The organism is Streptomyces sp. NPDC002730 (genome assembly GCF_042888805.1).
GTDB lineage: Bacteria > Actinomycetota > Actinomycetes > Streptomycetales > Streptomycetaceae > Streptomyces.
On the sequence record NZ_JBIAQG010000004.1, the window covers coordinates 230,687 to 286,737 of the forward strand.

52 protein-coding genes and 3 pseudogenes (2 of these 55 running past the window's edge) are annotated in these 56,051 nt (G+C 69.3%); 28 read left to right on the plus strand and 27 right to left on the minus strand.

What is annotated here, in order from left to right:
- From ACFYXH_RS12215 to ACFYXH_RS12225, 3 genes are all read right to left on the minus strand, one after another.
- On the minus strand, window positions 1-934 hold the beginning of the coding sequence (locus tag ACFYXH_RS12215) for a phosphocholine-specific phospholipase C (RefSeq protein ID WP_389561998.1). 1,121 nt of this gene lie to the left of the window's left edge; the window shows 934 of its 2,055 coding nt (coding positions 1-934); its start codon is at window positions 932-934; its stop codon lies off the left edge, out of view.
- A gap of 359 nt (window positions 935-1,293) precedes the next feature.
- Window positions 1,294-1,710, minus strand: coding sequence for a VOC family protein (locus ACFYXH_RS12220; RefSeq protein ID WP_385301003.1), 417 nt, complete (start codon window positions 1,708-1,710; stop codon window positions 1,294-1,296).
- Between the two features lie 55 nt (window positions 1,711-1,765).
- The gene (locus tag ACFYXH_RS12225; RefSeq protein WP_389561999.1) at window positions 1,766-1,936 is read right to left on the minus strand and encodes a hypothetical protein; all 171 of its coding nucleotides are present in this window, start codon (window positions 1,934-1,936) and stop codon (window positions 1,766-1,768) included.
- 248 nt (window positions 1,937-2,184) lie between these two features.
- Here ACFYXH_RS12225 and ACFYXH_RS12230 point away from each other — a divergent pair, with 248 nt between their 5' ends.
- From ACFYXH_RS12230 to ACFYXH_RS12240, 3 genes are all read left to right on the plus strand, one after another.
- Window positions 2,185-2,433: a DUF5133 domain-containing protein gene (locus ACFYXH_RS12230; protein ID WP_389562000.1), complete on the plus strand. Its 249-nt coding sequence runs from the start codon at window positions 2,185-2,187 to the stop codon at window positions 2,431-2,433.
- Between the two features lie 257 nt (window positions 2,434-2,690).
- On the plus strand, window positions 2,691-3,089 hold the full coding sequence (locus ACFYXH_RS12235; RefSeq protein ID WP_389562001.1) for an STAS domain-containing protein: 399 nt from the start codon (window positions 2,691-2,693) through the stop codon (window positions 3,087-3,089).
- Between the two features lie 11 nt (window positions 3,090-3,100).
- The gene (locus tag ACFYXH_RS12240) at window positions 3,101-3,580 is read left to right on the plus strand and encodes an ATP-binding protein (RefSeq protein WP_389562002.1); all 480 of its coding nucleotides are present in this window, start codon (window positions 3,101-3,103) and stop codon (window positions 3,578-3,580) included.
- Here the strand turns inward: ACFYXH_RS12240 and ACFYXH_RS12245 are convergent.
- Window positions 3,564-4,499 (minus strand): RNA polymerase sigma factor SigF, encoded by a 936-nt coding sequence (locus tag ACFYXH_RS12245; protein WP_389562003.1) that lies wholly within the window; start codon window positions 4,497-4,499, stop codon window positions 3,564-3,566. The genes ACFYXH_RS12240 and ACFYXH_RS12245 overlap by 17 nt on opposite strands.
- 215 nt (window positions 4,500-4,714) lie before the next feature.
- Here ACFYXH_RS12245 and ACFYXH_RS12250 point away from each other — a divergent pair, with 215 nt between their 5' ends.
- Window positions 4,715-5,050 (plus strand): ATP-binding protein, encoded by a 336-nt coding sequence (locus tag ACFYXH_RS12250; RefSeq protein ID WP_389562004.1) that lies wholly within the window; start codon window positions 4,715-4,717, stop codon window positions 5,048-5,050.
- Window positions 5,051-5,234: 184 nt separating this feature from the next.
- A complete protein-coding gene (locus tag ACFYXH_RS12255; RefSeq protein WP_389562005.1) occupies window positions 5,235-8,174 on the plus strand; it encodes a HAMP domain-containing protein in 2,940 nt (979 codons plus the stop codon).
- Between the two features lie 36 nt (window positions 8,175-8,210).
- Here the strand turns inward: ACFYXH_RS12255 and ACFYXH_RS12260 are convergent, their stop codons facing one another.
- Window positions 8,211-10,505 (minus strand): SpoIIE family protein phosphatase, encoded by a 2,295-nt coding sequence (locus tag ACFYXH_RS12260; protein ID WP_389562242.1) that lies wholly within the window; start codon window positions 10,503-10,505, stop codon window positions 8,211-8,213.
- 235 nt (window positions 10,506-10,740) lie between these two features.
- On the opposite strand from ACFYXH_RS12260, the gene ACFYXH_RS12265 reads away from it, so the two are divergent.
- Window positions 10,741-11,064 (plus strand): plasmid stabilization protein, encoded by a 324-nt coding sequence (locus ACFYXH_RS12265; protein WP_389562006.1) that lies wholly within the window; start codon window positions 10,741-10,743, stop codon window positions 11,062-11,064.
- Between the two features lie 32 nt (window positions 11,065-11,096).
- On the opposite strand, the gene ACFYXH_RS12270 is transcribed toward ACFYXH_RS12265, so the two are convergent.
- Window positions 11,097-11,474 (minus strand): ANTAR domain-containing protein, encoded by a 378-nt coding sequence (locus tag ACFYXH_RS12270; RefSeq protein WP_389562007.1) that lies wholly within the window; start codon window positions 11,472-11,474, stop codon window positions 11,097-11,099.
- 383 nt (window positions 11,475-11,857) lie between these two features.
- Here ACFYXH_RS12270 and ACFYXH_RS12275 point away from each other — a divergent pair, with 383 nt between their 5' ends.
- From ACFYXH_RS12275 to ligD, 4 genes are all read left to right on the plus strand, one after another.
- Window positions 11,858-12,376 carry an ATP-binding protein gene (locus tag ACFYXH_RS12275; protein ID WP_389562008.1) on the plus strand — a complete coding sequence of 173 codons (519 nt, stop codon included), beginning with the start codon at window positions 11,858-11,860 and terminating at the stop codon, window positions 12,374-12,376.
- A gap of 112 nt (window positions 12,377-12,488) precedes the next feature.
- On the plus strand, window positions 12,489-12,713 hold the full coding sequence (locus tag ACFYXH_RS12280; RefSeq protein ID WP_389562009.1) for a DUF6458 family protein: 225 nt from the start codon (window positions 12,489-12,491) through the stop codon (window positions 12,711-12,713).
- 116 nt (window positions 12,714-12,829) lie between these two features.
- Window positions 12,830-14,155, plus strand: coding sequence for an NAD(P)/FAD-dependent oxidoreductase (locus ACFYXH_RS12285; RefSeq protein ID WP_389562010.1), 1,326 nt, complete (start codon window positions 12,830-12,832; stop codon window positions 14,153-14,155).
- A gap of 1 nt (window position 14,156) precedes the next feature.
- Window positions 14,157-15,056: a non-homologous end-joining DNA ligase gene (ligD, locus tag ACFYXH_RS12290; protein ID WP_389562011.1), complete on the plus strand. Its 900-nt coding sequence runs from the start codon at window positions 14,157-14,159 to the stop codon at window positions 15,054-15,056.
- 104 nt (window positions 15,057-15,160) lie between these two features.
- Here ligD and ACFYXH_RS12295 read toward each other — a convergent pair whose 3' ends face one another.
- Window positions 15,161-15,331, minus strand: a complete 171-nt coding sequence (locus ACFYXH_RS12295) for a hydrophobic protein (protein ID WP_362685195.1) — start codon at window positions 15,329-15,331, stop codon at window positions 15,161-15,163.
- Window positions 15,332-15,582: 251 nt separating this feature from the next.
- On the opposite strand from ACFYXH_RS12295, the gene ACFYXH_RS12300 reads away from it, so the two are divergent.
- Complete coding sequence (locus ACFYXH_RS12300; RefSeq protein WP_389562245.1) at window positions 15,583-16,374, plus strand: SigB/SigF/SigG family RNA polymerase sigma factor; 792 nt, start codon at window positions 15,583-15,585, stop codon at window positions 16,372-16,374.
- A 53-nt stretch (window positions 16,375-16,427) separates the two neighbouring features.
- Window positions 16,428-16,922, plus strand: coding sequence for a DUF6328 family protein (locus tag ACFYXH_RS12305; RefSeq protein WP_389562012.1), 495 nt, complete (start codon window positions 16,428-16,430; stop codon window positions 16,920-16,922).
- Window positions 16,923-16,932: 10 nt separating this feature from the next.
- On the opposite strand, the pseudogene ACFYXH_RS12310 reads toward ACFYXH_RS12305, so the two are convergent.
- Window positions 16,933-17,474: pseudogene (locus ACFYXH_RS12310) on the minus strand (cation diffusion facilitator family transporter).
- Between the two features lie 149 nt (window positions 17,475-17,623).
- On the opposite strand from ACFYXH_RS12310, the gene ACFYXH_RS12315 reads away from it, so the two are divergent.
- Window positions 17,624-18,256 (plus strand): LAETG motif-containing sortase-dependent surface protein, encoded by a 633-nt coding sequence (locus ACFYXH_RS12315; protein WP_389562013.1) that lies wholly within the window; start codon window positions 17,624-17,626, stop codon window positions 18,254-18,256.
- Between the two features lie 82 nt (window positions 18,257-18,338).
- Here ACFYXH_RS12315 and ACFYXH_RS12320 read toward each other — a convergent pair whose 3' ends face one another.
- From ACFYXH_RS12320 to ACFYXH_RS12350, 7 genes are all read right to left on the minus strand, one after another.
- Window positions 18,339-19,235, minus strand: a complete 897-nt coding sequence (locus ACFYXH_RS12320; protein ID WP_389562014.1) for a TauD/TfdA dioxygenase family protein — start codon at window positions 19,233-19,235, stop codon at window positions 18,339-18,341.
- A gap of 38 nt (window positions 19,236-19,273) precedes the next feature.
- Window positions 19,274-20,608, minus strand: coding sequence for an LLM class flavin-dependent oxidoreductase (locus ACFYXH_RS12325; protein WP_389562015.1), 1,335 nt, complete (start codon window positions 20,606-20,608; stop codon window positions 19,274-19,276).
- A 10-nt stretch (window positions 20,609-20,618) separates the two neighbouring features.
- On the minus strand, window positions 20,619-21,509 hold the full coding sequence (locus ACFYXH_RS12330; RefSeq protein WP_389562016.1) for an ABC transporter permease: 891 nt from the start codon (window positions 21,507-21,509) through the stop codon (window positions 20,619-20,621).
- Entirely contained in the window at window positions 21,506-22,315 is an 810-nt protein-coding gene (locus ACFYXH_RS12335) for an ABC transporter ATP-binding protein (protein ID WP_389562017.1), read from the minus strand. Before ACFYXH_RS12335 ends, ACFYXH_RS12330 begins: the two co-directional genes overlap by 4 nt.
- Window positions 22,316-22,319: 4 nt before the next feature.
- The gene (locus tag ACFYXH_RS12340) at window positions 22,320-23,336 is read right to left on the minus strand and encodes an ABC transporter substrate-binding protein (RefSeq protein WP_389562018.1); all 1,017 of its coding nucleotides are present in this window, start codon (window positions 23,334-23,336) and stop codon (window positions 22,320-22,322) included.
- A gap of 11 nt (window positions 23,337-23,347) precedes the next feature.
- Window positions 23,348-23,941: an NADPH-dependent FMN reductase gene (gene ssuE, locus ACFYXH_RS12345; protein ID WP_389562019.1), complete on the minus strand. Its 594-nt coding sequence runs from the start codon at window positions 23,939-23,941 to the stop codon at window positions 23,348-23,350.
- 213 nt (window positions 23,942-24,154) lie between these two features.
- Window positions 24,155-24,238 carry a putative leader peptide gene (locus tag ACFYXH_RS12350; protein WP_351446407.1) on the minus strand — a complete coding sequence of 28 codons (84 nt, stop codon included), beginning with the start codon at window positions 24,236-24,238 and terminating at the stop codon, window positions 24,155-24,157.
- Window positions 24,239-24,601: 363 nt separating this feature from the next.
- Here ACFYXH_RS12350 and ACFYXH_RS12355 point away from each other — a divergent pair, with 363 nt between their 5' ends.
- Both ACFYXH_RS12355 and ACFYXH_RS12360 read left to right on the plus strand, forming a co-directional pair.
- Window positions 24,602-28,057 (plus strand): phosphodiester glycosidase family protein, encoded by a 3,456-nt coding sequence (locus ACFYXH_RS12355; RefSeq protein ID WP_389562246.1) that lies wholly within the window; start codon window positions 24,602-24,604, stop codon window positions 28,055-28,057.
- Between the two features lie 172 nt (window positions 28,058-28,229).
- Window positions 28,230-28,364: a hypothetical protein gene (locus ACFYXH_RS12360; RefSeq protein ID WP_389562020.1), complete on the plus strand. Its 135-nt coding sequence runs from the start codon at window positions 28,230-28,232 to the stop codon at window positions 28,362-28,364.
- A gap of 63 nt (window positions 28,365-28,427) precedes the next feature.
- Here ACFYXH_RS12360 and ACFYXH_RS12365 read toward each other — a convergent pair whose 3' ends face one another.
- Entirely contained in the window at window positions 28,428-28,781 is a 354-nt protein-coding gene (locus ACFYXH_RS12365; protein WP_389562021.1) for a LysR substrate-binding domain-containing protein, read from the minus strand.
- Between the two features lie 15 nt (window positions 28,782-28,796).
- Here ACFYXH_RS12365 and ACFYXH_RS12370 point away from each other — a divergent pair.
- Both ACFYXH_RS12370 and ACFYXH_RS12375 read left to right on the plus strand, forming a co-directional pair.
- Window positions 28,797-29,138, plus strand: a pseudogene (locus ACFYXH_RS12370) (virginiamycin B lyase); the annotation flags it as partial.
- Window positions 29,138-29,410, plus strand: a pseudogene (locus ACFYXH_RS12375) (GNAT family N-acetyltransferase); the annotation flags it as partial. The pseudogenes ACFYXH_RS12370 and ACFYXH_RS12375, both read left to right, overlap by 1 nt.
- Here the strand turns inward: ACFYXH_RS12375 and ACFYXH_RS12380 are convergent.
- The 5 genes from ACFYXH_RS12380 to ACFYXH_RS12400 all read right to left on the minus strand — a co-directional run bounded on the left by ACFYXH_RS12380 (window position 29,326) and on the right by ACFYXH_RS12400 (window position 31,905).
- Complete coding sequence (locus ACFYXH_RS12380) at window positions 29,326-29,553, minus strand: hypothetical protein (RefSeq protein WP_389562022.1); 228 nt, start codon at window positions 29,551-29,553, stop codon at window positions 29,326-29,328. The pseudogene ACFYXH_RS12375 and the gene ACFYXH_RS12380 overlap by 85 nt on opposite strands.
- A gap of 246 nt (window positions 29,554-29,799) precedes the next feature.
- Complete coding sequence (locus ACFYXH_RS12385) at window positions 29,800-30,342, minus strand: hypothetical protein (protein ID WP_389562023.1); 543 nt, start codon at window positions 30,340-30,342, stop codon at window positions 29,800-29,802.
- 76 nt (window positions 30,343-30,418) lie between these two features.
- Complete coding sequence (locus ACFYXH_RS12390; RefSeq protein WP_389562024.1) at window positions 30,419-30,622, minus strand: hypothetical protein; 204 nt, start codon at window positions 30,620-30,622, stop codon at window positions 30,419-30,421.
- A 508-nt stretch (window positions 30,623-31,130) separates the two neighbouring features.
- The gene (locus ACFYXH_RS12395; RefSeq protein ID WP_389562025.1) at window positions 31,131-31,523 is read right to left on the minus strand and encodes a nuclear transport factor 2 family protein; all 393 of its coding nucleotides are present in this window, start codon (window positions 31,521-31,523) and stop codon (window positions 31,131-31,133) included.
- 85 nt (window positions 31,524-31,608) lie between these two features.
- Window positions 31,609-31,905: a hypothetical protein gene (locus tag ACFYXH_RS12400; RefSeq protein ID WP_389562026.1), complete on the minus strand. Its 297-nt coding sequence runs from the start codon at window positions 31,903-31,905 to the stop codon at window positions 31,609-31,611.
- 258 nt (window positions 31,906-32,163) lie between these two features.
- Here ACFYXH_RS12400 and ACFYXH_RS12405 point away from each other — a divergent pair, with 258 nt between their 5' ends.
- From ACFYXH_RS12405 to ACFYXH_RS12415, 3 genes are all read left to right on the plus strand, one after another.
- Window positions 32,164-32,439 (plus strand): Tn3 family transposase, encoded by a 276-nt coding sequence (locus ACFYXH_RS12405; RefSeq protein ID WP_389562027.1) that lies wholly within the window; start codon window positions 32,164-32,166, stop codon window positions 32,437-32,439.
- A 347-nt stretch (window positions 32,440-32,786) separates the two neighbouring features.
- Window positions 32,787-34,826, plus strand: coding sequence for a SpoIIE family protein phosphatase (locus tag ACFYXH_RS12410; protein ID WP_389562247.1), 2,040 nt, complete (start codon window positions 32,787-32,789; stop codon window positions 34,824-34,826).
- 108 nt (window positions 34,827-34,934) lie between these two features.
- Window positions 34,935-35,759, plus strand: coding sequence for a hypothetical protein (locus ACFYXH_RS12415; protein WP_389562028.1), 825 nt, complete (start codon window positions 34,935-34,937; stop codon window positions 35,757-35,759).
- A 2-nt stretch (window positions 35,760-35,761) separates the two neighbouring features.
- Here the strand turns inward: ACFYXH_RS12415 and ACFYXH_RS12420 are convergent, their stop codons facing one another.
- On the minus strand, window positions 35,762-36,859 hold the full coding sequence (locus tag ACFYXH_RS12420) for an enoyl-CoA hydratase/isomerase family protein (protein ID WP_389562029.1): 1,098 nt from the start codon (window positions 36,857-36,859) through the stop codon (window positions 35,762-35,764).
- Between the two features lie 203 nt (window positions 36,860-37,062).
- Here ACFYXH_RS12420 and ACFYXH_RS12425 point away from each other — a divergent pair, with 203 nt between their 5' ends.
- The gene (locus tag ACFYXH_RS12425; protein WP_389562030.1) at window positions 37,063-38,241 is read left to right on the plus strand and encodes a serine hydrolase domain-containing protein; all 1,179 of its coding nucleotides are present in this window, start codon (window positions 37,063-37,065) and stop codon (window positions 38,239-38,241) included.
- A gap of 100 nt (window positions 38,242-38,341) precedes the next feature.
- Window positions 38,342-39,532, plus strand: a complete 1,191-nt coding sequence (locus ACFYXH_RS12430; protein ID WP_389562031.1) for an acyl-CoA dehydrogenase family protein — start codon at window positions 38,342-38,344, stop codon at window positions 39,530-39,532.
- Between the two features lie 123 nt (window positions 39,533-39,655).
- Here the strand turns inward: ACFYXH_RS12430 and ACFYXH_RS12435 are convergent, their stop codons facing one another.
- Window positions 39,656-40,504 carry a LysR family transcriptional regulator gene (locus tag ACFYXH_RS12435; RefSeq protein WP_389562032.1) on the minus strand — a complete coding sequence of 283 codons (849 nt, stop codon included), beginning with the start codon at window positions 40,502-40,504 and terminating at the stop codon, window positions 39,656-39,658.
- Window positions 40,505-40,599: 95 nt separating this feature from the next.
- Between ACFYXH_RS12435 and ACFYXH_RS12440 the strand changes: the two genes are divergently transcribed.
- Complete coding sequence (locus tag ACFYXH_RS12440; RefSeq protein WP_389562033.1) at window positions 40,600-41,331, plus strand: SDR family NAD(P)-dependent oxidoreductase; 732 nt, start codon at window positions 40,600-40,602, stop codon at window positions 41,329-41,331.
- A gap of 280 nt (window positions 41,332-41,611) precedes the next feature.
- Here ACFYXH_RS12440 and ACFYXH_RS12445 read toward each other — a convergent pair whose 3' ends face one another.
- Entirely contained in the window at window positions 41,612-43,057 is a 1,446-nt protein-coding gene (locus tag ACFYXH_RS12445) for a glyceraldehyde-3-phosphate dehydrogenase (protein WP_389562034.1), read from the minus strand.
- A gap of 171 nt (window positions 43,058-43,228) precedes the next feature.
- Window positions 43,229-45,058, minus strand: a complete 1,830-nt coding sequence (locus ACFYXH_RS12450; RefSeq protein WP_389562035.1) for a glycoside hydrolase family 15 protein — start codon at window positions 45,056-45,058, stop codon at window positions 43,229-43,231.
- A gap of 348 nt (window positions 45,059-45,406) precedes the next feature.
- On the opposite strand from ACFYXH_RS12450, the gene ACFYXH_RS12455 reads away from it, so the two are divergent.
- The 3 genes from ACFYXH_RS12455 to ACFYXH_RS12465 are packed head-to-tail and all read left to right on the plus strand — an operon-like array spanning window position 45,407 to window position 50,151.
- On the plus strand, window positions 45,407-46,351 hold the full coding sequence (locus tag ACFYXH_RS12455) for an oxygenase MpaB family protein (protein WP_389562036.1): 945 nt from the start codon (window positions 45,407-45,409) through the stop codon (window positions 46,349-46,351).
- Window positions 46,333-48,585 (plus strand): tetratricopeptide repeat protein, encoded by a 2,253-nt coding sequence (locus ACFYXH_RS12460; RefSeq protein ID WP_389562037.1) that lies wholly within the window; start codon window positions 46,333-46,335, stop codon window positions 48,583-48,585. Before ACFYXH_RS12455 ends, ACFYXH_RS12460 begins: the two co-directional genes overlap by 19 nt.
- 33 nt (window positions 48,586-48,618) lie before the next feature.
- Window positions 48,619-50,151: a phytoene desaturase family protein gene (locus ACFYXH_RS12465; protein WP_389562038.1), complete on the plus strand. Its 1,533-nt coding sequence runs from the start codon at window positions 48,619-48,621 to the stop codon at window positions 50,149-50,151.
- Window positions 50,152-50,169: 18 nt separating this feature from the next.
- Here ACFYXH_RS12465 and ACFYXH_RS12470 read toward each other — a convergent pair whose 3' ends face one another.
- Window positions 50,170-52,005 carry a serine hydrolase gene (locus ACFYXH_RS12470; RefSeq protein ID WP_389562039.1) on the minus strand — a complete coding sequence of 612 codons (1,836 nt, stop codon included), beginning with the start codon at window positions 52,003-52,005 and terminating at the stop codon, window positions 50,170-50,172.
- A 151-nt stretch (window positions 52,006-52,156) separates the two neighbouring features.
- Between ACFYXH_RS12470 and ACFYXH_RS12475 the strand changes: the two genes are divergently transcribed.
- Both ACFYXH_RS12475 and ACFYXH_RS12480 read left to right on the plus strand, forming a co-directional pair.
- Window positions 52,157-53,266, plus strand: coding sequence for an NAD(P)H-dependent flavin oxidoreductase (locus ACFYXH_RS12475; protein ID WP_389562040.1), 1,110 nt, complete (start codon window positions 52,157-52,159; stop codon window positions 53,264-53,266).
- On the plus strand, window positions 53,263-54,861 hold the full coding sequence (locus ACFYXH_RS12480; protein WP_389562041.1) for an acyl-CoA synthetase: 1,599 nt from the start codon (window positions 53,263-53,265) through the stop codon (window positions 54,859-54,861). Before ACFYXH_RS12475 ends, ACFYXH_RS12480 begins: the two co-directional genes overlap by 4 nt.
- Before the next feature lie 138 nt (window positions 54,862-54,999).
- On the opposite strand, the gene ACFYXH_RS12485 is transcribed toward ACFYXH_RS12480, so the two are convergent.
- A protein-coding gene (locus tag ACFYXH_RS12485) for a penicillin acylase family protein (protein WP_389562042.1) crosses the window boundary here: on the minus strand, window positions 55,000-56,051 show its end. Its footprint extends 1,387 nt past the window's final position; 1,052 of the gene's 2,439 nt are visible here — the last part of the coding sequence; its start codon lies beyond the right edge, outside the window — the gene reads right to left on this strand; the stop codon is at window positions 55,000-55,002.

Genomic DNA, 56,051 nt, shown 5'->3' on the forward strand with positions numbered 1-56,051 from the left:
AGTTGGGGTGCTCGCTGAAGGCCTCGGGCGCGGCGATCCAGGAGATCTGGGGGAGCTTCCCGGCCTTCACATCGGCCTTGAGGATGTCGAAGTAGCCGTCGCCGCTCTTCGCATTGGTGCCGGTGCGCGCCTTGTCGTGGAGCGGATCGCCGGGCTTGGCATTGCGGTACTTGTTGAAGTACAGCAGGGAGTTGTCGCCGTAGTTGCCGCGGTAGGCGTCCTCGATCCAGCCCCAGGAGCCGCCCGCGTCCAGGCCGTCGCCGATGTCCTGGTAGATCTTCCACGAGATCCCGGCCTGCTCCAGCCGCTCGGGGTATGTCGTCCAGTCGTATCCGGCCTCGTCGTTGCCGAGTACGGGCCCGCCGCCCTTGCCGTCGTTGCCGGTGTGCCCGGTCCACATGTAGTAGCGGTTGGGGTCGGTGGCTCCGATGAACGAACAGTGGTACGCGTCGCACACGGTGAACTTGTCCGCGAGCGCGTAGTGGAACGGGATGTCCTCGCGCGTCAGATACGCCATCGTCCCCGCGGACTTGGCGGGAATCCACTGGTCGTACTTGCCCTGGTTCCAGGCCTTGTGGCCACCCTGCCAGTCATGGTTGAGGCCCTCGATGAACTGCATGCCGAGGTCCTCGGCGTCCGGGTGGTAGGGCAGCACGTCCTTGGTGCCGTCCGACTGGTGCCAGACCGACTTGCCGCCGGGCAGCGTGACGGGACGCGGGTCACCGAATCCGCGTACGCCCTTCAGCGCGCCGAAGTAGTGGTCGAACGAACGGTTCTCCTGCATCAGCACGACGATGTGGTCGACGTCCTTGATGGTGCCGGAGCGGCGGCTGGCGGGGATGGCGGCGGCGCGGTCGATGCTGCTCGACAGGGCCGCGAAGCCGGCGGTCGCGCCGGCGATCTGGAGAAAGCGGCGCCGATTGAGTTCAGGCATGAGAGTGGGCACCTCTTGAAGTGAGGAAACAGGAGTGAGCGGAGTTTCCAAGAGGAGCGACTGGAAGGGAAGGGGCGGTGTCGTCCGTGTGAAAGCAGGAGGTACGCGCCGCGAACAGCGCAGCCGGGCCCGCGCTGGGGCCTGCTGAGGTCTGATGGCGCCGTGGCCAGGGAAAGGAGCGGCGCGGGAGCGGGAAGGTCGGCGTACGCAGAGGGATCTACTCGAAGACACTCCTCAACTACCTTGGGCGGCTGGTGACTTGCGCATATCGTCCGTCTTCACACAGGCGGACCACGCCGCCGGGCTCCGTGGTCCGCCGCGAAACGCTGTTGGGCGCGGATGTTCAGTCGACGGAGCGCTCACTGACGTGGCAGCCGAGAGCCGGCGTTCCGGCCCCGCGGAGACACGGCCAGCGAGAAGGAGTGCCCGGCCGGGTCGGCATAGACACGTACGTCGCGCGGGCCGCCGTTGTCCTTGGTGTCCACCGGCCGGGCGCCGAGGCTGATTGCCTCGCGTTCGGCTTCGTCCATGTCGCCGAGGTCCACCAGGATGCGCAGATGCGCCTGCTGGGAGTCCTCGGGCCGCGGCCAGCTGGGTGGCGCGTAACCGTGATCCTTGCGAATCGCCAGATGTACGCCGTTATGACCGATGACTTCCACGAAGTCGGGGTCGCGCCCGATCCGCAGCTCTGCGTGGAACAGGCCGGCGTAGAACTCCGCCAGTTCTGTGGGCTCGGCACAGTCCAGGACGAGGACACTCGTTTTTTCGACCGTCATACGGTGCCGGGTACCCGTCGCCTTCAAGAGCACACAGCGTTCATTTCGGGGGCGTTCAGCGCCGCTCGACGGGGTCCTGCTGTACCGGGACACTCTGCCGCAGTGCTTGGTCCGCGTACTGATGGGCCAGCGCGGCGATGGTTCGGGCTTCGGCGAGAACGTCGCCGCGCTCGCGAACCATCTGGTCGTAGATCGGCGAACCCGGGGTAGGGGAGTGGGAGGACACGCGTCGGGATCTCTTTCCGTGTCGGGCGGTGAACAGACGTGGCGCTCCTGCCCGCAAGGACGCCGATCATGCTGAGTGAACGGTGCAGCAGCCCCTTGATTGCTGAAAGTAATCACACGAATGGCGGGTGTGAATGCTCCGGGCGAGAATGAACGGCCGGGTGACGCTCTTTCGAGCGGGAGCCCGCTCTGATCATCCGCCTTTGCGGCCCGACTCCCGCTGGTGCTTTTCAGTCAAGGAGGGCACTGATGTTGATGCCGGATGCAGGTGTGATCGCCGGCCTGATGGCCCGTTATCGGGCGCAGGAACGCCGCGTTCTTGTCGCCCCGCACGACCCCCGTGCCCGCAGCCGCTTCGAAGACACCGTGTACACGCTGTGCGTGCTGATGGGCAGGCGCACGGCGGCCGAGGCCGTCATCGCGGCGGAACGCTACATCGCGCAGGCACGGCCGGATCAGCGGCCCGGGGATCGACACATCACGCCCCGGCGGTTCTAGGGCGTGTTTGAGAAGTCCCGCCTGCCCCGCGACCCCTGGCACGCACACTCGCGATGTTGTCGGAGTCACCCAACTACGTCCAGTACGAGGGCGATCCTCCGCCTTGCGATTGCACGCACCAGACGCCGCAGGGCCCGCCCTGCGGCGGACGGCGTTACTTCTAAAACACGCCCTCGCCCCTCGCCGGGCTGGCCGCGTCGGCCCAGTCGGGCAATAGTCGAATTGACCGGATGTACGTCAAGGAGGCGGGAGGACCCATGGTGTCGGGAGCCGCCGGGCAGCCACAGCGGGAGGGTGTCGCCGGCAGAGGGCGCCTCAGCGTCGAAGTGAGAGCGGACGCCGACGCCGTCGTACTCGTACTCGCCGGCGAACTCGATCACGACACTGCCGATCCGCTGCGTGAGGCACTCGCGGAAGCCGTGGAGGCCGGAGCCGAGCGGATTGTGGTCGACTGCGCCGACCTGCGGTTCTGCGACTCCACCGGCCTGAATGTGCTGCTGCGTGCGCGGCTCGCCGCGAGCGAAGCGGGTGGCCGCCTGGAGCTCGCCGCGCTGCGCCCGCCGGTGGCGCGCATGTTCGACATCACGGGCGCGCACGCGGTGTTCCGGGTGTACGCCAGTCTCGACGAGGCGCTGGCGGACCAGCGGCCGAAGTAGCGGAGGAGCCGATGGGCGTGAGCCTCCGCGGACAGGGGCAGACCCGCCGTCTGGCGCTGTTCGGGACCAAGGGGGTGGTGAGCCGCTGCCGTGACTTCACCAGGGAAGCGCTGGAGGACTGGGGATGGATCCCCGCCGAGGCGGCGGCGGAGGAGGAGCCGGAGGCGGACGAGGCGGAACTCGTCGAGGACGTGCTGCTCCTCGTCTCCGAGGTGGTCACCAACGCCTGTCTGCACGCCGGCGGCCCGACGGAGCTGGTGCTGATCCACGACGGCGAACGGCTACGGATCGAGGTCGCCGACGCCAGCCCGGAGTCTCCGAGGCCCCGGCCGCCCCAAGACGCCGCGCAGCCCGGCGGCCACGGTCTGATCGTGCTGGAGCGGCTCGCGCGGAGTTGGGGCTGGGCCCCGCGGGGCGACGGCAAGGTCGTCTGGCTCGAGGTCGGCTCTCCCTCAGGCGCCGAGCGGGCTCGTCCTACCCGGAACCGCTAGCGGCTCTGGGCTGCGCATCGTCCAGCAGCGCGGTACGAAGCGTGGAGCATATGCGCGCCAGCAGCCGCGAGACATGCATCTGGGAGAGGCCCAGACGGGCCCCGATCTCGGACTGCGTGAGTTCCTCGCCGAAGCGCAGCGACAGTATGAGACGGTCCCTGTCCCCGAGGCCGGCGATCAGCGGCTTGAGGGATTCCACGGACTCCACGATGTCGAACGCCGGGTCTTCCTCGCCAAGAGTGCGGGTGACCGCGTTGGGAGAACCTTCGTCGTCGTCGAGCGGCCAGTCCAGGGATCGCGCCACGTACCCATTGGCCGCCTGTTCGCCCTCGACCACCTCGGCCTCGGTGATGCCGAGGCGTTCGGCCAGCTCGGGCGCGGTCGGCAGGCGTCCCAGGTGCTGCTCCATGGCGTCCCGAGCCTTGGCCAGGTCGATCCGCAGCTCCTGGAGCCTGCGCGGTACCTGGACGGCCCAGCTGGTGTCCCGGAAGGACCGCTTGATCTCGCCGACAATGGTCGGAAGAGCGAAGCTGGCGAATTCCACTCCCCGGTCCACGTCGAATCGGTTGATCGCCTTGATGAGACCGATCGTCCCGACCTGGACGATGTCCTCCATGGGCTCGGCCCGGTTGCGGAACCGCTGCGCGGCGAATTTCACCAGACTCAGATTGAGCTCGACCAGCGTGTTGCGGACGTATGAGTACTCCGGAGTGCCCTCGTCGAGCGCGTCCAGACGCTTGAACAACGACGTTGACAAAGTCCGTGCGTCCACAGGGCTGACCGACAAGGGATCGGTGATCTCCGGCAGGCCGTCCAGCGCGGTACGGCGCACCTCGTGCCCCGGTGGCGGCGGCGCGGCAGCCGCGGCGATCTGGTCAGTACGAATCCCGCTGGAGGCGGTATGAATCCCGCTGGACAATGAGGCTCCTTCGACGGGGCGGAGGTCGGCGCTGTCGGGCACAGCGGGACCGTCGTACGAGCTTCCTGCCTTAAAGATGCCCACTTCTGATGCTTTGATGTCGATTTACGGGGCACCGGCATGATATGGAGCGGGCGCAGAAAGAGCGGAGAGTGACGTACAGCCGCCGCTTTTCTCTGAAGGGCGGCCCAGGTGTGGTGGGCCAGTGCCGAGACTTGACGCGGCAGGTGCTCGACGAGTGGTTCAGCCTCTCCGGCCAGGCCGGGAACGTCGTAAGAGGCGACGTGCTGCTGCTCGTATCCGAGGTCGTCACCAATTCGTCCCTGCATGGTGGGACCCCGTGCGAGCTGAGGCTCGACCGGTCCCCCGGGCGTCTGTGGGTCCAGGTCAGCGACACCAGTCCAGTACGGCCGCGGCCTCATGGCCCGCATCGCGCGGCCCGGTCCTCGGGGCACGGCCTCTATCTGCTCGAGCGGCTGTCCGCCGGCTGGGGATGGGTGCCGCGCGGAACGGGCAAGGCGGTCTGGTTCGTGGTGGCCGTCCCCGAATGACCGGGCCGTCCCGAGCGAGGGGCCGTCCTGAGGACCGGGCGATGCCTGTTTGACGGGTGATGCCTGCGTCCCGCCCGGGTGTCCGGACCGATACCGCATGCCACAGTGGGAAGAGCCGTTGAGGCCGCCACGCTGCGGGTTCTCGCAGCACGGCGCCGCGAGTCACGACAGCGCGAGGTCAGCGATGGATGTGCCTGCCCACACGCCTGATCCCCATCAGGTCCGGCTGCCCGCAGAGCTGAGCGAGGAAGGGCTGAGGAAACTGCTGGCCGGGCTCACGGCCGTACGGGACGGCGACCTCTCTGCCCGTCTTCCCGACGCCGAAGGGCTGCTCGGCGAGATCGCGACCATCTACAACGGCATGGTGGACCAGCTGTCGGTGGTCACCTCCGAGGTCACCCGGGTCGCCCGGGAGGTCGGCGGACAGGGCCTGCTCGGCGGTCACGCGCAGGAACCGCGAGTGAGCGGCGTGTGGCAGGAGCTCACCACCGGCGTCAACACCATGGCGGACAACCTGACGTCCCAGGTCCGGTCCATCGCCCAGGTCGCTACGGCCGTGGCCCGCGGCGACCTCACCCAGAAGATCAGGGTGGACGCGCGCGGGGAGATCCTGGAGCTCAAGGAGACCATCAACACGATGGTGGACCGGCTGTCCTCGTTCGCCGAGGAGGTCAGCCGGGTCGCCCGCGAGGTGGGAACGGACGGAAAGCTCGGCGGTCAGGCCACCGTCCGAGGAGTGTCGGGCACCTGGAAGGATCTGACCGACAACGTCAACTCCATGGCGACCAATCTCACCAACCAGGTCCGCAACATCGCCCAGGTCACCACGGCCGTCGCCGGTGGCGACCTGACGCGCAAGATCGATGTCGACGCGCGCGGTGAGATCCTGGAACTCAAGACCACGATCAACACCATGGTCGACCAGCTGTCCTCCTTCGCCGCCGAAGTCACACGGGTGGCCCGCGAGGTCGGCAGCGAGGGGCGGCTGGGCGGCCAGGCCGAGGTGGAGGGCGTTTCCGGCACCTGGAAGCGGCTCACCGAGAACGTCAACGAACTGGCCGGCAATCTGACCCGCCAGGTGCGTGCCATCGCCAAAGTGACCAGCGCGGTCGCGGAAGGCGATCTCACCCGGTCCATCACGGTGGAGGCTCCCGGCGAGGTCGGAGATCTCAAGGACAACATCAACGCGATGGTGGAGTCGCTGCGCGCGACGGTTCGGGCCAATGAGGAACAGGACTGGCTCAAGACCCATCTGGCCCGTATATCGAGCCTCATGCAGGGCACCCGAAGCCTCTCCGCGGTCGCCGAGCTGATCATGACGGAGGTGCCCCCGCTCGTCTCCGCCCAGTACGGCGGCTTCTTCCTGGCCGGGGACGAGGGCCGCGGAACAGAGCTGGTCATGATCGCCGCCTACGGCGCGCCCGACGACCCGGCCGCAGAACCGCGCCGTTTCCGGCTGGGACAGTCGCTGGTCGGCCAGGCCGCACGGAGCCGCCACACCATCACTGTGGACGACTTGCCGCCCGGCTACGCGACCATCGTGTCCGGCACCGGCCGCATGGATCCCAGCAACTTGATCGTGCTGCCGATCGTCGTGGAGGAGCAGGTGCTCGGCGTCATCGAACTGGCGGCCCTGCGCCCGCTGACCGCAATCCACCGGGACTTCATCGACCAGTTCATCGAGACGGTCGGCGTGAACGTCAGCTCGCTGATCGCCAATGTGCGTACGGACGAACTCCTGGACCAGTCGCAGCGGCTGACGGCAGAACTCAGCACCCGTTCCCGGGAGTTGCAGGCACGTCAGGAGGAGCTGCAGCGTTCCAACGCCGAACTCCAGGAGAAGGCGGTGCTGCTGGCGGACCGCAACCGGGACATCGAGCGCAAGAACCTGGAGATCGAGCAGGCCCGCCAGGAGCTGGAGGCCCGCGCCCAGCAGCTCTCCCGTACCTCGATGTACAAGTCCGAGTTCCTGGCCAATATGAGCCACGAACTGCGTACGCCGCTGAACAGCCTGCTGATCCTTGCCCAGTTGCTCGCCCAGAACATCGAGGGCAACCTGACGCAGAAACAGGTCGACTACGCCGAGGTGATCCACTCCGCGGGGTCCGACCTGCTCCAGCTGATCAACGACATCCTGGACCTGTCGAAGGTCGAAGCCGGAAAGATGGACATCCACGCCGAGCCTTTCGCGCTGCACCAGCTCCTGGAGTACGTCGAGGCGACTTTCCGCCCGGTGGCGAGCGAACGCGAGCTGGAGTTCCGTGTGATCGCCACGCCGGGGCTCCCCGACGAACTCATCACCGACGAGTCCCGGCTCCGGCAGGTGCTGCGCAATCTCGTCTCCAACGCGCTGAAGTTCACCGAGCAGGGCCGCGTCGAACTCCGCGTCCAGCACGCCGCCGGCGACGAGCTGCCTCCTGCCCTGCACGACCGCGGTCCGATTGTCGCCTTCCGTGTCTCCGACACCGGAATCGGCATCCCGGCCGACCGTCTGCAGAGCGTGTTCGGAGCTTTTCAGCAGGGCGACGGGACCACATCGCGCCGTTACGGCGGCACCGGGCTCGGGCTTTCCATCAGCCGGGAGGTGGCTCAGCTCCTCGGCGGTGCCATCGTCGCGGAGAGCGCTGTGGGCCGGGGCAGCTCCTTCACGCTCTACCTGCCCGCGCGCGCCCCGGCGCTCCAGCAGCAGTCGCACGACGGTACTGAGGAGTCCGCGGAAGGCGTGCCTCGCGGGGGCGAACCAGCCACCGGGCACACGGTGTTGGTGGTGGACGACGACACCCGGAACATCTTCGCGCTGACTCAGGTCCTGGAACGCGAGGGGATGCTGGTGCTTCAGGCGGACAACGGCAGAGCGGGGATCGATCTGCTCATGGCGCACGACGAGGTGGATCTCGTTGTGATGGACGTGATGATGGCCGGTATGGACGGCACCGCCACCATGGCGGCGATCAGGGAAATGCCCCGCTTCGCCGATGTGCCGATCATCGCGGTCACCGCCAAGGCCATGCCGGGGGACCGTGCCAAGGCTCTGGCCGCCGGAGCCAATGACTATGTGGCCAAACCGGTGGACGCGGACGATCTGATGGCGAGAATCCGTATGTGGCTGGCGCGCGACGGCTGAACGGGGACGGGTGGCGCGCTGCCCGGCACCGGCTCGTCAGCGTTCTGGGCAGACGCGGACCGCGATAAGGCTTGTGTCGTCGTCCGTGTCACCCGTGGCGCCGCTCAGCAGCCGGTCGGCCTGTTCCTCGACCTCAAGGGAGCTCAGTTTCTCCGCCGCCCGCAGGAGTGTGGCCAGGCCCTCGTCCAGTCCGTCGTGGCGGCGCTCGATGAGTCCGTCCGTGTACAGCAGCAGTGTGTCGCCCGGGAGTAGTCGGGTGGTCCTCTCCTGGTAGACGAAGGACGGCACGGCCCCCAGCAGGATGTCCCGTGGCGGATCGAGCAGCCGCGCTCTGCCGTCACGTATCAGCAGGAGCGGCAGATGCCCGGCGCTCGCCCAGCACAGGGTCCGGTCGGCCGGGTCGTAGAGTGCACAGACCGCGGTGGCGGTCGGGTGGCCCTGCGTGTTCACTGTGACGTCGTTCAGCCATTCCATCAGCCGTCCAGGGGTGTGCCCGGTGAAGGCCAGTCCCCGCAGCGCGTTCCGCAGGGCGACCATTCCGGTGGCGGCGTCGATACCGTGCCCCGCTATGTCGCCGACCGCCACCAGCACCTTGCCGCTGGGCAGCGGGATGACGTCGTACCAGTCACCGCCCACGCGGTACTCCTGGGCCGCGGGCCGGTAGCGGGCCGTGGCCTGCAGCCCGGGCAGTCGCTGAAGGGCGGGCATCTCGGGGACGATCGCCTGCTGGAGCTGGAGAACCAGCCGGTGCCGGAGGGCTGCCTGCGCCTGTACGGCGGTGAGCTGGTCGAACGTGGCGGTGAGGGCGACCTCCGTGTGGAATCCCGTGGAGACGTCCTGGTAGACGCCGGTGATTCCGGTGATTCCGGTGATTCCGGTGAGGGCGCCCTCACCCATGAGGGGCTCTGCGGCGATGCGTACATGTCGCATTCCGCCGTCGTCACGGATGACGCGGACGACCGCGACCGCGCCCTTCCGCCGCTCGGTCAGCGTCATCAGGAGTTCGGTCAGATCGTCGCGATCCTCCGGGTGCACGCGGAGCCGCAGGGCTGTGAGAGGGATCGGTTCCGACTCCCGGTCGATGCCGAGAATTCCGTACGCCTGGTCACTCCACTTCGACGTGCCCCTGGTGAGATCGTCCTCGAACGGCGCGACGCCCTGCAGCTGGCCCACCGCGCGGGTGGCGGACAACCGCCGGTCGCTGCTGGTGTGCCACAGCACGACGGTGCGTTCGGCGCCGACCGGCAGGACCCGTACGTCGAGAAGAGGCGCGGGGGAGCCCGCGCCGTGCTCCGGTGGCAGCCTGGCCGCGCGCTGAAGGGAGGTGCCGGAGTGCGCGCGCCGGGAGAGCAGCGCGAGATCGGAATGGTGCCGGGGGAGCGCGACTTCGAGGGGCTGCCCCGTCTGGTGTGTCCCGCCGAGAGCTTCGGACGCCGGCCCGTTGAGGTGTTCCACCGACAGATTCGAGGTGGCCGGATCGCGGCGCAAGGTCATCGCGGGATGGGCCAGCGCGTCGACCAGGTCGTCGAGGAGCGGCGACTGGGACGGTTCGGCGTCCGTGGCGTTGAGGACCCTCGCCGCCACTTCGATCACATCGGTGAGCGCCCGCCGGACGCTTTCGTCAAGATCCGCGCGGCCCGGCCAGACGGCGAGAGCCAGCCCTACGGTCGAGCCTCTCAGCCGCAGTGGGAGGAGGGCGCGGGCAGCTTCGGGGCCGGGGCCCGGCAGCGCCACATCCGGCGGGGGCCCGGAGGCCAGCCAGACCGGGGAACCTTCGGTGACCACCTGCTGGAACGGCGCCGGGGCCGCCGGCGGGATCCACTGCCACCGCGTTGCTTCCCCGGCGCTCACCCCGGCGTGTCCGGCGAGGCGGAGACAGTCGGATTCTGTGAGCCGCCACAACCAGAGGCTCTCCACCCCGAGCGGGCTCATGCCGCCCTGCAGCAGGGTGGCCGCGGCCTCGCTGACGGTGTCGTTCGCCTCTGCTGCGGTGGCGACACGGCGTATCCGGCGGGCCTCGGCAACGGCGCCCTCGTCACCGACGGGCGGAGTGGGTGACGTGATGGCGATGGTTCCCGCCGCGCTGTTCACGATGTCCGCGGCGAGATCTTCGGTGCTCAGGCCGGTTGCCTCGGCGAGCAGTACGAGGTGTTCGGCCGCCTCGGCGGGCGATGCCTCCAGCTGGGTCACCAGGATCCCGGTGGCCAGGTCGATCAGGTGCCGTCGCGTGAGTCGCTCGCGGAGAGTGACGTTCTCGGCGGTCAGGCTGACGACCGCTGCGGACAGCTCTTCGTGCCCGCCGCCTGAAGCCGGAGGCTCCTGCGCAGGCATGGTCACGACTACTCCCATTCCGAGCAGACAACGCGAAGTGTTGATCGCGCCCGATCTGGATTCTACGCGGGCATTCCTTGCACGGCAGATGTCCGTGCCCGGCCTTCCCGCTGCTTCCTGCTGCGCCGAAGGTCGCGCCGGTCGGTACCCGGATTGCGGTGGTATACGGCGCGGCACAGGGTAGTGGGGAAAACCTCCGAACAGTTGCGGGCAACAGTCTCAGACAGGAGTTGTCATGCCTCGCGGTTCAAGTCCCAAGCGGGAACGGCAGTACGAACACATCAAGGAGAGCGCTGAGGAGCGCGGCGAGAGCAAGAAGCGCGCGGAGGAGATCGCTGCCAGGACGGTCAACAAGGAACGTGCCCGCTCGGGCGAGTCCAGGACGGCGAGCAAGAGTTCCACGCAGGACATGTCTTCGTCCCGGCGTGGCGGCAAGCCCTCCCACAGCGGATCCGAAGGGCCGACCTACGACCAGCTGTACGCCGAGGCGCAGCGCCGCAATATCCATGGCAGGTCCTCGATGAACAAGGCGGAGCTGAAGCGCTCACTCGGGAGTTGAAGGGCCTCGGGGGTGCGGCGCACGCCCCGACCTCACCGACCGCGGTCGGGCAGGGCCGCGAGCGCGGAGCTCAGTGCGGCCCGGACCGGTTTGGCGGGCGGCGGTCCTTCGACGCTGTCCACGATCTGCTGCGCGATCTCGCGGAGCTTGATGTTCGTGTGCTGGGAGACATTCACCAGCACTTGCCAGGCCTGGTCCGGCGTGCATGAGGCGGTCGCCATGATGACCCCGCGCGCCATGTCGATCACCGGGTGCGTGCTGAGCGCGTGGCGCAGCCCGGCCACCTCCTCCCGCAGTGCCTGCGCTTCGAGTTCCGCGCCGACGACGCGGTACTGCGTCTCGTCCGCGGCCACCCACGCCGCGGCAGAGCTTCTCTCGAGGGCCGATCCGGTGTTGTCCATCCGCGTCATGCTCCTGCTCCCTTTCCGGCTCACCGGGCCGGTTGGCACGCCCTACGCCTCCCTCACGCTGTTGCCCCGAGTACCGGGCAGGACACGTGCCCGCAGGTTTCCTGGCCGAAGTTGAAACTCCGCTGTGCGGCGTTTCGAGTGCCGTGATCGCGGTACTGGATCTGGACGTTCCCTGCGTACGAGGGAGCGGAGGCGCCGGTCCAGTTGGGCTCATCAGCTGCCGGCGCCGACCTGTGCCGTGGTGGCTGATTGTCCCCGCGCGTTGCGGTTTGCGGTATTCCGGGTGCAGTCTGATAGTGACCCAGAAGCGACAAAGGCTCACTCTTCGCACTCGGGGTTCCGCATGCGAATGGGTGAAGCCGTCGCGGTGAGGAGCCACGGTCATGAACGTTCCGGTCGCCTGCCGCTACAGCATCGAAGTGTCGGCATCACCCGAGCGGATCCCGCAGATCCGGCGCATTCTCGCAGCCCACCTTCGGTACTGGAGCCTCGAGCCCCATATCGTGCCCGTCTGTCGTGCCGTCGACGAGCTCGTCGGCAACGTCGTACAGCACGTGCCAGGCGACAAGACGTGTGTCGTGGAGCTGCGTTGGACCGGGAGGCACGTGATCGCGTCCGTGGCCGACAAGGACCGCCGGATGCCCCGGATCCACAGTTCCTCCCCGTCGAAGGGCGGACTGGCCACAGTTGCCGTCCTCAGTGACAGCTGGGGGACATGCGGCACCGCCACGGGCAAGGTCATCTGGTTCAGCAGGCGTGCGAAGGCAGCGCAACGCGTGGCTGCGAAGCCGTCTGCACCGATGCCGCTGTTGCGCGAGTTCAGGCCGCTGTCTTCGAGCTCGCCGGTTGCGAGGAGCGGTGTCCCGGCCGGCAGCGAACCTGCTGTGGCCGCGCGCGTCTGAAGCACAGCTCTGAATGACCGATGCCGCGATGCATGAGGCTCGTAGACGCATGGCTGGTCCCGGCGCGGGTACTCGGCCGCGACCAGCAGTTCGAAACCGGAAGGTGAGTCACATGGGTCTCGGTGGGTGCATCATCCTCATTGCCGCAGGGGCGATTCTCACGTTCGCCACCGACTGGAACGTGCAGGGTGCCAACCTCGACGTGGTCGGCCTGATTCTGATGGTCGTCGGCATCATCGGCGTCGTGACGTTCACCAGCATCGCCAAACGTCGTCGCGTCGTCGTGCCGCCGGCAACCCCGGTGGTCGATGAAGAGCGAGGTCGCCGCTACGAGTGACGGTGCCGGTTTGGCGCGGTGCCCCAGGGGCACCCGCCGGGCCGCTTGCCGCACCACACCCCCTCCAGCACTACGTCCTCTCCCGCACCACACCCTCTCCTGCACCGGAGTCGATTGTGAGTCGTTCCCGTGTCGTTGTCGTCGGAGCCGGTTTCGCCGGTTTCCAGGCCGCTCGCGCGCTGTCCCGGACCGTCCGGGACCGGGCGGAGATCGTCCTGCTCAACCCCACCGACTACTTCCTCTATCTGCCGCTGCTGCCGCAGGTCGCAGCGGGGATCCTGGAACCCCGCCGGGTGACAGTCTCGGTCCCCGATGCCCTGCCGCGGGTACGTCTGGTGCTCGGCGAGGCCACCGGGGTCGACCTGGCGGACCGGCGGGTTCACTACGCCGATCCCGAAGGCGGTTCCGGCGCGCTTGCGTACGACCGCCTCGTACTCGCCGTGGGCAGCGTCAACAAGCTGCTTCCCGTGCCCGGGATCGCCGACCACGCGCACGGCTTCCGCGGTCTGCCGGAGGCGCTGTATCTGCGCGACCACATCACCCGACAGATCGAGATGGCCGCCGGTGCCGCGACCGCCGAGGAGAGCGCCTCCCGCCGCACCTTTGTGGTCGTCGGCGCCGGCTACACCGGCACCGAAGTCGCCGCCCAGGGAAAACTGTTCACGGACGCACTGACACGTAGGCAGCGCACCGGGAAACACCACGGCCGGGCGCGCTGGCTGCTGCTGGACGTCGCGGACCGGGTGCTGCCCGGGCTGGACCGCAGGCTGTCCTCGACGGCCGACCGGGTACTGCGCCGTCGCGGCGTCGAGGTGCGCACCGGGACCTCCGTCAAGGAGGCCACCCAGGCAGGAGTCCTGCTGGACGACGGGGAGTTCATCGACACGAGGACGCTGGTCTGGTGCGTGGGCGTACGTCCCGACCCGCTTGTTTCCGAGGTCGGACTGCCCCTCGAGCGCGGCCGTCTCGTCGTCGACTCCCGGCTGAACGTACCCGGCTATCCCGAGGTCTTCGCATGCGGCGACGCGGCGGCAGTACCCGATCGGACACGGCCGGGGGAGTACACGGCGATGACGGCCCAGCACGCCTCCCGGCAGGGAAAGCTGGCCGGACTCAATATCGCCGCCACTCTCGGCCACGGCGAGCAGCGCAGCTATGAACACCACGATCTGGGCTTCGCCGTGGACCTCGGCGGGATCCAGGCCGCCGCGAATCCGCTGGGCGTCCCGCTGTCGGGACCGATCGCGGGCGCCGTCACCCGCGGCTACCACCTGGCCGCCATGCCGGGGAACCGGGTACGCGTCACCGCCGACTGGCTGCTGGACGCAGTGCTACCGCGCCAGAGCGTCCAGCTGGGCCTCGTCCGCTCCCCGCAGGTTCCTCTGGACAGCGCCTCGCCGGAAGTCCCCCGGCTCGTGGGAGCCCCTCCCAAGGAGCAGTGAGATGTCATACAAGGTGCGGGCGGGCCGGCGCACCGTTGAGGTCCACCGGCCCGACAAGGTCCTCTTTCCCGACGACGGACTCACCAAGGCAGACCTCGTCGACTACTACCGCCGCATCGCGCCGTTCATGCTGCCGCATCTGCGCGGCAGGCCGTTGATGCTGGAACGGCATCCGGACGGCATCGGCGGCCCCGGCTTCATGCAGAAACAGACCCCGGACAACTGTCCGGACTGGGTGCGCAGGGTCGAGGTGGCCAAGGCGGACGGCACTGTGACCCACACGGTGTGCGACAACACCGCGACCCTGATCCATCTGGTCGACCAGGCGTGCATCACCTTCCATCGTTGGCTGTCGCGCGCGAACCGGCCGGAGCAGCCCGACCGGCTGGTCTTCGACCTCGATCCGGCGGAGGACGACTTCGAATCCGCACGCCGGGCGGCGGAGCAGCTCGGTGAGCTGCTGGATCAACTCCAGCTGCCGTCCGTCCTGCTGACCACCGGATCCAAGGGCCTGCACGTCATCGTGCAGCTGGCGCGCGGGGCGGGCTTCGACGAGGCGCGTGAATTCGCCAGGGAGGTTGCGCAGACGCTCGCCGATCGCGACCCGGACCGGCTGACCACCGAGGTACGCAAACAGGCGAGAGGCGGCCGCCTCTATCTGGACGTCCAGCGCAACGGATACGGGCAGACGGCCGTGGCGCCGTTCTCCGTGCGGCCCAAGCCGGGCGCGCTGGTGGCCACCCCCGTCAGCTGGGATCAGTTGAAGGACCCCGAACTCACCGCTCGCCGTTGGACGGTGACCGATGCGCTCGACCAGGCGTGTACCAGACCGTGGGCCGGCGTGAGCGGTGGCGGCCGAGCGATCGGCCCGGCCCGCCGTCGTCTCGCCGCCCTGCGCTGACGGTGCCGAGGCGATTCACCGAGGCGATTCACCGGGCATGACGCGGCACCGCCGAAAATGATGAACGGCGGCCCGAGGGCCGCCGTTCATCATTCGCTTCTCGCCTACCACCTGTACCAACGGGACCTTGTGCCCGTGGGCGTCGTGCTTCGCATCACAAATCCCAGAAGCCAAACGACCAGAACGATGATGGCAATCCACCAGAGCGCCTTCACGGCGAAACCGACACCGAAGAGAAGGAGTGCGAGCAGCAGAACGAGCAGGATGGGAAACATGGTCTGCACCTCCACCTGGCGGGTTCCCATTACCCGTCCGCCTACACGTCGGTTTTAGGCGGTCCGCAATTGGCGCTGACTTGTCTGCCCGTGTTTGGTCGCCAAGGCTCAGGGCAGACGCGTTTCGTGCTTCGGACCGGAGGCACGTCCGTGGGAGTGGCACGGCGCGCCCTGGTGCGGCTGCGTGTGTATCCGTAATTCCCGCGGTGGCAATCATCCGTTCCGTACCGCTGAGGGAGTGGCAGCGCATCATGCGCACACACGCGAGCAGGAAGCATCCGCACGACGACGCCCCCGACACCGCAGCCGACTTCGACCGACTGGCGCACCTGCCCGAGGGGGCCCAACGCGAGGCCGTACGCCAGCAGCTGGTCAATGCCTGGCTGCCCATGGCGCAGCGGATCGCCGGCCGGTTCAGGAACCGCGGGGAGTCCCTCGAAGACCTGTGCCAGGTGGCGGCCCTGGGCCTGGTCAAGGCCGTCGACCGGTACGACCCCGAGCGCGGTACCGCGTTCGCCGGCTTCGCCGTCCCCACCATCACCGGTGAGGTCAAACGGCACTTCCGTGACCACATGTGGACCCTCCATGTGCCACGTCGGGTCCAGGACCAGCGCAATCGGGTCCGTGCGGCCCAGCGCGAGCTCCTCCAGACCGTCTCGGGCCGGGCGCCGACCCTTGCGGAGATCGCCACGCAGGCCGGGCTGACGCCGGAGGAGGCGAGGGCCGGGCTGGAGGCCGTCGACTCCTTCAGCGCCCTGTCCCTGGACGCCGAACTCCCGGGTGGCGAGGGCGGATACACATTGTGCGACGGTCTGGGCGGCCCGGATCCCGCGCTCGATGTCGTCATCGACCGGGAGGCAGTCAAGCCCCGGCTGCGGCGCTTACCGGCGCGGGAACGGAAGATCCTCTACATGCGGTTCTTCCGCGACATGACACAGCGCAGCATTGCCGAGGACCTCGGCATCTCCCAGATGCATGTGTCACGCCTGATCAGCAACTCCTGCGAGCGACTTCGCCGCGAGATCATGCAGGACGCCGCATAAGGAGTGCGATATAAGAGGAAAGCGCCACACGGACATGAGGGAGGCGCCCGGTGATGGAGCAAGGCGGAAACGGTCGTGAGCGCGGTCGGGACGAGACACCGGAGGAACGGGCGGACCGGCTGTGGGCTGAACTGCTGCAGGAATTGCGGGTTGCCCAGACAGGTGTGCAAGTCCTGTTCGGATTCCTGCTCACGGTGGCGTTCCAGGCCCGTTTTGCCGGCCTGTCCGACACCGACCGCGATATCTATACGGTCACCATTCTGCTGGGGGCGGCGACGACCGGAGCTCTCATCGGTCCCGTGTCCATCCACCGGCTCCTCACCGGCCGGCGGCTCAAACCGGAGACAGTCCAATGGGCTTCCCGACTCACGCTTGTCGGACTGTTTCTGCTGCTGTGCACGATGGCGTCGTCGCTGCTGCTGATCCTGCGACTGGTCGTGGACGACTCGCTCGCCCTGTGGATGGTGGCCGGAATGGTCGTCTGGTTCGTCATCTGCTGGGTCGTCCTGCCGCTCTGGGCCCGCGTCACGAACGCGCCCGGGGAGTGACGGCGACGCATCAGTCCACCGGCGCCTCCGTGATGTCCAGAAAGACATGATCCGCCTGTGGCCAGGCCGTTGAGATCAGCCGTTTGATGCGTACGCAGACCAGCTCGACCTCCTCGCTGTCGAAACCGGGAGCCAGATCGACCCTGGCGGCCACGAGCGTCGACTCCAGGCCGAGCCGCACGGTCAGCAGCGCGGCGACATAGCCGGCAGGGGACTCGTTCTTGTCAGCGTTCAGCGCATGGAAGCCCTGGTAGAAGGAGAAGCAGCCACCCATCACGAACATCCCCACGGCGGCGAGCAGCGCCCAGAAATAGCGCTCCTTGCCGTACCGAACGGATGCCGGACATCCGGCGGGCGACGGCTGCGGCGCACCGCGAGAAGAAGGAACGCCTCGTTCATGCTGTCGGCGACCGAGTGCGCGGCCTCTGACAGCAGAGCGGGAGACCCCACGGCGATTCCGGCGACGGCCTTCGCCACCGCGATCACCAGATTCGCGGCGAGCGCGACCAGGACAGTGACGCGGGTCCTTCCGTCGGAATTGTTGCCGTTCATTTCGGTCACCGTGTGCCCGTGGTCATGAACGCCGGTAGGAGTGACGCGAGTCAGCCGTGGGGGAGGTGGGGTGGGTGCCGATCCCTGTGAGCCTGGCGGTACTCTGCGCCCACCGCCAGATGGGTGGCGTGGCAACCGTGGAGGAATTTGTGACAACAATAAACAGATCGTGGCGGCGCGCAGGCGCCTTCGCAGCGGTCGCGACGGCCGGTGTGTTCGGCGTCGGCCTGGCGGCCGGAACCGCTCAGGCGCACACCCCGGAGTGGAAGGTGACCTGCACCGACGTCAGCGTCCACCTCACCGCCTACAGCTCCAAGGACGACAACACCGTGACCGTCACGGTGGACGGCAAGGACCTGCTGCCCACTGAGACGTTCAGGGGGAGCTTCGACAAGAAGCTCGAGCTCCCCAAGCATGACAAGGAGCTCTCCGTTCGCCTCGTGGTGAAGGCGGGCGACAACGACAAGTTCTCGCGCGACCTGACCGAGACGGCGCCGGTGTGCGAGAACAACACCCCCAGTCCGACCCCGTCGGAGACCCCGAGTTCCACTCCCTCGCCGAGTGAGACTCCGAGTGAGACGCCGAGCGACACGCCGAGCACCGCCACCAGCTCTGCTGAGGTGCCCCCGGCTTCGGCCAAGCCGAGCTCCCCCTCGGGCGACCTGGCCGAGACGGGCTCCTCCAGCTCCACGCCGCTGATCGGCGGCGCGGCCGCTCTGGTCATCGTCGCGGGCGGCGGCATCATGTGGGCCGCGCGGAAGCGTCGTAGCGCGCAGCACTGACGCCGGCACGGAAGACGCGAGGCGGGTGGGCCGTCGGGGACGGCCCACCCGCCTTGTTGCGTTCTGCGGCTTTGTCTCGTAGTCAGGCCGCGGCGGGCGTGTAGTGAGCCGCCTCGTCTCCCTCGACGACCCGGCTGAGCCCGCCGTCGACACCGACCGGGACATCGCCCGCGACCGTCACCCGGTGCAGCAGCCGAGGCAGATCGCCGTAGTCGTCGGGCGCGTAGTGCTGGGTGCTGCGGTTGTCGAAGAGGACCAGATCACCCGGGGCCCAGGTCCAGCGGACGACATTCTCCGGGCGGGTCACGTACGACTGCAGGATCCGCAGGATGTCGCGTGACTCGGACGGCGAAAGGCCCACCAGACTCTGTGCGAAGCCGCCGATGAACAGACCGCGCTCGCCCGACTCCGGGTGGACGCGGACCACGGGGTGCTCGGTGCGATACCTCGTGGAGACGAACCGCCTGCGGTGCTCGGCCGCCTTCTCCGACTTCGGCTCGGCGTAGTCGTACGCGTTGGTGTGGACGGCCCACAGCCGGTCCGCCAGCTCGCGCAGCGCGTCCGGCAGATCCTGGTAGGCGGCGACCGAGTTCGCGATCAGGGTGTTGCCACCGTACGGCGGGACCACCAGGCTGCGCAGCGTGGACGCCTTCGGCGGCGTGCGCAGGAACGTGACGTCCGTGTGCCACTGGTTCGCGCGGATGCCCTCGTCACCGTCCACCGGGAGGATGTGCGGCTGGCCCTCCACGGAAGGCACGGTGGGGTGCGCGGTCGTGAGCTCGCCGAAGAGCGAGGCGAAGCGTATCTGCGCGGCGTCGTCGAGCTGTTGGCCGCGGAAGAAGAGCGCCTTGTGCTCCACGAGCGCCGCGCTGATCTCGGTGACGATGGCGGGGTCGAGGTCGGTGGAGAGGTCGACGCCGAGGATCTCGGCGCCGATGCGGCCGCCGATCCGGCGGATGTCGAAACCGGTGCTGGTCATGCGGGTGCTGCCTTTCTCTGGGCGGTGAGTGAACGGGGTCATTGGGTAAGTGCAGGCCGGCCTGCGGGCCGCTCCAGGCCGTAGTGGTCGCGCAGGGTGCGACCGCTGTACTCCGTACGGAACAGGCCGCGCGCCTGCAGCAGCGGCACCACCTGGTCGACGAAGTCCTCCAGTCCGCCGGGCAGATACGGCGGCATGATGTTGAATCCGTCCGCCGCGCCCTCGGTGAACCACTGCTCGAGCTGGTCCGCGATCTGCTCGGGCGTACCGGCGAAGACCCGGTGGCCGCGGCCGCCGCCGAGCCGGGCGATCAGCTGCCGGATGGTGAGCTGCTCGCGCCGGGCGAGATCCGCCACCAGCGTGAAGCGGGACTTGTTGCCGTTGATGTCCTGCTCCTCGGGGAGCTCGGGCAGCGGACCGTCGAGCGGCAGACCGCTCAGATCCGTGCCGAGCATCCCGGAGAGCTGCTGCAGCCCGTACTCCGGGACCTGCAGGCCCGTCAGTTCGTCCTCCAGCGCCAGGGCCTCGGCCTCGGTGGCGCCGATGATGGGGCAGATCCCCGGGAGGATCTTCAACTGGTCGGGCGTACGGCCGTACTTCGCGAGCCGTGACTTGAGGTCCTTGTAGAAGGTCTGGCCGTCGGCGAGGGTCTGCTGGGCGGTGAACACCGCCTCCGCGTACCGGGCGGCGAACTCCTTGCCGTCCTCCGAGGAGCCGGCCTGCACCAGCAGTGGATGGCCCTGCGGCGAACGCTGTACGTTGAGCGGCCCGTCGACGCGGAAATGCTTGCCGCGGTGCTCGATCGGCCGTACCGCGCCGTCCTCCGTGTAGACCCCGCGTTCGCGGTCGATGACCGTCGCGTCGTCGCGCCAGCTGTCCCACAGCTCCTTGGTCACGTCGAGGAACTCGGCGGCGCGCTCGTAGCGCAGCGCGTGCTCCAGATGCTCCTCGCGACCGAAGTTCCTGGCCTCGGCCTCATTCCCGGAGGTGACGATGTTCCAGCCGGCGCGCCCGCCGCTGAGGTGGTCGAGCGAGGCGAACTTCCGTGCCACGTGGAAGGGCTCGTTGAACGTGGTGGAGACGGTGGCGACAAGACCGATGTGCTCGGTGGCAACGGCCAGTGCGGACAGCAGCGTGAGCGGCTCGAAACCGCCGACCGCGTTGTAGCGGGCATTGCCCCACAGGGCGACGCCGTCCGCGAGGAACAGCGAGTCGAGTCTGCCGCGCTCGGCGGTACGGGCCAGCTCCTGGAAGTACGAGAGATCGGTGATCCGGTCGGGCTGGGTGCGCGGATGGCGCCAGGCGGCGTCGTGGTGGCCGGCGTTCATGAGGAACGCGTTGAGATGGAACTGGCGTGGGGTGTCGGCGGACATGGGCGGATCCTCAGTTTCCGGTCGGGGTGCGCCAGGACGTGAAGCGACGTTCAAGAGCCACGAGGAGCTGGTTGAAGGCCACGCCGATGGCGGAGATGGTGATGATCCCGGCGTACATCTCGGGGATCGCGAAGTTGAACTGTGAGGCGTTGACGAGATAGCCGAGCCCGGCCTTGGCACCCACCATCTCGGCGGCGACGAGGACCAGGATGGCGACCGCGCCGGCCAGCCGGATGCCGGTGAAGACGGTCGGCACGGAGGCGGGCAGGATCACTTTCTGGAAGATCCTCGGAGCGGGCAGGTCCATCGACCTGGCCAGCCTGAGCAGGGTCGGATCGACGCTGCTCACGGCGCTGATGGTGTTCAGCAGGATCGGCCAGGTGCAGGCGTACAGCACGATGGAGATCTTCGAGGTCTCGCCGATGCCCAGTAGCAGGACGAAGACCGGCAGCAGGGCGAGCGCGGCGGTGTTGCGGAAGACCTCGAGGAGCGGCCCGAGGAGATCCGCGAGCGGCCGGTACCAGCCGATCAGCAGGCCGAGCGGTACGGCGATGACGACGGCGAGACCGAAGCCGGTGAACGAGCGCTGGAGGCTGGCCTGAGTGTGTTCGGCGAGCTGGCCGTCCAGGAGCAGCTGCCACCAGGCGACGGCGACCTCCGAGAACGGCGGCAGGAACGTCCGGTCGACGAGTCCGAGCCGGGGCGCCGCCTCCCACACCGCGAGCAGCACGGCGATGGCGACGGTCCGGGTGACCACAGTCAGCAGGATCCGGCCGGCGCGGCGGACCGGGGCGGGCAGTGCGCGGGTGCGGACTGGTGGGGCGAGTGCGGGGTCGGTGCGCTGCGCCGCGCCGTTCACATCGACGGCTGTCGCGAGCGCCTTCTCGGTGGCGATGCTCATAGCGTTGCGGCCTCCCTCTCCTCTTGCTGGGCCCGGCTGACCTCGTCGCGCAGCAGGTTCCAGATCTGATGGCGGTGGTGCGCGAACTCGGGGCTGGAGCGCGGATCGGTGTCGGCGCCGCGGTCGCCGAGGCCGATCGGGACCACCTCCTTGACCCGGCCGGGACGGGAGGTGAGGACGGCGACCCGCTGCCCGAGATGGACCGCCTCGTCGATGCCGTGCGTGATGAAGACGATCGTCTTGCCGGTGCGCTGCCAGATACGCAGCAGCTCGTCCTGCAGGGACTCGCGGGTCTGCGCGTCGAGTGCGGCGAACGGCTCGTCCATGAGCAGCACATCGGGGTCGTAGGCGAGGCTCCTGGCGATGGCCACGCGCTGGCGCATGCCACCGGAGAGCTCGTGCGGATGCCGGTCCTCGAAGCCGTTGAGACCGACGAGCGCCAGATACTCCCTGGCGCGCTCGGCCCGCTCACGGCGGGGCACCCGGGTGGCTTCCAGGCCGAACTCCACATTGCCCTGCGCGGTGCGCCAGGGCAGCAGGGCGTACTGCTGGAAGACGATGCCCCGGTCCAGACCCGGTCCGGTGACGGGCTCGCCGTCCAGCAGGATCTGACCGCTGGTGGGTTCGGAGAGTCCGCCGAGGAGGTCGAGCAGGGTGGATTTTCCGCAGCCGCTCGGGCCGACGACGACCACGAACTCACCGGCGGCGATATCGAGATCGATCCCGTCCAGCGCGGTGACGTGCTGCTGTTTTCCGCGTACGGGGAAGGTCTTGCCCACCCCTCGGAAGCTGATCTTGGCGGTCACGGGATCAACTCGCCTTCTTGGCACGGTTGTTGAACTCGTTGGTGTAGAGGTCGGGGACGCTGACCCGGCCGGACTTGAGGTCGCCGCGCTCGGTGAGCCAGTCGGCCCAGACCGACAGCTCCTTCTCCTCGATCCGACCGCCCGGCGCCGAGACGCCATAGGAACGCCAGTACTTGAGGGCGGCGGCGCTCTCGTTGCGCTTGCGCTTGGCGACGATCTCGGTCATGCGCGCGACGACCTCGTCGCGCTGCGTGGTCCGGGCCCAGTCCAGGGCTTTGCCCACTCCGGTGACAAAGGTCCGTGCGGTCTCCGGGTTCTGCTTGATGAAGCGCTCGGTCAGGACGTACGTACCGGCGCTGAAAGCCCCGCGCAGGTCGTAGTCGCTGAAGAGCTTGCGTACGCCTCCGTCCTCCAGCGCCTTGTCGCGCAGAATGCCGCCGAGTACGGCCACATCGATCTGGCGCTGGCGCAGGGACTGTTCGGTGTTGACGGGTGGGATGACGATCCGCTCGACCTGCTCGGCCTCGGCCCGGCTCAGCCCGTTCTTCTTGAGGTAGATGTCGAGCATCGCCTCGTGGTGGGCGCCGAGGGTGTTCATGCCGACCTTCTTGCCGATGAGGTCGCGGGCCGTACGTATGGCGCTCTTCTCGGTCACGTAGAAGCCGTTGTACGCGTACTTGTCGGAGCCGTAGTAGCTGATGACGGCCTTGATGGGGGCCTTGCGGGCGGCGAGCTTGACCACGGCTCCGTTGAAGGCGCCGCCGAAGTCGGTCTGGCCGGACGCGGCGGACTGGATGTCCTGCGGACCGCTGATGGTGTTGCCCACCCACTCGAGCTTCAGGTCCTCCAAGTAGCCGAGGGAAGCGGCGAGTTCGGGCGGGCTGACCTGGCCGACCGAACCCTGGTAGCGGAGCGTGGTGGTGTTCCGCGTGCCGCTGCCGACCGCCGTGCCGCAGCCGGCCGCCGCCAGCGCGGAGATGCCGGTGAGGACGAGGAAGTTACGTCTGGTTGTGGTGTGCACGTCGGATTCCTTCAGTGGCTGCGGGAGGCGGAGGTCGCCGCACCGTGGGCTGGGGACTGGGCGGGGGAGAGGATTCGGGAGGGGAGCGACTGGATGAACTCGTCGACGACGTCGAAGAGCCGGAGTTCGGCCTCGGGGCTCAACTGCGCCCCGCCTTCGGGCAGCCGCTCGACATGGCTGTCGAGGAGGAAGGAGCCGCCGACGACATGCCGGGCCCCGAGCGCCGAAAGAACCGGGCGCAGGGCGTAGTCGATGGTGAGTACGTGTGCCAGGCTGCCGCCCGTGGCCAGCGGCAGAACCGTCTTTCCGGCCAGGCCGGACTGCGGCAGCAGATCGAGGAAGGCCTTGAGCAGTCCGGTGTAGGAGGCCTTGTAGACGGGTGTGGCCACTATCAGACCGTCCGCCGCGGCGACCTGCTCGGCCGCCGCACGCAGGGCGGGCGAGTCGGACCGGCCGGCCAGCAGTTCGGCCGCGGGCAGCTCACGCACCTTCAGATGGCCCGCGTCAAAGCCGGTGACGGACAGTCGCTGGACCGCGTGCTCGACCAGCAATTCGGTGCGCGAGTTCACGGACGGGCTACCGGAAACAGCCAGGATGGAGGTCATCAGTCATTCCGTTTCGGGGTACGCGAAGATGCCTGAAACATCGCGCTGAAAAGGCGCGCGACAGGTTCAGGAAAAGGGTTGAAGAGAATCGGAAGGCTCTTTTAAGGGCCTTGCCGTGAGAATTGCTGCCTCGGCGGGGCGGAGGTGCTCAGCCTGGCCGGAACCCTCTGGAGAGAGGGGTCGACGCCGGAAGAGAAGTCAGCTGTGCGTGTTTCAGCGGCCGGCGGCACAGAGTGCGCTGGCGTGCCGTCGAAGATCGACGTGCAGGCGCGATACGAGAATGTCAGCTTGACTCACACCGGAGAGAATGACAGCGACTTCCGGTCACGTCAATGTCCACCGGAAATCGTCTCGCATGGTGAATTGTTACAGCTTTCTTTCGTGAATGTGGCTCGCGCGGAGCGACCGGCGCGGGCCGGTGAGACGGAGAACGGCCGGCGCCCGGGCCCCCTGGCCCAGTGGAATGATCACTTGATCTCCCGGGCGCCAATGGTCGTGCCATTGCCTGTGCTCCCCGACTGTTCTTCCCCTCGTTCCCACCGCCCCCTGGTGTGTCTGTCCGAGCGCCGCGATGCTGTCCGCCGACAGCATTACGCGCGCTCAACCAGCTCGATTCCAGGAGTAGTTGTGGGCCTTGGCAGAGTAAGACGGTCCGTCGTGCTGTTCGCGACGGTGTCCGCACTGACGGCCGGGGCGACATCCCCGGCCGTCGCCGATTCCACCCCCGACCCCCGTCCCCGAGACTCCGCCGAAGTGCTGCGGCCCGTCGCGCCGCCGCCCGCGAGCGGTCCGGCCGGACGGCCGAGATCCGTCGCGGACGGCGACGGCATCGAGACCGCGCGCAGCTCCCGGCCGATCGCTCCGGGCATCAGCCTCACCTCGTACGACCGGCTCGAATCGGACAAGTGGCTGCGCGTCGACGCGCTCTCCGTCGACCTCGACGGCAGCGGCGTACAGGCCGACTACCTCTCCTCCGGGAAGGTCGCCGACCGCCGTGCCGTCTCCGAACTCGCCGCACAGCATGACCCCGGCAAGGGGCGGCGCACGGTCGCCGCGATCAACGCGGACTTCTTCGACATCAACCAGACCGGTGCACCGCAGGGCCCCGGCATCAAGGACGGCAAGGTCACCCACTCGCCGGCCACCGGCACCAACCGGGCCGTCGGCATCGGGCCGGAGAACGCCGGACGTGTCCTGCAGCTGTACTTCGACGGCACTCTCACGCTGCCGTCCGGTGCGCACCCCCTGACCGCGTACAACGCCGCGAACGTCCCGGCCGGCGGGATCGGCGCGTACACCGCCGCCTGGGGAACCGCCGACCGCGCGCTGACCGTCGACGCCGCGACTCCCGTCGCCGAAGCGGTCGTACGGGACGGCAAGGTCGTCGCCGTCAGCGGTCGGCCCGGCACCGGGCCGATCGCCGCGGACACCACTGTCCTGGTCGGCCGGGAGGCCGGAGCCGGGCTTCTGGCGGCGCTGCGCCCGGGCGACGCCGTGTCCCTGGAGTACCGGCCGCGTACCGACAGCGGGCCTGTCCCGCGTACCGCCGTCGGCGGCCGCGAACTCCTCGTCGTCGACGGCGTACCGCTGAACCACGAGGGCGAAGGCAACAACACCGCCGCTCCCCGTACCGCCGTCGGATTCTCCAAGAACGGCCGCGCGATGCAGGTCGTCACGGTCGACGGCCGACAGGCCGACAGCGGCGGAGTCACCCTCACCGAACTCGGCCTGATGATGAAGAAGGCCGGCGCGCACAGTGCGCTCAACCTCGACGGCGGCGGCTCCTCGACACTCGTCGCCCGCGAACCCGGCAGCGACGCCCTCCAGGTGGAGAACAGCCCCTCCGACGGCAGCGAGCGCACCGTCCCCAACGGCCTCGCGCTCACCGCGCCCGACGGCAGCGGTCGGTTGCGCGGCTTCTGGGTCGAGACCCGCACGCCCGCCGCGAGCGCCCCCACCGCCGACCCGGTCAAGGGCGGCCACCCGGAGCGGGTGTTCCCCGGCCTGACCCGCCGGCTCACCGCCGCCGGTTACGACGAGACATACGGACCGGCCGCCGGAGCACCACACTGGCGGGCCGTCCAGCCCTTGGTGGGCCGGGTCGACGACCACGGGACGTTCCGGGCGCGGCACAGCGGCACGACCGAGGTACGCGCGGAACGTGCGGGTGCCCATGGCAGCACCGAGCTGACCGTGCTCGACGACCTGGCGAGAATCGAGCCGACCACCAAGCGGGTCGGCCTCGCGGACGCGAGCGCCACCGGCACCTTCGGTATCCTCGGGCTGGACGCCCAGGGCAACAGCGCGCCCGTCGAACCGGCCGATGTGCAACTCGGCTACGACCACACGCTCTTCGACATCCGCGACGACGGCCGGGGCTCGTTCACCGTCACGTCCCGCACGGGCAGCGGGGCCGGACAGATCATGGCGACGGCCGCGGGCGTCACCACCGTGTTCGCCGTCAGCGTCGGCCTCGCCGAGCAGCCGGTCTCCGGCTTCGACGACGCCGCGTCCTGGACCTTCAGCCAGGCCCGCGCGAGTGGCTCGGTCGCGGCGACACCCGAAGGACAGAGTGGGACGGGCCTGGAGCTCACCTACGACTTCACGCAGTCGACCGCGACCAGGGCCGCGTACGCCAACCCGCCGCGGCATATCGCCGTTCCGGGCCAGCCGCAGTCCTTCACGCTCTGGATCAAGGGCGACGGGAAGGGCGCCTGGCCGACACTGCACCTCAAGGACGCGGCCGGCTCCGACCAGTTGCTGCGCGGACCGTACGTCACCTGGACGGGCTGGCGGCAGGTGACCTTCGCCGTGCCGCCGGGGGCCGCGATGCCGCTGTCGGTGCACCGCTTCTATCTGGCCGAGACCGCGGCCGCCAAGCAGTACACCGGGAAGATCGTGATCGACGGCCTGACCGCGCAGGTGCCACCGACGGTCGTGCTGCCTCAACAGCCGCGTACGGCCGACCCGTTGATCGACCCGGCCGCCGAGACCGAGGGCAGGGACTGGCAGTTCGCGGTCATGTCCGACGCGCAGTTCGTCGCCCGCGACCCCGACAGCGCGATCGTGGCGCAGGCACGCCGGACCCTGCGCGAGATCAAGGCCGCGCGGCCCGACTTCCTCATCGTCAACGGCGACCTCGTCGACGAGGGCTCTCCGGCGGATCTGGCCTTCGCGCGCCGCGTCCTGACCGAGGAACTGGGGGACGAGCTGCCCTGGTACTACGTGCCGGGCAACCATGAGGTGATGGGCGGCAAGATCGACAACTTCATCGCCGAATTCGGGCCCGCGCACCGCACGTTCGACCATCGCGGTACCCGGTTCCTGACCCTCGACACCTCGAGCCTGAGCCTGCGGGGCGGCGGCTTCGACCAGATCAAGGCGGTGCGCGCACAGCTCGAAGCGGCGTCGAAGGACGCGAGCATCTCGTCGGTGATGCTCGTCGAGCACGTCCCGCCGCGGGACCCGACCGCGCAGAAGGGCAGCCGGCTCGGCGACCGCAAGGAGGCGGCGCTGATCGAGCAGTGGCTCGCGGAGTTCCGCCGTACGACCGGAAAGGGGGCGGGGCTCGTAGGCAGCCATGTCGGCGTCTTCCACGCCGAGCACGTGGACGGCGTGCCGTATCTGATCAACGGCAACTCGGGCAAGGCCCCGGCGGGCCCGGCGGACGAGGGCGGCTTCACAGGCTGGTCGCTGGTCGGCGTCGACAAGGTGTCGCGCGGAGAGCAGCTGGCGGGGCGGCTTCGCCCGTGGGAGGGCCGCCCGGACTGGGTCTCGGTCCAGACCCGGGCGCATGTCGACGGCCTGACCCTGGACGCGCCCGCAGTGCTGAAGCCCGGCCACGCCGCGGACGCCCGGGCGACGGTCACGCAGGGTGCGCGGCGGGTCCCGGTGGCGTTCCCGCTGAGCGCGGACTGGACGGGCTCGCCGAACCTGTACATCGGCGCGCCTGAGGACGCTCGCCACCGCCATGCGGCGGCGTTCGACCCGGTTACGGGCCGGCTCACCGCGCTTCGGCCGGGGACGGTCACGCTGGCGGTGACGGTGGGCGGCGTCACGGAACGTACAGCGATCCGCATCGCGGCGGAGGGGGTGGCATCGCGCCGGGCGGCGTAGGCCCGTCGTGGCCGGGGAGCGGCCCTGCGTCCCGCGTCCCGCGTCCTGCGTCCTGCGTCCGGCGCCCCGCGAGCCGGGCGTGGGAGAGGCGGCCGTTCTCCGGGCCGTGCTGGCCGAGCAGGAGTAGGGCACCACCACACCGGTCGTCCCGAGGATCGAGAGCCCGCCTAGGATGCCCACCCGCGGATTCCAGGTGGAGTGGGCGATCTATTCGCCATCGTCCACCGAGAGCGTGATCTCCGCGTCCCCCGCGCTCGGCCGCGACCCGCCCGATGTGCTGGCACATCGTCCGGCGGCACGGGATTGACCGCAGGCTCGCCGGCATCGAGATTCCCGAGGGACACGACACCGACGCCGGCACATCCCGTCTCTACCGCCCAGTTGCGTCCCCGCAGTCCGTCGCCGCCTCGGCGAGTGCGCGTACCAGTGGGGTCGCGCGGTCCGTGCGCCAGATCAGGGCCCACTGGACGGGCGGGGCATCGTGGAGGGGTAGGTAGACGACGTCGGTCTGCGCGTTGTAGCGCCGCCCCTCGTCGGGGACTGTGCAGACCGCGTCGCCTGCCGCGACGAGGGCAAGGATCTCGTAGAAGGTGGCGACGGCCGGGCCGCGGCGGACGAGGCGTCCGGCCGGTGTGCGGGCCGGCAGGACGGCGGTCTCCCAGTAGGCGGGAATGGGGCCGTTCAGGCGCGGCACGATGTGGTCGCCGAGCACCTCCAGGCTCACCGACTCCTGCCGGGCGACGGCGCGCTGTGGTTCACCGAGACCGCCGCCGACCGCATCGGCCGCCTCACCACCGACGGAACGGTCACGGGGTACCCGCTGCCGCGCACCGGCGCGTTCCCCTCCGCGATCGCCGCGGCCGGGGACGCGATGTGGTTCACGATGAACCAGGCCAACGCCGTCGGCCGCATCGGCATGGACGGCCGCATCACGGTCCACGAGCTGCCCACCGAGGCGGCCGCACCGGTCGGAATCGCCGCGGGCCCGGACGGAAGCGTCGGGTTCACCGAGATCGCGGCCGGTCAGATCGGTCGGAGAGCGCCCGACGGCCGGATCACCGAGTACCCGCTGCCCGACCGCGGCTGCGGCTGCAGTGGACCCCGTCGTCCGTACTCCCGGAGTCCAAGGGGCGTCTCGTCTTCCGCCCGGTGGCCGACCGTGAGGACCTCCTCGCCCTGATGGCCCCGGTCATGGAGGGCACCCTCGACGCCCACGGCCAGGCGCACCTGGCATCCGGACTGAGCCCGCGCGAGGCGGCGGAACGGCACTACGACGGAGAGTTCGCCAGGTTCAAGAGCCCGCACGAGTGGTGGCGCATCGCCGAACTCACCGACGGTGGCGGTCCGGTGGGCTGACTCCCGCAGATCGGGCAGGGCGTGGCCTGGAAGTCCTTCTCGCAGCGCAGGCACCGGCCGTGCTTCACGGTGTCGGCGTCCGGCTGGACCACCGTGTCGGCACTTCCGCACCGTGCGCAGTGCACCTCGTTCTCGTCCACGTTCCTCCTCAACCACCGGTAGGCAGAGGGGCATGGAACCAGGTGCCGGCGGATTCCGCTTGCACGCTTCCCCCCGGCCCGACCCATGCGGCCAGCAAGGGATTGGGGCGGCCCGCTCGGGCGTACGATCCCCGCACCATGAACGAAGGTGTGCCGGGATGCATCGAGTGGAGCGCTCCGACAAGCTGCCGTGGTGATCTGATCACCAGCGTCGCGAGATGGATCTTGAACTTCGGCGGAACGGTCTCACGTGGCCTCTGACAGTCCCCGCCGGGCCGCGGAGGCGACGTGGTTGCGCGTCACCCGGGTGACCTCGTCCCAGAACGGCTTGGCGGTCAGGTACGTGCCGAGCGCGGACAGGAAGCCGAGGGAGACGTCCACGCTGAGCCGCCCCTGTTTGGCCCAGTAGACGTCGCTCAGGTCCAGTAGCAGGGCGAACTCGTCAGTGATCAACGCGGTTCCGGCGCCGTAGGCAGCGGCGATGACGGGGTGGCCGACGGCGCGTTCGTCGCCGCGTACGGCGATTAGGCCGATACCGGCGAGCGTGGCGATGCCGAAGTTGTAGTGGTGCAGATGCTCGCCGCCCGCGGAGATGTTCCCCCAGGGCAGCCAGCCTCCGCGGATGCCGTGGGTGACCAGCCGGACCGTGCCCCAGGTGGTACCGAAGGCAACCCAGGTCACGATCAGCGATCGCTTCGTGGGGGTGAGATGCCGGTCGGCCGACTCCCGCCACCGCTCAACGAGCCGCGGCCTGGTCTGGGCGTGCTGCCGCGAGGTGTCGGATTTCATGGAGTGGACTCCAAACTTCGGCCCGCTTGTGCCCGCGGTCTTCTACGTCGTACGCCAGTCCGCTCACGTGGACCTATCACTTGTGGAAGGAGCTGGCGTGGCCGACGGCGTTCATGCAACTGGTGCAGTGGTCGTCGCAGTCGTACACCGCATCTGCTGTGGTGATCGCCTTGCTGTTCATCACTCGGCCGGACAAGGCACTGCCGTCGCGGTCGAGGACGTGCAAGAGCAGTCCCCCGTCGGCCTTCGTCGCCAGGTGTTCGGCGCGCATGTTGTACATCGGCCACCTCCTACTCGAACGCAGTAGTGGTCAAGCCCATGAGACGGCACGATCGCCCGAACCGGCGACCTAAGCCTGCCATCCGGGTGAACGACTGCCGGTGCTGAGAAGCCGTCGACGGTGCGCGAGGCCCTGGGGCCCCGCCTGCTCGTCCAAGGCAGCGAGAGGGTCAACGCTCGGCAGCAGCGAACGATGCTCAAGTACGTGCTCGGCTGCCTCCGGGTGTCGGATGCTGAGTCCTGAGGCGGTGAAGGTGGCCGAGGCCCGCTCGGTGAGGTGGTGCACCCCGATGCACTTGGCTGCCCGGCCGCTGGCGGCCGGGCTTGCAGGGCACGGTCAGCAGCTGGCGGACCGACGGGGTCTGATGATGTGCCGGATTCGGTTGCGGATCCCGCCTGGATGAAGTCCATCGCGTATGCGGGATCCGCAGCCGGGGACCTGGCGGGCTCGCTCGCCGGATGGTTCTGATCCGCTGCCGAGGCGTGTGCCGTCTTCGCGGCGTGGTCTCTCAGCGGGCGCTGCCGATGTTGCGGTCGGCGTCGGAGCCCTTGAGCATGAGGGTGGTTTCTTCGATGCGGTTGAAGCGGCCGTCGGGGGCGAGGTCGGCGAAGACGTAGACCTCCATGGTGACGGTGGTGCCGTCGGTCTTGGTGATGTGGCAGGTGTGCCGGTCGGCGTACTTGTCGCTGTCGTACAGCTCTTCGTGGACCTCGACCTTGCCGCCGGCGACGATGCCGCGCAGGTGGTTGATGTGGTCGAGGAACTCGGTGCGGTCGGCCCACTCGCCGTCCGTGCGCTGCCGGTAGTCGGGGGTGAAGTGGCGGTCGGCGGCTTCCTCCAGGGTGATGTCGTGGTTGAAGAGCAGGTCGTTGAGGGCGGCTTCGATACCGGTGCGGTTCATCTGGATTCCCTGGGAGTGCGAGGCGGTCCGGGAGGGCCGGTCGGGTGGGGCTGTGATCGGTGTTTGCCGGTGATGTTCGGCTTTTTCAGGGGGTGGTGGTGAGGGTGTCGTCGAGCCAGTCGTAGATCCGGGCCAGGGACAGGCGCATGGCGCCGGGGTGGCAGTGGGCGTCGGCGCCTTCCTCGGCGGTGAACACCATGAGGGTCTTGGGGCAGGTCAGGTGGTTGTAGAGCTGCTCGGGCTGGCCCTTGAAGAACTCGTCCTCGGCGGCGTCGCAGACGAGGGTGGGGCACTGGATCTGTTCGGCGATGCCGTCTTGGAGGGTGTAGTCGAGGTAGGAGGCGCTGAAGGCCCGGGGCTTTGTCGAACCGGGTCTCGGCAAGGCGGGACTGCCCGGTGGCGGGATCGCGCAGCGCGTCCAAGAGCTGCCGCAGCAGGCTCTCAGAGAAGGGGGTGCCGCGGAGATCGAGGTGGCCACGAGGGTCCAGGTAGCCGAGGTAACGATCCCGATCGGCGTCCCTGAGGTGAGCCAGGCACTCGGGGTACGGCTCTACCTGACGGCCGCGGCACCCAACTGGGTCGCCGTGCCACGCGCCGGTTGCGCAGTGCGGCCAGGACGGCGGGTCAGACGAGGAAGGCGGTGTACCGGTGGGCGTCATGTCCGCTGGGACGCCTCTGTCCGAGGACTGGTTGCCGCGGGCGGTCTGCCCCAATCAATCCGGTCCTCTCGCGCTTCACCCGTGCCGCCGCACACCCCGCCTACCAGGCCATGCTGGAGATCGGCCGCGCCCAGCGCACCGTGTTCGTCGCCCGCAACCTGCGCGACCGCGCACTCCAGCGGGAGATTGAGGAAGGGCGCGTGCGGTACGCCGCTCAGACCGGTGCGCCTGGCTCGGGCGGCATACGCCCGCGGTGAGCTGCCGCGCGAGCGCGACAGGGTGCAGCAGCCCCGCTGCGCAAGGGCCTCAGGGGCGTCGTCGCTCCGCAGCCGCGCGTGGGGCCTCCGGGGACAGGTCCGGCTCTCGCGCCCGCCGACCGGCCCGCCGACAGGCGTGCCGCCCCCGGTGGGCACACCGCACCGCACGGCGAGCGGACCTCACCGCCGCTCGCCGTGCGCGAAGCCCCCGCAACCGGCAGCCTTGGTCGTGAGCATTGCGGCCGGAGGAGGTGGTTTCCTTGCCGGATCCGCTTGCCACCGGGCCCACCCCGCCGGACAGCGCAAGCGAGGGTTCCCACCCCCTCCTGTCCCTGGCCCTGGCCGGGATGATGGACGACGTCCACGCCCACTCCGGCGCCGTGTACTTGCTGTCGCCCGATGAGCAGGTGCTCGAGATGGCCGTCATGGCCGGACTGCCCCGGGCCTTCGCCGCGCCCTGGGAGCGGATCTCGCTCAGCTCACCCATCCCTGTCGCCGACGCCCTGCGCGAACGGCGGCTGATCTGGGTCTCCGGCGAGGAGGAAATGGCGAGCCGCTATCAACGGATCGCGGTGGTCCTGCCGTATCCGTTCGCCCTCGCCGCCCTGCCCATCGCGACCGACGACACCGCGTACGGAGCGGTGTTCGTCACCTGGCCAGGCTCCCATCCGTCGGCCATCTCCGACGACGAACGCGGCCGTCTCACCGCTGCCTGCGACCGCCTCGCCCTGCGGCTGCGCCGGGCCGCGGAGGCAGGCCGCCCCCTCGTCCCCGAGCCCGACTTCCTCGGACCGACCGCCATGGCGGGTACGACCGGCGCGGTCGAGGCCGTACACATGCTGGCGCGGATTCCGGACGGGATGTGCTCGCTGGATGTGGACGGTCGCGTCACCTACGCCAACCCCGCCGCCGGCGAGCTGGTCGGTGCGCCGGTGAGCGAGCTGCTGGGAGGCCAGCTGTGGTCCGCGCTGCCCTGGCTGAACGATCCGGTGTACGAGGACCGCTACCGGGCGGCCCTGATCAGTCAGCACGCCACCTCGTTCGTCGCGCTGCGCCCGCCCCAGGACTGGCTGATGTTCCGGCTCCACCCCAGCCGGAACGGGATCAGCGTGCGCATCACCCCGGCCCGCGGAACGGTCCGGGAAATGCCCTCCGACGTTCCGTCCGAGCACCCCGCACGGCTGGTCGCCATTTCCCACATCCTCAACCTGGCCAGTGCGCTGACGGAGGCCGTGGGCGTGTCCGACGTGATCGAGCTGGTGGCCGACGAGATCATGCCGGCTGTCGGCAGCCGGTCGCTGGTCATGCTCGCGTCCGAGTCGGGCCGGCTGCGCGTCCTGGGACACCGCGGCTACGAGGACGCGTCGATCGTGGAGCAGTTCGACGGCATGCCCCTGGTCGCCCAGACCCCCGGTGCCCATGCGCTCTCGAGCGGAGTGCCGTCCTTCTTCGAGACACGTGCGCAGCTGGAGCGCATTTATCCCGCCCGCTTCGTCACTCCGGACGGCATGGCTGCCTGGGCCTATCTGCCGCTGATCGCCTCCGGACGCCCCGTCGGCACCTGCGTCCTCGGCTACTCGCAGCCGCACCACTTCTCCAGCGACGAGCGCGCCGTGCTCACCAGCCTCAGCGGTCTCATCGCCCAGGCCCTGGAGCGGGCTCGGCTCTACGACGCCAAGAACCGGCTGGCCCACGGACTCCAGTCAGCACTGCTCCCGAACTCGCTGCCGAAGCTGCCCGGTCTGGAGGTCGCCGCACGGTATCTGCCCGGCACCCAGGGCATGGACATCGGCGGCGACTTCTACGACCTGATGCGCACCCGCGACGCGGCGGCCGCCGTCATCGGCGATGTGCAGGGCCACAATGTCACCGCCGCAGGATTGATGGGCCAGGTCCGCACGGCGGTCCGCGCCTACACGGCGGTAGGCCAGCCGCCCGGCCGGGTCATGGAATCCACCAACCGGTTGCTGATCGACCTCGAAGGAGACCTGCTGGCCAGCTGCGTATATCTGCATCTGGACCTGTTGCGCCACCGTGCCCTGCTGGCCCGTGCCGGACACCCCCAGCCGCTGCTCCGCGATCCGGAGGGCCGCGTCCACATCCTGGACCTGGCCGGCGGCCCGCTGCTCGGTGTCGATCCGTCGGCCGGCTACCCGACCACATTGGTGTCGATGCTCCCGGGAACCCTGCTGGTCCTGTACACGGACGGACTGATCGAGGTCCCAGGGGTCGACATGGACGAGGCGCTGGCGGATCTGGCGGAGGAACTGGGACACGCCACCGACCAGCCGCTGGAAGCCGTGGCCGACCGTCTCATCGCCAAGGCGACGGGCAACCGTGAGCGCGGCGACGACACGGCGCTGTTGCTGCTCCGTCCCGAGCGCTGAGCAGGACCGCTGCCGGCCGCGCTCGAGCCGTCTGATACGAAGGCCGGGCGATTGATACGAAGGCCGGGCGATCACGCCCGACCATGCACGCCGAGCACCGGGAGCACCATGACCGCCGCACGCCCGAGCATCCTCTATGTCACGGATCTCGGCTATGAGGCGAAGCGTCGCCGCTACTGCGACGAGGACATCCGCCTCTCCGGGCGCCTGCGCGAGGACTTCGACGTCGCTCTGTGCCATCCGCTGGACGCGGCGCGTCTGATGGGCTCCTTCGACGGCGTCCTCGTACGCAACAGCGGTCCCGTGCTGCACTACCAGGGGGAGTACGACGCCTTCCGTGCCCTCGCCCGCAAGACCGGCGCCCGTCTCTACAATCCGCCGACGGGCCGCGCGGACATGGCGGGCAAGCAGTATCTGGTGGAGCTGAGCGCGGCCGGGTATCCGGTGATACCGACCGTGGACCGCGGTGAGGACCTCGGACGGCTGCCGCAGGCCGTGGAGTACGTCGTCAAACCGAAGATCGGGGCGGACTCGATCGGGATGGAGTTTCTCCACCCCGGCCGCCTCACCGAGGTCATGCACGGCGACGTCCTGGTGCAGCCGAGGATTCCGTTCCGCTACGAGGTGTCGTTCTACTTCGTCGACCGGGACTTCCAGTACGCCCTGTACGCCCCGCGCCCGGAGCGCCGCTGGGAGCTGGAGCGGTACGAACCGGGCCCGGCGGACCTGGAGTTCGCCCAGCGGTTCATCGACTGGAACACCCTGGACCACGGCATCCAGCGCGTCGACGCCTGCCGGGCTCCGGACGGTGAGTTGCTGCTGGTCGAGCTGGAGGATCTCAATCCGTATCTTTCGCTGGACCTTGTGGAGGAGGCCGTCCGCGAGGCCTTCGTCGCCCGGATGAAGGCCTCGCTGCGCGATCTGCTCGGCTGAGCTCAGGCGCCGAGGCCGCGCCCGGGTCCGATGCCCCGCCCAAGTCCGAGGTCGCGTCCGAGTCCGAGTCCGAGTTCGCGCTCGCCGAGCGGTGCGAAGAACCGAGCCACGTCCGCGTCCGTCACCTGCGCAAGATCCGCGGGCGACCAGCGCGGGCTGCGGTCCTTGTCGATGACCTGCGCCCGGACGCCTTCCACCAGGTCGGGCGAGGAGAAGGCCGCGCACGAGACGCGGTACTCCTGGTCCAGGACCGGCTCCAGCGCACCGAGTTCACGGGCTCGGCGCAGCGCGGCGAGAGTCACCTTGAGGGAGGTGGGCGATCTGCTGAGGATCGTTTCGGCTGTCTCCTTCGCCGCCGGATCGCCCCGGCCGAGCAGCCGGTCGAGGATCTCCTCCACGGAGTCGGCGGCGTAGCAGTCGTCGATCCACTCGCGGTGCCTGGCCAGTTCACCCTCGGGGGCGGGCCCGGCACACCGCCTCACGGCCTCGGTCACGTCCGACTCGGCGAGCGACGCGGTGAGTTCCGCCAGCCGCTGCGACGGTACGAAGTGATCGGCGAGCCCGCACAGCAGTGCATCGGCCGCGCCCACCGCCGTGCCGGTGAGCGCCAGATGCGTGCCGAGCTCGCCGGGCGCCTGCGCCAGCAGATGCGTACCGCCCACATCCGGTACGAAGCCGATGCCTGTCTCCGGCATGGCGACCTTCGACCGCTCGGTGACGATTCGTACGTCGCCGTGCGCGGACACGCCGACACCGCCACCCATCACGATGCCGTCCATGACGGCGACATACGGCTTGGAGTAGCGGGCTATCCGGGCATTGAGGCGGTACTCGTCCCGCCAGAAGTCCAGCGACGCGCTGCCGCCCGCCAGCGCGTCCGCGCGGACGGCGCGGATGTCGCCCCCCGCGCAGAGCCCACGCTCACCGGCTCCGGTGATGACCACGACCTCGACGGCAGGGTCCTGTTCCCATGTGGCCAGCGCCGTATCGACGGTGCGGACCATGGCGTGGCTGAGGGCGTTGAGGGCGCGGGGACGGTTGAGGGTGATGTACCCCGCGTGACCCTCGGTGCGCAGCAGTACGGAGTCGTCGGGGACCATCGGGTTCCTTCCGGGGTGTGGATCTTCTCCCTCCATCCTCGCTCACCCCGGCGACGGCCCGGGCTCGAGGGGCATGGGCGGACGAGGGGGCCGCGCCGCCCGCCTTCTGCTCGCACTCTTCCCGCCAGTCCGACCAGTCGGTACGTTCTGGGGAGCCGGGTACCGGCAGGCCGCAAGACTGGCCCGAGGCGACGGAGGATCCCATGTCAGAGCGCGATGCCCAGATCGACGGCCACTGCGACGAACGGTTCCGGGCCGTCCGGGCCGCCTTCGAGGAGAACTTCCGCGAACGCGGCGAACTGGGCGCGGCCGTGAGTGTTCTGATCGACGGGGAGCCCGTGGTCGACCTGTGGGGCGGCTGGGCCGACTCCGCGCGCAGCGTTCCGTGGGGGTGCGACACCCTCGTCAATGTGTGGTCGACGACCAAGGGTCCTACGGCGCTGTGCGCCCATCTGCTGGCCGACCGGGGGCAGCTCGATCTGGACGCTCCGGTCGTCACCTACTGGCCGGAATTCGCCGCAGCCGGCAAGGAGGCCGTTCTCGTCCGCCATCTGCTCTCGCACCGCGCGGGCCTGGCCGGACTGCGCGAACCGCACACGGTCGCCGAGCTCTACGACTGGGAGCTGACCACGTCGCGGCTGGCGGCCGCCGAGCCCTGGTGGGAGCCGGGCACGCAGTCCGGGTACCACGCCATGACCTACGGCTTCCTGGTCGGCGAGGTCATCAGGCGCATCACCGGACAGCTGCCGGGAGAGTTCCTGCTCCAGGAGGTCACCGGACCGCTCGGCATCGACTTCACCATCGGGCTGCCGGAGAAGGAGGCCGGGCGCGCCGCCGAGCTGGTGCATCCGCCGGCCGCGTCGAGCAGCGAACAGGCCGCCGTCTTCGCCCAGTTGCAGCCCGTCGCGCTGGCGGCCCTGGTCAACCCCATCGTCGGAGCCGCCGACGCCAACACCCCCGAGTGGCGCGCCGCCGAGATCCCCGCGGCCAACGGCCACGGAACGGCCCGTGCGGTCGCGTCCCTGTACGGAATCTTTGCCGGGCGAGGAGAGTTCGGGGGCCGGCGCCTGCTGTCGCCCGAGGCCGCCGAGCGCGTCCGCGAAGGCCAGGGCCGCTGTCGGGACCTGGTGCTGGGTGCGGGCTTCGAGCACGAGACGGAGGTGGGGCTGGGCCTCTGGCTGAGCGGTGAGAACGGTTCGTACGGCCCCAACCCCCGGGGGTTCGGCCACGACGGCTTCGGCGGCTCCTGCGGACTCGCCGACCCGGAGGCGGGCATCAGCCTGGGATACGTGATGAACCGCATGGGCCCCAACATCGCCGACGACCCGCGCAAGATGGCGTTGATCGACGCCCTGTACAAGTCGGTGGAGCTGCCTGGCTAGTCGCTCCCCCTCTCCGTGGTCCGGCCCTTCCGGATTCTTGCAACACGTTCTACTGTGTGCGCCGCGCCCGGGGACGGACCGCGAGACTCCTGGAGGGGCTGTGCACCTCGAATACACGCCTGAGCAGCAGCAGTTGCGCGCCGAACTGCGCACCTACTTCACCGACCTGGTGCCGGACAACGTCCACGCCCGATACGCCGACCCCGGCGCGCAGAAGCGCTTCTACCGCGAGACGATCCGCCGCCTCGGCACGGACGGCTGGCTCGGTGTCGGCTGGCCCAAGGAGTACGGGGGCCGCGGCCTCAGCCCCATGGAACAGTTCGTCTTCTTCGACGAGGCCGCCCAGGCAGGCGTACCGCTGCCGCTGATGGCGCTGAACACCGTCGGCCCGACGATCATGCAGTTCGGCACGGACGAGCAGAAGGCGTACTTCCTGCCGAAGATCCTCTCCGGGGAGATCGACTTCGCGATCGGGTACAGCGAACCCGACGCGGGCACCGACCTCGCGGCTCTCAAGACCCGCGCGGTACGCGAGGGCGACGAGGACACCGGCCACTACACGGTCAACGGCCAGAAGATCTGGACCACCAACGGCGACACCGCCGACTGGGTCTGGCTCGCCGTGCGCACCGACCCCGACGCACCGCCCCACAAGGGCATCACCATGCTGCTGGTCCCGACCTCCGACCCCGGCTACTCCTGCACCATCATCAACACGCTCGCCTCGCACGACACCACCGCCAGCTACTACGAGAACATCCGGGTGCCCGCCTCCCGCCGTGTCGGCCAGGAGAACAAGGGCTGGAGTCTGATCACCAACCAGCTCAACCACGAACGCGTCACCCTCGCCGCCCACGGCACCATGGCCATCCGCGCGCTCCACGACGTCCAGCGCTGGGCCGCCGAGACCAAGCTCGCCGACGGCCGCCGCGTCATCGACCTCGGCTGGGTGCGCAAGCGGCTCGCGCAGACCCACACCAAGCTCGACGCAATGAAGCTGCTCAACTGGCAGATGGTGGGCGCCGTCGAGCAAGGCAGCCTCACCCCGCAGGACGCATCCGCCGTCAAGGTGTACGGCTCCGAGGCACGCCGTGACGCGTACGCCTGGCTGATGGAGGTCGTCGGCGCGGCAGGCGCCCTCAAGGAGGGCTCGGCCGGGGCGGTCCTGCACGGCGAGCTGGAGCGCGGCTACCGCTCAGCCGTGATCTTCACCTTCGGCGGCGGCAACAACGAGATCCAGCGCGAGATCATCTCGTGGATCGGACTGGGGATGCCGCGGGTACGACGCTGATGCCGTGTGGCGAAGAATTATAGTTGGCACAAAAGAGGGATAGTTGGCATCAAGATCAACACTCTGGAGCGCTGGCTGAGCCGGCACGCGATAGGTGGAACCTGGCCAGGCATGTTGGAACTACTAGAGACGTGTCGCAGTCCGGACAAGGTCGGCGACGGCTCTGGACCGGCTGTGCGGTGGCCAGGCGATCACGGTGGTGACTGTCGGCGCGTCCAGCACGGGCACTGCCGCGAGGTCACCATGCAGTTGGGCTCGGCACGACTCCGGTGAGACCGCGCAGGCACGGCCGAGCGCGACGAGCTGCAACAGCTGCGCGTGGTCTCGGACCTGCGGGCCGGGGCCGGGCGGGTAGGTGCCGTCGGGGTCGGGCCAGCGTGGCAGGGGCAGGCCCGGCAGCCCGGTGATGTCGGCCATGTGCACATGGGCCCGGATGGTGAGCGAGTGCCCAGCCGGCAGGACCACAACCTGGCCTTCCGTGCTGAGTTCTTCGGTGTCGAACCCGGACGTCGAGTCGAACGGACGGTGCAGTAGCGCCACGTCGGCCCGGCCCTCGCGCAGGAGTCGTTCCTGCTCGGCCGGCCCGCACAGGATGACCTCGACCGGGACCGCCCCGGGTTCGGCGGCGTACGCGTCGAGCAGTTTCGCCAGCAGCTCTCTGGACGCGCTGGCCTTCGTGACCAGGACCAGGCCAGGACGGCCGGTGGTGGCAAGCGCAGCGCGGCGGGTCCGGCGTTCAGCAGCGTCGACCGCATCGAGGGCCGCGCGGCCCTCGGCCAGCAGCACCGAACCGGCCTCGGTCAGTGCGACAGTGCGGCTGGTCCGATCCAGCAGCGCTGCCCCGAGCCTGCGTTCGAGCTGCTGGATCGCCCGTGACAAAGGCGGCTGCGCGATGCCGAGCCGCCGCGCGGCGCGCCCGAAGTGCAACTCCTCAGCGACCGCGACGAAGTAGCGCAGTTCCCGGGTCTCCATACGACCACGCTACCCCGGATCAATACCCGGACGGTATCGTCGCCCACCCGATCGGTCTTGGACCCCAGCCGGAGTCCGAGGACAGCATGGTCCCCATGAGTGAACGAACGATTGCGCTGGTCACCGGCGCGAACAAGGGAATCGGCTACGAGATCGCCGCGGGCCTTGGCGCCCTCGGCTGGAGCGTCGGAGTCGGCGCACGCGACGATCAGCACCGTAAGGCCGCGGTGGAAAGACTGCGCGCGGCCGGCGTCGACGCGTTCGGCGTACCACTGGACGTGACCGATGACGCGAGCGCGACCGCCGCCGCACGGCTGATCGAGAAACAGGCGGGGCGTCTCGACGTGCTCGTCAACAACGCCGGCATCGCCGGCGGTATACCGCAGGAGCCCACCCGGGTCGATCCCGCCACCATCCGGACGGTCGTGGAGACCAACGTGATCGGCGTCATCCGTGTCACCAACGCGATGATGCCGCTGCTGCGCCGCTCTGCTGCACCGCGGATCGTGAACATGTCCAGCAGTGTCGGCTCCCTCACCCGGCAGTCAGGAACCGCTGCCGAGCAGACGGCGGGTCCGGTGGCCGTGGCGTACTCGCCGTCCAAGACGTTCCTGAACGCAGTCACCCTCCAGTACGCCCGGGAGCTGAGCGGCACGAACATCCTGATCAACGCCGGCTGCCCCGGCTACGTCGCGACCGACCTCAACGGCTTCCGCGGCGTGCGCACCCCCAAACAGGGCGCGGCGATCGCCATCAAACTCGCGACCTTGCCCGACGACGGCCCGACCGGCCAGTTCTTCGACGACGCCGGCATAGTGCCCTGGTGATGCGCACGGCGGTCATCACCCACCAGGTGAGGCGGCTTCGCCCGAGTCGGGGACAAACCGTGTCGTTGAAGGCTCTGCTTTGGCAGCGCCGATCCGAAGATCCTTGCCGTGATCACAAGCGTCAGCTAGGACTGACAGCTCGACGGTCTGGCGGACACGCGCCGGATCTTCTCCGTCCGCGGTTCCGCCCAGCGCCGACTGTTTGACAGCCATCATGGGGAATCAGTCACAGCGGCCTGCCCTTCCCCGACAGGACACCGGATCGGACAGTCCGCCCAGATCAGACCACCGGGACCGGGAAGGTCGGGTACTCCACCCCGGATACATGCTGGACGACGCGGATGACCTGGCAGGAGTAGCCGAACTCGTTGTCGTACCAGAGGTAGAGGATCGCGTCGTCGCCCTCGACCTTGGTGGCGCCGGCGTCGATGATCGAGGCGTGGCGCGAGCCGATGAAGTCGCTCGAGACCGCGTCAGGGGCGCTGATGAAGTCGATCTGGCGCTTGAGCGGCGAGGTCAGCGACACGTTGCGGAGGTGGTCGAGGACCTCCTCGCGGGTGGTCTCGCGCGCGAGGCGCAGGTTGAGGATCGCGATCGAGACGTTCGGCACCGGGACGCGGATCGAGCTGCCGGTGATCCTTGCCTTGAGGTCGGGCAGCGCCTTGGCGACGGCGGAGGCGGCACCCGTCTCGGTGATGACCATGTTGAGCGGCGCCGAGCGGCCGCGGCGGTCGGCCGCGTGGTAGTTGTCCAGCAGGTTCTGGTCGTTGGTGAACGAGTGGACGGTCTCCACGTGGCCGCGCAGGACGCCGTACTCGTCGGCCATCGCCTTCAGCGGCGGGACGATCGCGTTGGTGGTGCAGGACGCGCAGGACAGGATCTGCTCGTCCGGCTTGATCATGTCGTGATTGACGCCGTGCACGATGTTGGGGACGTCGCCCTTCCCCGGCGCGGTCAGGACGACCTTGTCGACGCCGGGGCGGAGGTGCTTCGACAGGCCCTCGCGGTCGCGCCACTTGCCGGTGTTGTCGATGAGGATGGCGTCCTTGATGCCGTACGCCGTGTAGTCGACCTCAGACGGGTCGTTGGCGTAGATCACCCTGATCTCGTTGCCGTTGGCGATGATCGTGCTGTTCGCCTCGTCGACGGTGATCGTGCCCTGGAACTGACCGTGGATGGAGTCGCGGCGCAGCAGCGAGGCGCGCTTCACGATGTCCTGGTCGCCGCCCTGGCGGACGACGATGGCACGCAGTCGCAGGCCGTTGCCGGAGCCGGCCTTCTCGATGAGCAGGCGGGCGACGAGGCGACCGATGCGGCCGAACCCGTAGAGGACGACGTCGCGCGGCTCGCGGCGCTCGATCTTGTTGGTACCCGTGGCGCCGGCGACGGCCCCGGCGGTGAACTCCTCCACCGAGAGACCGCGGTCGTCGGCCTTGTACGTCGCGGCGAGCATGCCGATGTCGATCTGGGAAGGGCCGAGATCGAGCGTGGTGAGGGCCTGCAGGAAGGGCAGCGTCTCGGTGACCGAGAGTTCTCCACCGGCGATCTGCCGGGCGAATCGGTGGGTCTTGAGGATGCTGACCACCGACTTGTTCACCAAGGAGCGGCTGTGAAGCAGGACCGTGACGTCCCGCTCCCTGTGCAGCTTCCCGATGATGGGGATCATCGACTCCGCGATCTCCTCGCGGTTCTTCCAGTTGGTGAACGAGTCGTCATTGACAGTCACAGGTTTATCTTTCGAGCTAGGCGGTGCTCATATGCTAACCCCCCGCCATTTTGATCATTCAACCGGTGCCACCTGAGCGGGATGCCGGGATCGGGCCGCCACACCGGGACCCGCTCGACGGGGGCGCGGGGATGCGGCGCGGACCGGCCGGTGCCCAGCGATGACGGCCTGTCAGCCAAGGGCACGGTCGAGGTTGAACGCGGCGCTGATCAGTGAGAGGTGGGTGAACGCCTGGGGGAAGTTGCCGAGTTGTTCGCCGGTCAGTCCGATTTCCTCGGCGTACAGGCCGACGTGGTTGGCGTAGGTGAGCATCTTCTCGAAGGCCAGCCGGGCCTCCTCCAGCCGTCCGGCGCGGGCGAGCGCCTCGACGTACCAGAAGGAGCAGATCGAGAATGTGCCCTCGGCCCCCCGGAGGCCGTCCGGGCTGGCTTCCGGGTCGTAGCGGTAGACCAGTGAGTCGGACACCAGGTCCGCGGTGAGCGCGTCCAGGGTCGCGAGCCATTTGGGGTCGGTGGGTGCGATGAATTTGGCCATCGGCATCATCAGCACAGAGGCATCGAGTACGTGGTCGTCGAGGTGCTGAACGAACGCCCCTCGTTCGGGGGACCAGCCGCGTTGCATGATCTGCCGGTAGATCGCATCACGGGTCTGCCGCCACCGGCGGTGGTCCGCGGGCAGGCCGCGGCGGTTCGCCATCCGGATGGCTCGTTCTATCGCCACCCAGGACATCAGCCGCGAATACAGATAGTTCCTGCGGCCCCCGCGTGTTTCCCACACGCCGTCGTCGGGTTGGTCCCAGTGGGCGCAGAGCCAGTCCACCAGAACCCCGAGCTCCTCCCACCGATCGCTGCTGATGGGCTGTCCCCACTTGTCGTACAGATATACGGAGTCGATCAGTGCTCCGTAGATGTCCAGCTGGAGCTGGCCGGTGGCGGCATTTCCCACCCGTACCGGGGCGGACCCCAGGTAGCCCTCGAGGTGGGGCAGCTCACGCTCGGGCAGCTCGCCGCGCCCGTCGATTCCGTACATGATCTGCAGCGGTCCCGCGGGTCCGCTGCCACGCATGATGCCCCGCTCGGACAGGAAGCCCATGAACGCCTCGGCCTCTCCGGTGAAGCCCAGCCTGAGCATGGCGTAGACACAGAAGGCGGCGTCACGGACCCATACGAACCGGTAGTCCCAATTGCGCTCGCCGCCGATCAGCTCGGGCAGGCTGGTCGTCGGGGCAGCCACGATCGCACCCGTCGGCGCGTAGGTGAGCAGCTTCAGCACGAGCGCGGAGCGGTGCACCATCTCCCGCCAGCGTCCGTGGTAGCGCGAGCCGGCCAGCCAGTTGCGCCAGAACCTGACCGTTGTCTCGAACTGGTCCTCCGCCTCGGCCTGGGGACAGGCTCGCGGGATGACGTCGTCACTGATCTGGTCGAGGGCGAACACCGCGGACTCGCCTTCGAGGAGCTTGAAGTGCGACCACACGTCCAGGCCGTCGCACTCCAGTGGCGTGGTGGCGGTGAGCGCCAACGACAGGTTCTCGGACCGGAACAGTGCGTCGTTGCCCTGCAGTTGCGCGGAATGCGGTTCGGCCCCGTAGCCGAAGCGGGGAGCCACCCGCGCTGTGAACGGGAGCGTTCCCCGAACGCAGATCACCCGCCGGATCAGCCGGTGCCGGGCCACCGAGCCGGAGTCGTCGGTGACCGGCATGAAGTCCTGGATCTCAGCCACCCCGTCGGAGGCGAAGAACCGCGTGATAAGAACGTTTGTGTCGGGAAAGTAGAACTGCCGGGTTCTCGTCGGCACCTCGGCGGCCAGCTCGAACGATCCGCCCCGGTTCGCATCCAGAATGGAGGCGAACACGCTCGGTGAGTCAAAGCGCGGGCAGCAATACCAATCGATGGTGCCGTTGGTGCCCACGAGCGCCGCACTGTGAAGATCGCCGATAAGGCCGTGCTCGGCGATCGGCAGGTAGGGCGAGAGGCCCACTTGTCCGAATCCGGCATCCGCCATATCGGCCTCCCTACGACCGCAGGGGCGCATAGTGCCTACACGTGATGGTAGATCTCCACGGCTGCGGATGCCATCGCAGCCCAGTAGCGCTCCACCATCACATCACCGAGTCTGACCTGGCATGACGCCGGTCAGGACCGGGCCTGCAGCAGGGATCGCCCCAAACAGTAGCCCGCAAGATCGCGGCGACGCTCAAGGACCTCAACGCGACCCGTTTCGATCTGACGTACGGGATGAACGGGATGATGGACTTCTGACGCCCCGGCGTCAGATCCTCGCGGTTGCACAGCAGGCGTCGTCTGCACGTCAGCACTCCGGGCAGATGACATGTATCTCAAGGAGTCGCACATGAGTGAAGCCGACGACCTGAGCGAAGCCGACCCGGGGCTCTTCGGACCCCATTCCGTCACCTGGCAGATGCACGGCGACCCGATGATGTGGGTCGCCGGGGTGCGCGCCTTGTACCTCCAGGCGCTGCACCCCCGTGCCGTACGCGGAGTCATGCAGAATTCCGACTTCCGCAAGGACGCCTGGGGCAGGCTCATGCGTACGGCCAACTTCGTCGGCACCATCACCTACGGCACCGCCGCGGCCGCCGAGCGGGCGGGCGCCCGGGTCCGCCGCATCCACACCCGCCTCAAGGCGACCGATCCCGCGACGGGCGAGCGCTACGGCGTCGACGAGCCGGAGCTGCTGCTGTGGGTGCACTGCGCCGAGGTCGGCTCCTACCTCGATGTCGCACGCCGCTCCGGTCTCCCGATCAGCGACGCACAGGCCGACCGTTACCTTGCCGAACAACGTGAAGGCGCACGCCTGGTCGGCCTCGACCCGGCCGACGTGCCCGCCTCCACCGCCCAGCTCGCGAAGTACTTCGACGTGGTCCGCCCCGAGCTCGCCGCCGGACCCGAGGCGCACGACGTGGACGACTTTCTCCAGCGGCCACCCATCAACGCCCTCCTCGTCCCGGCGCGCGAACTGCTGTGGCGGCGTGTGGCCGCACTCGCGTACAACGCGCTGCCCCCTTACGCCCATCAGCTCTACGGCAGACCCGCCCCCGCCGCTGAGCGCGTCACGCATCAGCTCAGCGCCACCGGCAACCTGTTGCGCTGCATTCCCTCCCGTCTCCGCTGGCAACTGCCGCCAGGTCACATCTTGAAAGCGATGGCGCGACTCGGCCCCGGCGCGCGCCCGGCCCCGTACAAACTCCGCAGACAGGAGGCCATACTGGACGGGCCGGGGAGGGCGCAGGGAAGCGACGGGGGCGATAGCACGCGATGGCGGAATCCAGGCTGATCCAAGGCCGGTACCGGCTGCTCGATGTCATCGGGCGCGGTGGCATGGGCGAGGTGTGGCGGGCCCGCGACGAATCGCTCGGGCGGCGTGTCGCGGTCAAATGCCTCAAGCCGATGGGACCCCAGCACGACCAGTCCTTCACCCGGGTCCTGCGGGAGCGCTTCCGCCGCGAGGCGCGGGTGGCCGCCGCGCTCCAGCACCGCGGGGTGACCGTGGTCCATGACTTCGGCGAGTACGAGGGGGTGCTGTACCTGGTCATGGAGCTGCTGGAGGGGAGCAACCTCAGCCAGCTGCTCGAGGAGAACAAACAGCATCCGCTGCCGGTGCCCGACGTCGTCGACATCGCCGAGCAGGTCGCCGACGCCCTCGCCTACACCCATGAACAGGGCATCGTCCACCGCGACCTGAAGCCCGCCAACATCATGCGGCTCACCGACGGCACGGTGAAGATCTGCGACTTCGGCATCGCCCGCCTCGGCGCGGACATCGGCTTCACCTCCCGGCTCACCGGCACCGGCATCGCCATGGGAACCCCGCATTACATGTCGCCCGAGCAGATCAGCGGCGACCATGTCGACCACCGCAGCGACCTCTACTCGCTGGGCTGTGTGCTGTACGAGATCGCCACCGGTGTCCCGCCCTTCGACCACGACGACGCCTGGGCGGTGCTCGTCGGGCACCGCGACACGCCACCGGAACCGCTCCGCACCCACCGGGCCGAGATCCCGGAGTTCTTCCAGCAAATCGTCCTCGACCTGCTCGCCAAGACACCCGAAGAGCGGCCCACCGACGCCAAGGACGTCCGCCGCCGGTTCGGCGCCTCCCCGCACCAGGGCAGGCCGCACCAGGGCCACGCGCACACCGAAGAGCCCTTGCAGCGCCCCGAGCAGCCGCCATCCCGCGAGCCGCGGCTCCCGTCCTGGACCCGCGGTATGACCACCGGCCACAAGGCGAACGGCACCGCGACCGTGCGGCCCGATCTGCCCGACCACACCGCCGGCCTGACCGGTGAGTGGACCACGTACACCGATCCGCGCGGCGGCCCCGCGCTGCCGGTCCAGGCCCGGCCCGAGCGGCCCACCCCGCCGCCGGAGCTGCTCGCCGTCCTCGCCAGCCGGCACAACGCGGGCCTCAGCCTCGGCCGGCTGAGCCGCTGGGAGGAGGCCGGCGAGGTGCATCGATCGGTCGCCGTCGAGCGCGAGCACCTGCTGGGCCCCGACCACCCGGACACCCTCGCCAGCCGGTACGAGGTCGGTTTCACGCTGAGCAGGACCGGTCGTGCCGCGGACGCGCTGCGGGAGTTCGGCCGGGTCGCGGACGGACGCGAGCGGACCATGGGCGCCGACCATCCCGAGACCCTCGCCGCCCGACAGGAGATGGCGTACGTCCTCGGCCAGCTCGGGCGGCACTTCGAGGCCCATCAGGTCTACGCGGCGGTCCTCGACTCCCGCGAGCGCACCATCGGCCATGAGCATCCCGACACGCTGCGCTGCAGGCACAACCTCGCCTTCAACCTCAGCAGGCTGGGACGGCTGGAGGACTCGTACCGGATGGCGTACGACGTCGCCGCCGCCCGCGGCCGCGTGCTCGGCGCGGGCCACCCCGACACCCTGGTAACGAGATATGAAGTCGCCTATGCGCTCGGCCAGTTGGGCCGCTGGACGGAGGCGCTGCAGACCTACCGCGAGGTGGCCGTCGCGCGCGCCCAGGCGCTGGGAGCCGATCACCCCGACACGCTCGCCGCCCGTTACGAGGTCGGCATCAGCCTCGGACGGCTCGGCCGCAGCGCGGAGGCCCTGGAGCTCTACCGCGACCTCGTCGACGACCGCACCCGCGTGCACGGTCCCGCCGATCCCGAAACCCTGCGCGCCCGCCACGGTCTGGGTGTGAACCTCGGCCGGCTCGCCCGCTGGGAAGAGGCCCTCACCGAGTCGCGCGACGTGTGCGCGCTGCGGGAACGGATCCTGGGCGCCGACCACCCCGACACCCTCATCAGCCGCCGCGAAGTCGCCGTGGGGCTCGGCTGGCTGGGACGCTGGGCGGACGCCCTCGCTGTCTATGGACAGGTGGCCGAGGCCCGGCAGCGGGTGCTGGGAATGAACCATCCCGACGCGCTGGCCAGCCGCAACGACGAAGCCCACTGCCTGGAGCAGCTCGGTCGCCACGCCGAGGCGGTCGACCTGTACCGGCGGGTGGCGGCCCTGCGGCAGCAGCGCGGCGCGCAGGGGGTCTGACCGCTGCGGGCGATCAGCCGTTAGGGTCCGGCCATGCCCGCACACACCTCGTACGACGCAGTGATCGTCGGAGGCGGCCACAACGGCCTGGTCGCCGCCGCCTACCTCGCCCGTGCCGGACGCTCCGTCCTCATCCTGGAGCGCCGCGGAAACACCGGGGGAGCGGCCGTCTCCACCCGGCCCTTCGCCGGGGTCGACGCCCGGCTCTCCCGCTACTCGTACCTGGTCTCGCTGCTGCCGGACAAGATCGTGCGCGAGCTGGGTCTGAACTTCGCCGTACGCAAACGCACCGTCTCCTCCTACACGCCGAAGGGCGGCGCCGGCCTGCTCGTGGGCGGGGACCGTACACGGGAGTCGTTCGCCGCACTCACCGGCGGCGACAGCGAGTACGCGGCCTGGCAGGAGTTCTACGGGATGACCGGCAAGGTCGCCGAACGGGTCTTCCCGATCCTCACCGAGCCGCTGCCCACGCGTCAGGCGCTGCGCGCGCACATCGACGACGAGACTGCCTGGCGGACGCTCTTCGAGGAGCCCATCGGCGTCGCGATCGAGAAGCGGTTCGCCGACGATCTCGTCCGGGGTGTGGTGCTGACCGACGCCCTGATCGGCACCTTCGCCGACGCCCATGACCCCTCGCTGCTCCAGAACCGCTGCTTCCTCTACCACGTGATCGGCGGCGGGACGGGGGACTGGGACGTGCCGGTGGGCGGCATGGGCGCGCTGACCGACGCGCTGGCGGGCGCGGCCACGGCGGCCGGCGCGGAGATCGCCACCCTGCACGAGGTGTCCCGTATCGAGACCGACGGCGAACGGGCCGAGATCACCTTCCGCTCCCAGGACGCCGAGGGCACCGTCGCGGCCCGGCAGGTCCTGGTGAACGCCTCGCCGCAGGAGCTTGCCTCGCTGCTCGGCGATGAGCCGCCCGCCGCCGCAGAGGGCGCCCAGCTCAAGGTCAATATGCTGCTGCGCCGGCTGCCGCGGCTGCGGGACCGCTCCGTCGACCCGCGCGAGGCGTTCTCCGGGACCTTCCATGTCTCCGAGGGCTACGGCCAGTTGGCGACCGCGTACCGGGAGGCCGCGGACGGCCGGCTGCCGGGCGCGCCGCCGTCCGAGATCTACTGCCACTCACTGACCGACCCGTCGATCCTCGGCCCTGAGCTCGCGGCCGAGGGCTACCAGACTCTGACCCTCTTCGGGCTGCACACCCCTGCCCGGCTCTTCGCGGCGGACAACGACGGGACGCGTGACCAGCTGCTGACGGCCACCCTCGCCGAGCTCGACGCCTATCTGGAGGAGCCGATCGCCGACTGCCTCGCGCTCGACGAGAACGGCGAGCCCTGTATCGAGGCGAAGACCCCGCTCGACCTCGAACGGGAACTGCGGCTGCCCGGCGGTCATATCTTCCACCGCGACCTCGCCTTCCCGTACGCCACCGAGTCCACCGGGCGCTGGGGGGTCGAGACGGCGCACGCCAATGTGCTGCTGTGCGGGGCGGGCGCCGTCCGCGGCGGCGGGGTCAGCGGTGTGCCGGGACACAACGCCGCGATGGCGGCACTGGGCCGGTGACATCGTTCTGATGGTTCGTCAGTCCCGGGACACCGTCCAGCCGTTCGCCTCGATCAGGGCGGCGTCCGCGGGTCTGCCCTCGTTGAAGACCGGGCGTCCGCGGTCCTCGACGCGGATCGAGTCCACATAGACGCCGCGGCCGACATAGAGCTGGTCGGTCGCATACCGCCAGCGCAGCCGCACCTTGGAACCGCGCCAGGCCGACAGGTCCGCGGTCAGCCAGTGCCAGACACGACCGGACCAGCCGGATACCGAGCCCGTCGGGTGCGGCTGCGGCTCGGCCCCCTTGTGTACGGTCGTGAACGGCACCGGCCGCCAGGTCGCTCCTTGGTCCGCCGACGCCTCCAGGAACAGCGCGTCCGAGCCCGGCTCGGTGTCCCACCACAGCGAACACCGAAGCCGCGCCCGCTCCGAAGCGAGGGCGAGCGGGGGCAGGGTCAGCGTGGCGGCGGTGGAGCCCGCCATGCCCGAGAACCAGGCGGTGCGGCCGTGCTCCGGGCGGACGGCGACCGCACGGGCCATGTTGTTGGCGGCGGCGACCCGCGGGGCGCTGCCCGAGCGCCAACCACGCACCGGGTGCACGGAGTTGCCCAGCACGATCAGGAACGAGTCGGTGCTCGGGTCGAGGACCAGACTGGTGCCCGTGAAGCCGGTGTGGCCCGCGGTGCGTGGCGTGGCCATCGCTCCCATGTACCAGTGCTGGTAGAGCTCGAAGCCGAGGCCGTGCTCGTCGCCGGGGAAGGCGGTGTTGAAGTCGGTGAACATCAGCTCCACCGACGACGCGCACAGAATGCGGGAGCGTCCGTAGACACCGCCGTTGAGGAGGGTGCGGGCGAGGATCGCGAGGTCCCAGGCGCAGGAGAAGACTCCGGCATGGCCCGCGACGCCGCCGAAGCTGTATGCGTTCTCGTCGTGCACCTCGCCCCAGACCAGACCGCGGTCGAGCCCCGACCAGGGCAGCCGGGCGTCCTCGGTGGCGGCGATCCTCGGTTTCCATGAGGCGGGCGGGTTGTATCGCGTGCGCTGCATCCCGAGTGGAGCGGTGATCTCGTTTCGGAGCAGTACATCCAGAGTGTGACCGGTGATCTCCTCGAGGATCAGCTGCAGCGAGATCAGATTGAGGTCGGAGTAGAGGTACTTGGTGCCGGGCGGACTGGCCGGCGCCTCGTTCCACAGCAGCCGGAGTTTCCCTTCCCGGGTCGGCTCCTTGTACAGCGGAATCCAGGCGCGGAATCCGGACGTGTGCGTCAGCAGCTGGCGCACGGTGATGTCCTGCTTGCCCGCGCCCGCGAAATCCGGGAGGTAGGAGGCGACTTTGGCCTCAAGGCCGAGCGTGCCCCGCTCGATCTGCTGCACGGTGAGGATCGAGGTGAACAGCTTCGAGACGGACGCCAGATCGAAGACGGTGTCCTCGGCCATCGAGATCTGCCGGTCCGCCGGGAACTCCACGGCCGTGTCGGTCTTCTCGTCGTAGGCCGAGTAGCGCACCGCCTTGCCGATCGGCTCGTGCAGCGCCACCGTGCCGCCGCGCCCCGCGAGCAGTACGGCACCCGCGTACCAGGGGTACTTGGGGGAGGGGCCGAGGAACTTCTTCGCGTCGGTGACGAGTTGGTCCAGTCGGCCGGGGAGCAGCCCGGCCCGCTCGGCGGAACCGCGCCGCAGCGTCGGCCGCGCCGAACCGTGACCGGAGCGCGAGCCGCCACCGGGGCCGGAGCCCGAGCCGCCACCCGGGCCCGACGCCCCCGCCGCCTCAGCGAAAGGAATCGGCGCCAGCGCGAGCGCCCCGCCCAGCGCCAGAGCCCCGCTGCCCAGCCTCCGCCGGCTGATCCCTCTGCCCGCTGCGTCCTCTGTCATACGGAACCCTCTCCTGAAAGTATCTTTCGGGATCTCGATCAGCAGTGAAACTTTCTTGCGAGGTCCTGGTGCTGTCAACCACCTCAAAGAATCTGACACAGCATCAGAAAATCTCTTCCTTCGTCTGCCGGTCTGCGGCATCCTGCCGCCCATGGAGACGGAGCTGAGCAAGAGACTGGGGATCGAGCACGCCATCTTCGGCTTCACGCCATTCCCCGCGGTGGCCGCCGCCATCACCCGGGCGGGCGGTTTCGGCGTGCTCGGCGCGGTCCGCTACACCGCGCCCGACGATCTCAAACGCGACCTCGACTGGCTGCACGAGCACACCGACGGCAAGCCCTACGGCCTCGATGTCGTCATGCCCGCCAAAAAGGTCGAGGGTGTGAGCGAGGCCGACGTCGAGGCGATGATCCCCGAAGGGCACCGGCAGTTCGTCAGAGACACCCTCGCCAAGCACGGCGTCCCCGAACTCCCCGAGGGTGAGGCCTCCGGCTGGCGCATCACCGGCTGGATGGAGCAGGTCGCCCGCAATCAGCTCGACGTCGCCTTCGACTATCCGATCAAGCTGCTCGCCAACGCGCTCGGCTCACCGCCCGCCGATGTCGTACAGCGCGCCCACGACCGGGGCGTCCTGGTCGCGGCCCTCGCCGGGAGCGCCAGGCACGCCAGGCACCACGCCGATGCGGGTATCGACATCGTCGTCGCGCAGGGCTACGAAGCGGGCGGACACACCGGCGAAATCGCCTCCATGGTGCTCGTCCCCGAGGTCGTCGAGGCCGTGAATCCCCTTCCCGTACTGGCCGCCGGCGGCATCGGCAGCGGCGAACAGATCGCCGCCGGACTCGCACTCGGCGCGCAGGGCGCCTGGCTCGGCTCGCTCTGGCTCACCACCACGGAGGCGGACCTGCACTCCCGCGCGCTGACCGCCAAACTCCTCGCGGCGGGCTCCGGCGACACCGTCCGCTCCCGCGCCCTGACCGGCAAACCCGCCCGCCAGCTGCGCACCGAGTGGACCGATGCCTGGGACGACCCGAGCGGTCCCGGCACCCTTCCCATGCCGTTGCAGGGGCTGCTCGTCGCCGACGCCGTCTCCCGTATCCAGAAGTACGAAGTGGCCCCGCTGCTCGGCACACCTGTGGGCCAGATCGTCGGCCGGATGAACTCCGAGCGCACCGTCCAGCAGGTCTTCGACGAGCTGACCAGCGGCTTCGAGCGCGCCGTCGACCGCATCAACCGCATCGCCGGAAGGAGCCAGTCATGACCGAACGGGCAGGGGGGTCCCCCCGGACGGAGTCTGGGGGAGGGTTCTGGGCCCTGGCCGCCGCGGACCCGGAGCGTACGATCCTGATCGCACCGGACGGCGAGGCATGGACCGCCGGCCGGCTGCACGCCGCCGTCAACCAGCTCGTCCACGGACTGCGCGCGGCCGGACTGCAGAAGGGCGACGCCTTCGCCATCGTCCTGCCCAACGGCGTGGAGCTCTTCACCGCGTATCTCGCCGCATCCGAGGCCGGTCTGTATCTGGTGCCCGTCAACCACCATCTCGTCGGACCCGAGATCGCCTGGATCGTCTCCGACTCCGGCGCCAAGGTGCTCATCGCGCACGAGCGGTTCGCGGCCGCCGCGACGGCCGCCGCCGACGAGGCGAAGCTGCCCGCGAGCCACCGCTACGCCGTGGGCGGCGTCGTCGGCGGCATCAGTGGCATCGGCGGCTTCCGCCCGTACGCCGAACTCCTCGACGGACAGCCCGAGTCCGTGCCCGAGGACCGAGCGCTCGGCTGGGTCATGAACTACACCTCCGGCACCACCGGCAGGCCGCGCGGTATCCGTCGGCCACTGTCGGGAAAGCTCCCCGAGGAGACGCATCTCGGCGGCTTCCTCGGGATCTTCGGCATCAAGCCGTTCGACGACAATGTGCACCTCGTCTGTTCGCCGCTCTACCACACCGCCGTACTCCAGTTCGCGGGCGCCGCCCTGCACATCGGCCATCAGCTCGTACTGATGGACAAGTGGACGCCCGAGGAGATGCTGCGCCTCATCGACGCCCACCGGTGCACCCACACCCACATGGTCCCGACGCAGTTCCACCGGCTGCTCGCGCTGCCCGACGCGGTGAAGGAGCGCTATGACGTGAGCTCCATGCGGCACGCCATCCATGGCGCTGCCCCCTGCCCCGACCACGTCAAGCGGGCGATGATCGACTGGTGGGGCAACTGCGTCGAGGAGTACTACGCGGCCAGCGAGGGCGGCGGCGCGTTCGCGACCGCCGAGGACTGGCTGAAGAAGCCCGGCACCGTCGGCAAGGCCTGGCCCATCAGCGAACTCGCCGTCTTCGACGACGACGGCAACAGGCTCCCGCCCGGCGAACTGGGCACCGTCTACATGAAGATGAGCACCGGGGGCTTCAGCTACCACAAGGACGAGGCCAAGACGCGGAAGAACCGTATCGGCGACTTCTTCACCGTCGGGGATCTCGGGATCCTCGACGAGGACGGCTATCTCTTTCTCCGCGACCGCAAGATCGACATGATCATCTCGGGCGGTGTCAACATCTATCCGGCCGAGATCGAGGCCGCGCTGCTCACCCATCCCGCCGTCGCCGACGCGGCCGCCTTCGGTATCCCGCACGCCGACTGGGGCGAGGAGGTCAAGGCGGTCGTCGAGGCCGCCGACGGCCGGCAGCCCGGCGACGCACTGGCGGCCGACATCCTCGCCCACTGTGAGCGGCAACTGGCGGCCTACAAGCGTCCCAAGACGGTGGACTTCATCGAGGCCATGCCGCGCGACCCGAACGGCAAGCTCTACAAACGACGCCTGCGCGCCCCGTACTGGGAGGGCCACGATCGGGGCATATGAGGCGGAGGGAGGGCAGCAACCACCTCAAGGTCGTGCTGGGCCGGCCGGGTCACGGTGCTCCCGGCGGGACACATCCGGCGCCTTCCGCCTTCGTGTTCCTCGCCGTGAGCCCGCAGCCCGGCCCGTCGAATCAGTCGGTCACCTGCGCTCGCGCGCCCACACCACCCGCAGCTCCGGCGAGCCCAGGATGTCCCGCTCGCAGAACCGCGATGTCACCCAGCGCTCGCCCGAGAACAGCTCGGTCTGATCGCTGTAGTAGGGGGAGGCGGGGTTCGACGACTGGGAGTACGTCAGCAGGGTGCGGGCCACCGGGCAGCGCCCGCCGTCCCAGCCGACCGTCTGGACATGGCTCGAACCGGTCACCACTTCGGTGTAGCCACCGCCCGCCGGATTCCACACCGGCTCGACCTTGTTCCAGACGCCGAGACCTTCCGTACCGCCCGGCACCGGGATCCGCTTCCCGTTCCGTACGACGAACTGGTGCTCACCCAGCGGCGCGTCCAGCGGAATACCGGCCGTACGCAGCTCGGCGACCGCCGCTGTCAGGGCCTGCGCGAAGCCGGGCGCTGCGGTGTTGAGCGTGTTCGGCGTACGCACCGGATCCGCCGCCGAGAACGGCACCTTCCACAACTGCGCCGTCGGCACCCTCGCCGTGAGCCCCCGCCAGAACCGGTCGAAGAGCAGCGCGCCCCGGCTGCCGGTGTTCATGGTCCGGTCCCACGCCGCCAGCACATCGCAGGCCTGGGCGAGATCGGCACCCTTGCCGGGCAGCGCCACGCACGCCTTCGCCGTGTCGGCCGCGGCCAGATCTCCGGCGGGCGCACGGTTCGCGAACTGCTGCTTCTGCAGGTCGGAGACGGTCAGTCGACCCTTGTCCGCCATCGCCGCCACATCCTCGATGCCGCCGCGGGTGCGCAGCGAACGGGGCGTGCCGATGGAGCCGAAGACCCGCTCGTAACCGGTCAGCGGGTGGTCGGCATTGGCCAGCCAGGCGCTGTCGTTGGAGTTTTCCGCATACGGCGCGTACTTCAGCGTCGGCATCTTCGACGGACCGAAGATGCCCGGCTGCACAGCGTCCTTGTCGGCGCCGAGCGCGCAGTCGCCGCGCGAGCCGTCCAGTACGGCAACCCCCGACGCCGGATAGGTCACTTTGCCGAGCGGTGTGGAGCAGCGCTGCGCCAGCTCATCGG

Coding starts and splice junctions, on each gene's coding strand:
- ACFYXH_RS12420 (WP_389562029.1), bottom strand. CDS start 36,859: ATGGTCCCCGACGACTCCGTACTGCTGCGCACCGAGGGTCACGCGGGG.
- ACFYXH_RS12275 (WP_389562008.1), top strand. CDS start 11,858: ATGAACGTTCCGGTCGCCTGCCGCTACAGCATCGAAGTGTCGGCATCA.
- ACFYXH_RS12425 (WP_389562030.1), top strand. CDS start 37,063: ATGTCAGAGCGCGATGCCCAGATCGACGGCCACTGCGACGAACGGTTC.
- ACFYXH_RS12320 (WP_389562014.1), bottom strand. CDS start 19,235: ATGACCAGCACCGGTTTCGACATCCGCCGGATCGGCGGCCGCATCGGC.
- ACFYXH_RS12360 (WP_389562020.1), top strand. CDS start 28,230: ATGCCCACCCGCGGATTCCAGGTGGAGTGGGCGATCTATTCGCCATCG.
- ACFYXH_RS12435 (WP_389562032.1), bottom strand. CDS start 40,504: ATGGAGACCCGGGAACTGCGCTACTTCGTCGCGGTCGCTGAGGAGTTG.
- ACFYXH_RS12300 (WP_389562245.1), top strand. CDS start 15,583: ATGCGCACACACGCGAGCAGGAAGCATCCGCACGACGACGCCCCCGAC.
- ligD (WP_389562011.1), top strand. CDS start 14,157: ATGTCATACAAGGTGCGGGCGGGCCGGCGCACCGTTGAGGTCCACCGG.
- ACFYXH_RS12260 (WP_389562242.1), bottom strand. CDS start 10,505: ATGCCTGCGCAGGAGCCTCCGGCTTCAGGCGGCGGGCACGAAGAGCTG.
- ACFYXH_RS12265 (WP_389562006.1), top strand. CDS start 10,741: ATGCCTCGCGGTTCAAGTCCCAAGCGGGAACGGCAGTACGAACACATC.
- ACFYXH_RS12415 (WP_389562028.1), top strand. CDS start 34,935: ATGACCGCCGCACGCCCGAGCATCCTCTATGTCACGGATCTCGGCTAT.
- ACFYXH_RS12295 (WP_362685195.1), bottom strand. CDS start 15,331: ATGTTTCCCATCCTGCTCGTTCTGCTGCTCGCACTCCTTCTCTTCGGT.
- ACFYXH_RS12325 (WP_389562015.1), bottom strand. CDS start 20,608: ATGTCCGCCGACACCCCACGCCAGTTCCATCTCAACGCGTTCCTCATG.
- ACFYXH_RS12475 (WP_389562040.1), top strand. CDS start 52,157: ATGGAGACGGAGCTGAGCAAGAGACTGGGGATCGAGCACGCCATCTTC.
- ACFYXH_RS12455 (WP_389562036.1), top strand. CDS start 45,407: ATGAGTGAAGCCGACGACCTGAGCGAAGCCGACCCGGGGCTCTTCGGA.
- ACFYXH_RS12330 (WP_389562016.1), bottom strand. CDS start 21,509: ATGAGCATCGCCACCGAGAAGGCGCTCGCGACAGCCGTCGATGTGAAC.
- ACFYXH_RS12230 (WP_389562000.1), top strand. CDS start 2,185: ATGTTGATGCCGGATGCAGGTGTGATCGCCGGCCTGATGGCCCGTTAT.
- ACFYXH_RS12410 (WP_389562247.1), top strand. CDS start 32,787: ATGATGGACGACGTCCACGCCCACTCCGGCGCCGTGTACTTGCTGTCG.
- ACFYXH_RS12270 (WP_389562007.1), bottom strand. CDS start 11,474: ATGACGCGGATGGACAACACCGGATCGGCCCTCGAGAGAAGCTCTGCC.
- ssuE (WP_389562019.1), bottom strand. CDS start 23,941: ATGACCTCCATCCTGGCTGTTTCCGGTAGCCCGTCCGTGAACTCGCGC.
- ACFYXH_RS12450 (WP_389562035.1), bottom strand. CDS start 45,058: ATGGCGGATGCCGGATTCGGACAAGTGGGCCTCTCGCCCTACCTGCCG.
- ACFYXH_RS12240 (WP_389562002.1), top strand. CDS start 3,101: ATGGGCGTGAGCCTCCGCGGACAGGGGCAGACCCGCCGTCTGGCGCTG.
- ACFYXH_RS12305 (WP_389562012.1), top strand. CDS start 16,428: ATGGAGCAAGGCGGAAACGGTCGTGAGCGCGGTCGGGACGAGACACCG.
- ACFYXH_RS12480 (WP_389562041.1), top strand. CDS start 53,263: ATGACCGAACGGGCAGGGGGGTCCCCCCGGACGGAGTCTGGGGGAGGG.
- ACFYXH_RS12255 (WP_389562005.1), top strand. CDS start 5,235: ATGGATGTGCCTGCCCACACGCCTGATCCCCATCAGGTCCGGCTGCCC.
- ACFYXH_RS12385 (WP_389562023.1), bottom strand. CDS start 30,342: ATGAAATCCGACACCTCGCGGCAGCACGCCCAGACCAGGCCGCGGCTC.
- ACFYXH_RS12390 (WP_389562024.1), bottom strand. CDS start 30,622: ATGTACAACATGCGCGCCGAACACCTGGCGACGAAGGCCGACGGGGGA.
- ACFYXH_RS12395 (WP_389562025.1), bottom strand. CDS start 31,523: ATGAACCGCACCGGTATCGAAGCCGCCCTCAACGACCTGCTCTTCAAC.
- ACFYXH_RS12235 (WP_389562001.1), top strand. CDS start 2,691: ATGGTGTCGGGAGCCGCCGGGCAGCCACAGCGGGAGGGTGTCGCCGGC.
- ACFYXH_RS12465 (WP_389562038.1), top strand. CDS start 48,619: ATGCCCGCACACACCTCGTACGACGCAGTGATCGTCGGAGGCGGCCAC.
- ACFYXH_RS12470 (WP_389562039.1), bottom strand. CDS start 52,005: ATGACAGAGGACGCAGCGGGCAGAGGGATCAGCCGGCGGAGGCTGGGC.
- ACFYXH_RS12220 (WP_385301003.1), bottom strand. CDS start 1,710: ATGACGGTCGAAAAAACGAGTGTCCTCGTCCTGGACTGTGCCGAGCCC.
- ACFYXH_RS12440 (WP_389562033.1), top strand. CDS start 40,600: ATGAGTGAACGAACGATTGCGCTGGTCACCGGCGCGAACAAGGGAATC.
- ACFYXH_RS12460 (WP_389562037.1), top strand. CDS start 46,333: ATGGCGGAATCCAGGCTGATCCAAGGCCGGTACCGGCTGCTCGATGTC.
- ACFYXH_RS12280 (WP_389562009.1), top strand. CDS start 12,489: ATGGGTCTCGGTGGGTGCATCATCCTCATTGCCGCAGGGGCGATTCTC.